Origin of the sequence: Chryseobacterium sp. 22543, assembly GCF_052044565.1 — a bacterium.
Taxonomy (GTDB): domain Bacteria; phylum Bacteroidota; class Bacteroidia; order Flavobacteriales; family Weeksellaceae; genus Chryseobacterium.
Genome location: NZ_JBQENH010000009.1, coordinates 57,672 through 115,342 on the forward strand (window position 1 = coordinate 57,672; position 57,671 = coordinate 115,342).

Here is a 57,671-nt window from a genome sequence, read left to right on the forward strand (position 1 = left end):
TGTAAACACTTTGGTTTTAATGTCTTTGTTTTCAATAATCGCTTCAATCACCAAATCAGAATCTTTTAAATCCTGCAGTGCCTCACCTTTTACGATATTGTTTCTGATTTCTGCTGCTTTTTCCTGAGAGATTTTACCTTTCTCAGCCAGCTTTTGAAGGGTCTTTTCTAAACCAGAAAGCGCTTTATCAATTTGCGGAGCATTAGCGTCGAATAAAACTACTTTGCAGCCTGCTGTTGCAGCCACCTGAGCAATTCCTACACCCATGGTTCCTGCCCCAATAATTCCAATATTCATTTTTATTTGTACAATGTATTAATGTAAAATGTATTCATGTAAATCGTTTTAAAAATCATTAATACACTTTACATGAATACATTAATACGAAATTTATCTTCCTTTATAATTAGGTTTTCTTTTCTGTAAAAAGGCATTTACTCCTTCAATGAAGTCTTCTGTGCCTGCAGCTTCCTGCTGAAGATCTCCTTCCAGCTCAAGCTGTTCTTTCAAAGTATTGGTATAAGAATTGGCAAAAGCTTTTTTGGTAAGCTTAAGAGCAGCTGTAGGCATATTCGCCATTCTTTCAAGGATTTCCATAGATTTTGGAACGAATTCTTCTTCAGTGAAAACTTCAGCGACAAGACCATGAGTTTTAGATTCTTCTGCAGATAATTTTTTACCTGTAAATGCTAAATAATTGGCTAATTGTCTACCTAAAAGTTTCGGTAAGAAGTACGTTCCTCCTGTATCAGGAATTAAACCGATATTTGAAAATGCCTGAGCAAAATATGCTTTCTCATTCGCTAAAACGAAGTCAGAGATTAAAGCCAACATTGCTCCAGCTCCCACTGCAGGACCGTTTACTAAAGCGATAACCGGTTTTTTGCAACGGGTAACTTCTAACACTAAAGGGTTATAATAGTCTACCACAATTTTTCTAATGATGTCATGATCATGGTGTTCTTTACCTACCACAAAGGCTTCATCCAGATTCTGACCTGAGCAAAACGCTCTTCCCCTTCCGGAAATAGCAACACATCTTACCGTTTCGTCTTCACTGCATTCTTTAACAAAATCTCTAAGATCTGATAAAGCCGGCTTGGTAAGGGCGTTCATTGTTTCCGGTTGATTAAGATATGCGATTTTAAGCTTCCCGTCAAAATGCGTTTCAATATCAAGTTGTGTATACATAGTTTTTATTAATTTATTATTTAACGACGCACTAATTTAACAATATAAATTAATGTAACAGTCTAATAATTTGACAATCTAACAAATCCTTCGTTATGCTTTGCATAGGCGTAAATTTTATGCAGATTGGTTGATTACTCATCAATGACATTTAAAATAATCAAATGGCTCCAGACAGTCTAAGCATTGATAAGATGCCTTACACAAGGTAGATCCAAATCTGCTGATCTGTTTGGTATGCTCAGAACCACAGCGCGGACATTTTTTCGGTTTTCCGATGTGATGTTCGTCTGCTCCTTTTTCGGGAGGTGTGATTCCGTAGACACGGAGTTTTTCCCTCGCTTCATCCGTTAACCAATCTGTTGTCCAGATCGGAAACATCTTGGTCACTACTTTTGCATCCCAACCGTTTTCTTTCATCATTTTGATAATATCCTCCTCAATGGTAAACATAGCAGGACAGGCAGAATAAGTAGGCGTAATGATTACTTCACATGTATTTTCACCTGTGACCTGTGCATCTCTTACAATTCCTAATTCTACAATATCAATAACCGGAATTTCCGGATCGGGAATTGTTTTTAATAAATCTAAAAGCTGATTCATATTTTATTTTTTATCAGAATCAAGAATTACTTTCATTCTGTTCTGATAATCCAAATTATCTGTTATTCCGTTGTGAGACTGATTCTTTAATATAATCAAGCTGTCATCTTTTTTGAAATTATCTTTAAGTTTTAAAGATGCTTTATAATTAATAACCTCATCTTTATCACCATGAAAAATAACTACCGGCGACTTAACGTTTTTTAAATATTCACCAGTTTCAAAATTATATTTCAGTAGAAATTTCGGAAGAAATGAGAATTTCTGACTCATTTCATCTTCTATACTATAATAAGGTGCCTGTAAAATCAATAATCTTGCGTTATGCTTTGATGCTAATTTTGCAGCCAGCCCTGTTCCTACAGAATATCCTAAAATAATAATTTTGTTCTCCGGATATTTTTTCAAAAGCTCTTTGTAAGCACTTTCAACATCCGAGAAAAGCTGATCTTTACTATTAATTTTATCTTCACTTTTTCCGTAGCCCCGATAATCAAGCATAAACGTATCATAATTCATACTGCGATATAACTGAGCTACTTCTCCCCAGCCATTTATTGATCCTCCATTTCCATGAAGATAAAAGATGACTCCTTTTGGGTTTTGAGCTTTAAACAGAACAGAGTTCAAATGCTTATTATCCTGTGTTTTGATTGTTATTTCTTCAAAATCACCCTCAAATTTAAATTTATAGTTTTCCGGTAATTTTTCAGGATAAAAAATAATTTTCTCCTGATAGAAATAGATTCCAACACATACTATCACATATGCTGCAAGAAAAAAAGCCAATATCCCCAGAAGCATCTTCTTCATGACTTATTACCAGGTACATCCAGGATACGCTCTCTGCATATACTGAAGCTCACAAAGAATAAATCCGAAATATTCTGTATGATATCCTGTTCTTGATTTAGGCTGCATGAAGGGGTTTTCAGGATATTCTAAACCGAAATCAGCAAAATCTTTCTTCGTAATGACAAGAAATTCTTCGTAAAGAGCATCTGCATTCGGAACGATGTTTAAAGCAATAAGATCATCTTCACCTTCTGTTTTGGCAAAAAGACCTTTTGTATATTCCCAGATATCTTCAATTGCTTTTACGACACGGAATTTACTTTCTTCTGTTCCCTGTGCGAAGATTTTCATCCAGGATGCAGCATGAGTATAATGATATCTTACTTCTTTTAATGATTTTTGTGCTATAGCCGAAAGTTCTTCATCTGCAGAGTTTGACAATGCCTCGTACATCAGTTTCTGATACACTGAAAAAACGTACACTTTCAGAATGGTCTGAGCATAATCTTCGTTTGGAAGTTCCGTCCAGTGTGCATTTACATATTCGTGTTCGTATCTTAAAAAGGCTAAATCGTCTTCACTTTTACCGTTATCTATTACTCTTGAAGCATAAACATAAAAGTTATTAGCCTGTCCTAGTTCATCCAGCGCAATGTTTGTCAATGCAATATCTTCCTCCAAATAAGGACCTTCACCACACCATGCAGACAAACGCTGTCCCATAATGAAACTGTCGTCTGCGAGTTTTAATAAATAATTATATAATGGGTTCATTGTTTAATCAATTTAAAGACGGATAGATGATAGATGGATAGAAAATAGACGAGTAAACCTTAAGGTCTTTTATCTATCTGTCTATTATCTCGAAAGTCTTATTACATATTTTTTACATCGTTTGGAATATCATAGAACGTCGGGTGACGGTATAGCTTGTCATCAGCCGGATCGAAGAATGCTTCTTTATCCACACCTTCCGAAGTCACAATATATTTACTTGGAACTACCCAAACAGAAGTTCCTTCTTTTCTTCTTGTATAAACGTCTCTTGCATTCTGCAAAGCCATTTCTGCTGTTGGTGCCTGTACAATTCCAACGTGTTTGTGAGATAATCCCGGTTTAGTTTGAATAAACACTTCCCACATATCTAAATTTGCCATAGTCAAATTAATTTAACAATGTATCAATGTACCAATTTAACAATGAGATGCTTCGACAAGCTCAGCATGACAATGATTGTTACATTTCTACATTGGTATATTGTTACATTATTATATTACTTCTTTTTGTTGTTTTTCTGCAAAAGCTGCTGCTGCTTCCTTTACCCAAGAGTTTTCTCTTTGAGCTTTTCTCTTGGTTTCGATACGCTTTTTATTGCAAGGTCCGTTTCCTTTTAAGATTTCCATAAATTCATCCCAAGGAAGTTCTCCGAAATCATAATGTTGTCTTTCTTCATTCCATTTCAGGTCTTTATCCGGAACAGTCAATCCTAAGAATTCAGCCTGAGAAACAGTAACGTCGATAAATCTCTGACGAAGGTTATCATTACTTTCTCTTTTTACTCTGTAATTCATAGAGATCTTAGAGTTTGGCGAGCTGTCATCATTAGGTCCGAACATCATTAGAGCCGGCCACCAGAAACGGTTTAATGAAGCCTGAGCCATTTCTTTCTGCTGTTTGGTACCACGGCAAAGTGCCATTAGAATCTCATATCCCTGTCTTTGGTGGAAAGATTCTTCTTTACAGATTTTCACCATCGCTCTGGAATAAGGACCGTAAGAATTCCCCATCAGCATTACCTGATTCATAATGGCTGCACCATCTACCAGCCAGCCGATTGCACCGATATCCGCCCAGCTTAGCGTTGGATAATTAAAGATACTTGAGTACTTTGCTTTTCCTTCCAGCATATCATCATAAGTAGCGTCTCTATCAGCTCTGATAGTTCCGTTTCCTAACGTTTCTGTTGCAGAATAAAGGTATAAACCGTGGCCTGCCTCATCCTGAACTTTTGCTAAAAGAGCCATTTTTCTTCTCAATGAAGGAGCTCTGGAGATCCAGTTGGCTTCCGGCAGCATTCCTACAATTTCAGAATGGGCGTGCTGTGAAATCTGACGAACCAATAATTTTCTGTAATCATCGGGCATTACATCTTTTGGTTCTACTTTATTTTCGTCATGTACATATTGTACAAATTTTTCTAAGTCCATTTTTTTGTTTTTTGTACTAAAGTAAAATGTTGGTTGTACAATGTATTTTCGATATACGTTTTACATTATACGTTTTACATTTTACAAAAAATTAAACATCATAATTAAGCATCACCACATTCGTTGTCGGGTGACATTGACAGGTAAGAACGAAGCCTCTGGCTACTTCTTCTTCGGTAAGCGCGTAGTTTTTCTCCATGAAAACTTCTCCTTCCAAAACTTCCGCTTTACACGTACAGCACACTCCTCCTTTACATGCAAAAGGTACAGGAAGATTGTCTTTCAATGCTTTATCTAAGATACTCTCTTTTTTAGAATTAAGGTGGAACGAATATTCATCATCATCAATAATTACCGTTACCATACTTTCAATATTGGCAATTGCCTTGAATTCATCACTCATTTCCTCCGTATTTTCTTCATCAGGAGCAGTGAAATATTCAAATAATACCTGGATAGCAGGTACTTTTTTATCTTTTTTCAGGTAGTCTGCAATCCCTTTAATCATTTCTGCAGGTCCGCAAATGAAATAGGTAGCTTCTCTTACATCAATATCTGTATATCTTTCAAATAACTGTTCCAATTTCTCGGAAGAAATTCTTCCTTCAAAAACAGGATCTTCATGTTTTTCACGGCTTACCAGGTAAATCACCTTCAGTCTGCCATTGAAATGTTCTACCAATCTGTCAATTTCCGCTTTCCTTAAAATATGATTCATACTTCTGTTGCTGTAAAACAGGTAAGCAGTACTGTTGGGTTCCTGATAAAGGCTTTCTTTAATATTGGATAAAACAGGAGTAATTCCGCTTCCTGCAGCCAAACCAACGTAAGTTTTTACGTTTGTAGGATGATAAGAGGTATTAAAACCACCCATCGGAGGCATTACTTCCAGGATTTCATCCATGTGAAGATGCTCATTGAAATAGCCTGATACTTTTCCGCCTTCAAGCAGCTTTACCAATACTTCCAGCGTATTGCTTTTCTCGCTCGGAGCATTACAGATAGAGTAAGAACGTCTTTCTTCATTTCCGTTGATCATCATTCGGAAATTCAGATACTGCCCTTGTTTGAACCTGAATTTATCTTTCAGTTCTTCAGGGATTTCTACCGCCACACTGACTGCTTCGGAAGTATCTTTCTGAACTTTAACTGTTTTAAGTTTATAAAATGAATTCATTATTTTTTAAGTATTCTATTAATTTTTCCACCTTCGCACTTTGGCAGGCTGTCCTGGGCATGAACTTTCACTTTCGTTGTGATTCCTACCCGTTTTTTTATTTCGTTTTCTATGTTTTTTCCAAAGTTCCCGACAAAATTAAAATAATCATCGGTATTTGCTTCTATTTTCTGCGTCTTTACCAGCTCATCGTCTATTTCAACATCAATATCCAAAGCGATACACATATGTTCCTTTTCGATAGGCGTTAGATAATAATTAGGCACTACTCCTTCCACATAAGAGAAAGCCTCTTCAATCTGGCTTGGATAGACATTTACACCTCTTACAATCAGCATATCATCTGCTCTTCCGACAATGGGTTTCATTTTCACCATCGTTCTTTTAGCATTTTCATCATAATAAAGGCTTGTGATATCATTGGTCCAGTAACGAAGAAGCGGCATTGCTTTTTTCGTTAACGTTGTAATCACCAACACCCCTTCTTCTCCAAAAGGAACCGGCTGTTTGGTAACCGGATCTAAAATTTCAGGGTAAAAATGATCTTCCCAGATATAAGAACCTCCTTTTTCCTCGAAATCCTCCATTGAAACTCCCGGGCCGATAATTTCGCTCAACCCATAGATATTGGTTGCATGAACCCCTAATTTTTCTTCAATATGACCTCTGATAATTTCCGTCCATGGTTCTGAGCCTAACACAGCATATTGAAGACTGATTTCATCTGCAGAAATTCCTCTTCTGGCAAATTCATCTGCAATAGTCAAAGCATATGATGGAGAGCAGCAAATCACTTCCGGCTTAAAATCTACAATCAGATCTACCTGTCTCGCCGTCATTCCTCCCGAAATAGGAAGAACACTCATCCCCAGTTTCTCTGCTCCGTAATGAAGCCCTAATCCTCCTGTGAAAATTCCATACCCATAAGCGTTGTGCAGCTGCATTCCCGGTTTCGCTCCTGCAGCATGTAAAGATCTGGCCACCACTTCACTGAAAAGGTCCACATCTTCTTTTGTATATCCTACCACCGTTGGCTTTCCTGTTGTTCCGCTTGAGCAATGAATACGCTGAAGCTCATTTTTAGGAACGGTAAATAAACCAAATGGGTAGTTATCTCTTAAATCCTGTTTGTAAGTAATAGGAAGTTTCCTGATATCTTCAATCGACCTTATATCCTGTGGAGATATTTGTAATTCATCAAATTTCTTTTTATAAAATTCCGACTTCTCCCCCAAATAGCTGATCAAACTCATCAACCGGTCGGATTGAAGCTGTCTCAACTGACCCAGCTCCAGATATTCAACTGAAAAATCCATAAAACTAACTAACATTTGTTAGGTGTAAATTTAAAAAGATTTTATAAGCTGGCAAAATTTTTATGACTTTTGTCATATTTTGAATGATTCTAAATAAGAAAAGTAACGCGGGATTTCTTTTCTTGTAAAAAGTATAATGTAAAATGTACTAATGATTTCTACTTGCGAAAGACTATATCTTCTGGTTTCCAAGTAATCCAAAAAGGATTTTCTCCCTGATTTCTTCAGTGATTTCATCAGTAGAATCACTGCTTCTTTTGAACCAGAAATAAGAATTGTTTAAAGTATGAAGAATAAATCTTGTTGTAAATGATGGTGATTTCAGTTCCCAGTTTTCTGCACTGTAGATCTCAGAAATGAGTTTTTCAACTTCCTGCTGATAATTTTTTCTTAACTCTACAAACTCGGGAAGCTTTTCTTCCAGATGTCTCCATTCATTAGAATAAATATGAGTGACATCACGGTTTTTAAGAACAACAGACAGATGCTTATCCAGTAACAGATTTAGTTTTTCTCTTGGAGTAATATCTGTATTTTTTACTTTCTGAAGCTCATCAAAAAACTCCTGAGCAATGCCAAAACAAATCCATTCCAGAATTTCTTCCTTTGAACGGATATGTGCGTACAGCGATGCTGCTTTGATATTGAGTTTCGTAGCCAGGTCTCTTACTGAGCTTCCCATATACCCTTTCTCTTTGAAAAGTTCTACTGCTACGTCTAATATTTTTCTCTGTTTTTCTTTTAGTTCCATCTGGTAAAATGCAAAAGTAATTATTCTGATTTAAACTGCTCCTTTTTTGATCATAAAAAGCACAAGGCTCTTCAACTTCAGTTTCATTGATTGGCTATTTTACCTGATTCTGACTATTTGTTCATGAATTTCAAAGAAATAATTACGAAATCGGAAATTTTGTCAAGTTAATTTTCCGTTAAAAATACAATATCCGGAAAATTTGTCCTATTTTTTTGTAAATTTAATAATTGAACAGTTTTTGCGATATAGTCATCGAATAAATGATTAAATAATTGATGACATTAAGAAACTGAGCCTTAAAATTTAGTTTCTTGATGTTTTTTAAAAACTAAACTTTGAACAAATCATTACCAAAAATATATAAAATATGAACTTGAACCAATATACAGTAAAATCACAGGAAGCCATCCAGGCAGCACAACAGATTGCTATGGAATTGGGCAACCAAAGTATCGAACCTCAACATCTCCTTGAAGGAATCTTCCAGGTAGATGAAAATATATCGCCTTTCTTACTTAAAAAATCTGAAGCAGATGCCAATTTAGTAAGAGAGCGTAACCGTGAAAATTTAGAAAAACTTCCAAAAGTACAGGGAGGAAACATTTACCTTTCACAATCTGCCAACAAAGTATTGCTGGATGCACCCAATATCGCTAAGAAAATGGGTGACGAATATGTAACGATTGAACATTTATGGCTATCTCTTTTGGAGACCAGCTCTGAAGTATCCAAGATGCTGAAAGATATGGGTGTAACCAAAAATCTGCTGGAAGGTGCTATCAAAGAATTAAGAAAAGGAAGTAAAGCAACTTCTGCTAGCTCAGAAGAAACATACCAGTCCTTAAATAAATATGCTAAAAACTTCAACGAGTTAGCGGCAGAAGGCAAACTGGACCCTGTAATCGGGCGTGATGAAGAAATCAGAAGGGTTTTACAGATCCTTTCCAGAAGAACAAAAAACAACCCAATCCTTATCGGGGAGCCGGGTGTAGGTAAAACAGCCATTGCCGAAGGAATTGCCCACAGAATTATCAACGGTGACGTTCCTGAAAATCTGATGGATAAAACATTATTCTCATTGGATATGGGAGCTTTGATCGCCGGAGCCAAATACAAAGGTGAGTTTGAGGAACGTCTGAAATCCGTTGTGAATGAAGTCACCAAAGCTGATGGACAGATTATACTTTTCATCGACGAAATCCACACATTGGTGGGTGCCGGCGGTGGTGAAGGAGCGATGGATGCTGCCAACATTTTAAAACCTGCTTTGGCAAGAGGTGAATTGAGAGCAATTGGAGCAACTACTTTGAATGAGTACCAAAAGTATTTTGAAAAAGATAAAGCGCTGGAAAGACGTTTTCAGAAAGTAATGGTGGAAGAACCGGATACTGAATCTGCTATTTCCATCCTTCGTGGTATTAAAGATAAATATGAAGCTCACCATAAGGTAAGAATCAAAGATGAGGCAATTATTGCTGCTGTGGAAATGTCTCAAAGATATATTTCAGACCGTTTCTTACCGGATAAAGCGATCGACCTTATTGATGAAGCTTCTGCCAAACTGAGAATGGAAATCAATTCCAAGCCGGAAGAGCTGGACGTTCTTGACAGGAAACTGATGCAGCTGGAAATTGAATTGGCAGCCATTTCAAGGGAAGGCAACCAGACCAAAATTGATCATCTGAAAGAGGATATTGCTAAAATTTCCGAACAGAGAAATGAGATCAATGCGAAATGGCTGAAAGAAAAACAGAAAAGTGAAGATCTTACCCAGATCAAAAAAGATATTGAATCTCTGAAACATGAAGCAGAAAGAGCTTCCAGATCTGGAGATTATGCAAAAGTAGCGGAAATCCAATACGGAAAACTTCGTGAAAAGGAGGAAGAATTTACCAAGATGGAGCTTGAAATGCAAAACCATCAGAATGAACTGATCAAAGAAGAAGTTACTGCAGAAAATATCTCTGAAGTGATTGGCAAATGGACAGGTATTCCTGTAACTAAATTATTACAATCCGAAAGAGATAAATTATTAAACCTGGAATCTGAACTCCACCACAGAGTGGTTGGGCAGGATGAAGCGATTCAGGCAGTTGCTGATGCTATCAGAAGGAACAGAGCCGGATTGAGCGATGATAAAAAGCCTATCGGATCTTTCTTATTCCTGGGGACAACCGGAGTTGGTAAGACCGAGCTTGCAAAAGCATTGGCAGAATTCTTATTCGATGATGAAAACAATATGACGAGAATTGATATGAGTGAATATCAGGAACGTCACAGTGTTTCAAGATTGGTAGGAGCACCTCCGGGATATGTAGGATATGACGAAGGCGGACAATTGACTGAAGCGGTAAGAAGAAGACCCTATTCTGTAGTGCTTTTGGACGAGATCGAAAAAGCCCATCCGGATGTTTTCAATACCCTGCTTCAGGTTTTGGACGACGGACGTCTGACAGACAATAAGGGACGTGTGGTAAATTTCAAAAATTCAATCATCATTATGACCTCGAATTTAGGCTCACACCTTATTCAGGAGAATTTTGAGAATCTTACAGAGGAAAATCAGGATGAAATTGTGGACAAAACAAAAGATGAAGTTTTTAATCTTTTAAAACAAACCCTGCGTCCGGAATTCCTGAACAGAATTGATGAAATTGTACTGTTCCAGCCTTTAAGAAAAAAAGAAATCGGAAAAATCGTTCAGTATCAGTTGAGAGGATTTAATGAAATGTTATCGAAACGAAACATCATTATGACTTTCACTCAGGATGCTGTAGATTATCTGATGAATAAAGGTTATGATCCTGCTTTCGGGGCAAGACCATTGAAAAGAGTGATTCAGCAGGAGGTTCTGAACAAATTGTCTAAAGAGATTCTTGCCGGTAAAGTAAATGACGGAGACAGAATCACACTGGATTATTTTGTAGAAACCGGTTTGGTTTTCAGACCTACTGAACAATAAAATAGTTTTTTTCATATACATTATTTTTGTGGATAAGTGCTGTAGAGAAATCTGCAGCACTTATTTTTTTTCTCTACTTTTAAAAACTATTTTTTTTGCTGATGTATATAAAATTAATCACCTTATCATTTTTCTTGATCTCACTTCTGGTCAACGCTCAGAATAAACTGACATCTCCATTTTCACTCACCGATTACCAGAATATGCGTACAGAATATCTTGATGCAATAAAACATAACCCTGATATTGTTCATGAAGGCAGATTCTATTATTCAAAAAGAAAACTGGATAGTGTAAATATCATAAAGCACGAGATCATAAGACAGGAATGGATCAGAAAAGGAGTTGATCCATCTGCAATTACCAAAGAAGTGCTTCAGAATGCAGAAAGTAACAGACAATATTATCTGCAATATGCCTACTTCACCAAGAACAGGAAAGGATATGATTTTTACTATTCTGATGATTCAAAACTGATTCTTTTCAATAATAAAGATTTAACAATAGAATATTCATTTGCAAAAGATACAGACAGTGAATATCTTCATAATAAAAAAATTGCTACAGCTAATCAATACTTCAACAGCAATGGACAACTGAAAAGAACCGATTCCTTCATTCTTCCGTCACAGGAAGGAGCTGAAAAAGAGATAACGGGACTTTCAAAAGAATATAATGTTATTGGAAAACTTTTGTTTGAAGCTGACTGGGAAAAAGACTTCAAACACAGCAAAGCCAAGGTGATTGCAGCCAGTGACCAATTAATACAACAATATATACTTAATAATATCAAAAGGAATAATGACGGGATAAGCGATATTCAGGCCAAAGAAATGACAGCAAATTATTTAAAATATGCCCAGAAAACCATTCAAAAATTTAAAAATGATGACAAGGTTTCTATATGGTTTGTAACCTATTGGACGGTAACCTCCCGAATAGAACTGAAAATCAATGACAAAACACTACAATTAATTGACATCCGCGACTTTAAAATGCAGGAATAGTCCACACCTTTGAAATAAAAAGTCTTTGGGATTCTTCTTAATAATTTTTTTCTGCCTAATAATTCAACATCTTTTTTTATCCTTGTTAAGTGAAATAATACTATATTTAGCTTACAAATCAATAACTAATACCAAAATCAGTATGAAAAAGCTAAAAAGAAACGAATTAAAGAAAATTGAAGGCGGAGTACTTCCATCAATGATATCATGTGATGAGTACTGGAACTGCCCTATCGGCCTATGTTGCACAGCAGGGTTAATCTGCAGGGATCCAAAACATTACGGATGTATTTAATATAAACGGAGATCTTCTCCGTTTTTTTATGGGATCAATCTGGCCTTTCTTTCTCCCAAAACTATTATACTTCACATACAATCCGTAAAAACACGGTAAAAATAACAGTATAATTCCCTATTCGCGAATACATTTTCTAGCATATTTTTTCCGAGATTTGCATATTAATTGAATTTCATCCGTAAAATACTGCTAAGCTATGAATACAGAATCAAATAATCCGCTACAACCTGGAACAATGTCAAATAGTCTTATCCAGGCTCTGATTGACAATTACCGTCAAAATCATCTCAATGCGATTAATACCGCATTAGGAATAGATGACGCTCATTCCATTTGGTTTGACCTTCCGAAATTAAAAAGTTTTATTGCCAATATTGAAGCTGAAGCCGCCAAAGCAAACCCAGCTACATCTACGGAAGATTTAGGGATCAGATTTTATTATGCTACTTATCCGAAACAGGAAAACTGGTCTATTATGGAATCACACCCTGTTCCGATAGAATACGCAGGAAGGCACACTCTAGTAATGGTCCCAACATTAAAAAAAGCCGATGAAACAGGAGAACTTATTGATTATGATTTCAATCCTTTTCAAAGTGCAGAAGGAAAATCTTTTGCATTAGCCAACAAATCCAACAAAGTCACGGGAGAAGATGATGATACCAGTCTTGGAGAAAATAACGGAATACTTGTCCCGCCAAAAGCTCCTATCGGTCAGTCTTATTAATTGTAAATATATCATATTTAGAACTGTATGACAGAATTCCAGGAATTTGCACAAAAAAGTCTGCTTTGGGCTGAAGGACTTGCTGCAGTCATAGCAATTTTCCATTATAACCGTTTAAAAGAACAACATTGGAAACTTTTTGTGTTTTATCTGGTATTTATTTTTCTTGGGGAAGCTTATGGCAAGTGGGGAAGTTTTGTTCATTTTACCAAAGCTCAGTACTATAACTATCTTTTAATGCCAATCCAGTTTATATTTTTTTACTGGCTATATGCTGCGAAATCTTTAGGAAAGCCCAAGCTATTTTGGATAATATCCATTTTATATCTGCTTTCATTTATTCCCAATGAATTATATTTTTCCAAAAGTAAAATTGTATTTGCTTTCAACTATACTTTTGGCTGTCTTATTTTGATGCTTTTGGTAATCATGGAGTATTACAAACAAATTACTTCACAAGAGATTCTCAATTTCAATAAAAACAAAATGTTTTATATTAATCTTGGAATTACGCTATCATATATAGGAACATTACCCTTCATGGCATTTTTATCACTTCTGGTAAAATACAAGGAAATTTGGGATATCTATTTCAGTTATTTCCTGATCTCAGTTTCAGTGATGTATATCTTATTTGCAAGTTCATTTATATGGGGAAAACAGAACTCTTAATAGTTATCATTCTATTCAACATACTCTTTGTGATGTTTGTAACAGCTGTATTAATCTATATCCGAAGTTACAGACAGCGAAAAAGAGAATATCTGAATGAAATCGAGATGAAAAATGAACTTCATCAGAGAGAGCTTTTGTCTACCCAACTGGAGATCCAACAAGCCACCATGCAGCAGATCGGTCGGGAACTGCATGACAACATCGGTCAAAAACTGACACTGGTAAGTCTCTATGTACAGCAGATGCTTTATGAAAATAAGGTTCCTGAAGCAAACGAAAGAATTGATCAGGTATCTCAGATCATCAACCAGTCATTGCAAGATCTTAGAAGTTTGTCAAAAACACTGACTGATGACAACATCAACCAGAAGGAAATTGTAACTTTGATACAGGAGGAGGTAGACAATACCAATTCTTTCAAAAAGTGTCATGTAAGCTTTGAACATAATTTTAAGCAACTCGACTTAGGCTTTGTTCATAAAAATGTATTGCTCAGAATCACCCAGGAGTTTATTCAGAATAGTATAAAACATTCCGGTTGTAAAAATATTTTTATCACCCTCAATACCTCTGAAGATATCCTTTGGGAACTTAATATTCGTGATGACGGAACCGGATTTGATACTTCGCAGATTAAGTCCAACGGAATAGGTCTTACCAATATGAAAAACAGAGCAGAAATCATAGGAGCCAGTTTTCACATGGAAAGCCATGAAAATACGGGAACCCAACTCAATATTATCTTAAAAAAACAGTCATGAAGAAATCTATTGTAATTGTTGACGATCATATACTTATAGCTAAGGCTCTGGAAGGGATTATTGGAAATTTCAATGAATTTGAAGTAATCTATGTATGCGAAAACGGAAAAGACCTCATCCAAAAACTTGAAGAAGGCAATTCAATTCCTGATATTATTCTTTTAGACATCAGTATGCCGATTATGGATGGTTTTGAAACCGCTGCCTGGCTTACAAAAAATCACCCCGGTATTAAAATCATGGCGCTTAGTATGCAGGGAGATGACAACAGCGTGATTAAAATGATCAAAAGCGGTGCAAAAGGCTATCTACTAAAAAACACACACCCAAGAGATCTGGAAACAGCTCTTACCCGATTGAACAGTGATGGCTTCTTTTATCCGGACTGGGCATCAAAAATTATTTTCTCTAATCTTAATAAAGAATCAGAAACTGAAATTGCCGTAAGAATTTCTGACAGAGAAAAAGAATTTCTAAAGTACACCGTAACAGAACTCAGCTATAAGGAAATTGCAGACAGAATGTGCTGCAGCCCAAGAACAGTAGAAAGCTACCGCGATCAGCTTTGTGAAAAGCTGGATTTGAAAACCCGTGTTGGGCTCGCTGTTTTCGCTATTAAAAATGGCTTTGCAAACTAAACTTTAATCACGAGAAAATTCTTAAAAAAATAAATTTAAGCGAAATTTATTCTTAAAAAAAACACAAAACCATAAAATGCGCTAACAAACCACATGAAATTGATTAAAATTTAAAACATTCAATATAATTATAAATTAAAATTAATAAAACACAGTAATACATATTGATTTAATAAATAAATTTAAAAAACATTTGCATATCAATTTTAAATAATATATTTTCACATCCTCAACCTAAATGATTTTTGATATGAAAAAACTATTATTTGGAGCTCTTATGCTCAGTGTAATGTCTGCATGTAACAATGACAACATCACCAATCAAAATGAAAACACAACTGACGAAGCAGTAACTACAGCAGGCTTTGCTCAAAGAGGCTGTGCTTCTGAGGAAATCAGACAGGAAGCCTTGAAAAAAAGTCCTGAACTTCAGCAAAGATTTGCAGCATTAGAAACCAATACAGAAAAATTCGCCAATGATATAAAGTTTGGAAAAGTTCTAGCTGATGGTACTGTAGAAATTCCAGTTGTAATGAATGTCATCTACAAAACTACAGCTGAAAACGTTTCTGACGCAAGAATTGCTGAGCAAATTGCGGTATTAAATGCTGATTATTCCGGCACCAACAGTGATGCCAGCAAAATTCCAACCGAATTCCAAACTGTAAGTTCTGGTGACACGAAAGTAAAATTCAGACTGGTGAATACTGTTAGAAAATCTACTTCAAAAACCAGCTGGGCTACCAATGATGATATGAAAAAAGCCTCTAAAGGAGGAATTGACGCAACTAATCCTACTAATTATTTAAATTTATGGGTGGTAGGCAAAATGACCAGTCAGGGACGTACAATTCTCGGATATGCAACTTTCCCTGAATCTGCAGGTCTCTGGAATGACGGTGTTGTAATTGCTGCTCCATATTTTGGAAAAACCGGTGCATCTTCGCCTTTCAACCTGGGAAGAACAGCAACCCATGAAGTAGGACATTATTTAAACTTAAGACACATCTGGGGAGATGCTAATTGCGGAAATGACCTGGTAAGTGATACTCCTACACAAACTACAGCAAATTACGGAAAGCCTTCTTATCCTCTATACAATACTTGCAGCGGTGTACAAAGATCTGTAATGTTTATGAACTATATGGATTATGTAGATGACGCAGCTATGTTTATGTTCTCATCAGGGCAAAAAACAAGAATGCAGTCTGTAGTGGCCTCTTCAGGAGCAAGATCCGGGTTGAGAGTATATTAATTAAAACATCTTTTTTACTTATATTTTAAAATCTATCCCACAAAACGGGATAGATTTTTTTGTACCCATCTTCTAGATTAAAATTCAGAAATACGATTCTATGTAGTAGCTCAGGCAATTTATTCACATAAAAAGCCTGAAATAAGCTTAAGTTATTTCTTTAAAAACAAATAATTCAGTAAAAAAAACAAAATAATGGAAGAAACATATGGCTTTAATTATGTTTTTTAAGATATTTCCATGGACAAATTTTTAAAGAATAATATCCTACAAATTATGTAGAATATAAAATTATTTACACTTAAAAAACACACTTAAGCGTGAAATATAAAACAAATTAATTAAATTAATTAAAATTCAATAAAAGTTAAATTAAGTTACAATAAACGCAACTAAAATAACCATTGAATAAACATTTATCAAATATTTTACAAAATAATTTGCATATCAATTTCAAATAATATAATTTCACAACCTCAACCAAATTATATTATAACGATATGAAAAAATTCTTATTCGGAGCTCTGGTTCTGGGCTTTATGTCGGCATGTAACACTGACAACTTAAGTAATCAAAATGAAGCGCCCCTGGATCAGGAAACCTCCGCTCCAAGTGCTCTTAAAAGAAGCTGTCCTTCAGAAGGAATAAGACAGGCAATGCTTCTGAAAAATCCTGCGCTAAAGCAAAAAATGGCAGACATTGAGTTCAGTACTGAAAAATTTACTGAAAACCTTAAATTGGGAAAAGTTCTTGCAGATGGAACTGTTGAGATTCCGGTGGTTTTTAATGTAATTTACAACACTTCCGCTCAAAATGTTTCCGATGCAAGAATCGCTGAACAAATTGCTGTACTGAATGCTGATTATGGTGCTACCAATTCTGACATCAATAAAATTCCTTCGGCATTTCAGCCTTCAGCGGCAGGAGATGTAAAAATCCGATTCAAATTAGTTGCTACCAATCGTAAACAAAGTACAAAAACAGGCTGGAGATCTGATCTTGAACAAATGAAAAAGGCAAGCACAGGTGGTATTGATGCTACTGATGTGACTAAAAACATGAATATATGGGTTGTGAATTCAATACTTGACGAAAATAACCAACCAGGAACTTTAGGATATGCTTATTACCCGGAAAATGCAGGACAATGGTATGACGGTCTTGTAATAGGTTATCAGTATATAGGAAAAACCGGTGCTTCCGCTCCGTTCAACTTAGGAAGAACAGTAACTCATGAAGTAGGACACTACCTAAATCTACCACACCTTTGGGGATCATCCGATACAGGCTGCCAAACAGATTACTCTAATGACACTCCTACATCTCCTGGCCCTAACTACGGAAACCCTACTTATCCTTTAAACAGAATTTGTGGAGGAGTAAGCCGCTCTCAGATGTTTATGAACTATATGGATTATGTAGACGACAAATCTATGGTAATGTTCTCTGCTAATCAAAAAACAAGAATGCAGGCTGTAGTAGCAGCATCCGGACCAAGATCTGGTTTAAGATAATCAACTCCATAGTTTAAATATTATAAAAACATTAAAATAGTCTATCTCAATTTTTGAGATAGATTTTTTTAATATTTTTACGTGACTTAAATTTCAGCACCACTACGATGAAAAAACTAGCATTAGCATTAGGAATACTATTGCACTTATCCTGTATTAAGGCACAGGATACTCTCCAATCCCGAAATCTCAGGGAAGATCTTACATTAATTAATTCCGGCTATGCCATTCAGGAGAAGACACCTTTTTTCAAAAAGGAATGGGTGAAAAAATCAGTGGCTCCTGCCCTTCTTTTTACAGCTGCGGCTGCTACATGGGGAGAAAAGGAGAATATCCGCGAGGTAAGAAACCGATATCTTCCTAACTTCAAAGTGAAATTTGATGATTATCTTCAGTACGCTCCGGCTGCAACTGTTTACGGATTAAAACTGGCAGGCGTAAAGGGCCGGAATAATATTGGAAGAGCAACTTTATCTTATGGTACAAGTTTAGTCATCATGGCTATTTTAGTCAATTCTATTAAATATACCGCAAAAGTTGAACGCCCGGACGGATCCAAAAATAATTCTTTTCCATCAGGGCATGCTGCAATGGCTTTTACCAATGCAAGTTTTCTGCACAAAGAATATGGTATGGTAAACCCAGCCTACAGTATTGCAGGGTATGGTTCTGCCGCTATTACAGGACTTGGTCGAAATTTAAATAACAGACATTGGGTTCCGGATATTCTTGCGGGAGCTGGTATCGGAATTATATCAACAGAACTCGGGTATTTTTTTATTGATAAAATTTACAAGAATAAAGGGGATAATATAAGCATCTTATCAAGAATACAGGGAAATGATTATCCTTCTTTTCTTGCTTTGAAAATGGGTACAGCACTCGGGACAACCAACTTCCTGAAGGAATCTGAACTGGATGACAAAAAACAAATCGGGTTTGAAGGCGGATTGGAAGGCGCTTATTTCTTTTCAAAAAAATGGGGTGTAGGTGCAGATGTAACCTTCAGCAGCTTTCCTATTAAATCTCAAAGAATAACCTTTGATGATGGGCAGGATTTTGGAGACCATGAAATCAAAACCCAATCCATGGGCTTTCTGTCTGCGGGTATCGGACCTTATTATTCCCATGAGTTTTCGGATAAATGGCAGCTTATGCTGAAAGCAACCGGAGGATATGCTGCAACTGCCAGTGGACAAGTATTTGTAAAAGGAGATAATATAGATGCTCCTAATCATGAACTTCAGATAGCCAGATACAAACCTAAACCTGCTTTCCGCTGGAATACGGGAGCCTCTATGACCTATAAATTCAATCCTGGACTCGGTCTTACTTTTTATACGGATTATAATATGATCAATTCCACCATCCGTTATCATTTCAGCGATGAAATTAAGGAAGGTGATGAGTTGGATCAGGAACTTAACAACCTGATTGCTAAAGAAAAAATCAGTTATATTACATTAGGATTAAGATTAACTGCTTACTTTTAGAATACAAAAGCCTCCAGAATCTGAAGGCTTTCATTTTTATAAGTTTTTACGGTTGTCGTCCGGTGTATAGTCCATAAACAGATCTCCATCAAGCTGTACAGATCTCACTTTTTTCTTAATGGGGATTACAAGATCGGTCATCTTTTGATTTTTCTCCCAAATAGAGGGTGAGAAATGAAGCTTCTCTGTGGTTCCGTCCTCATAAGACAATATTGCATCAAATGGAATAGCAAATCCACCTACGTTGGTAACGTTTATGGTGAGCATATCATTCATTTGAGAGGCTTCTGCTACTTTTAAATCAATATAATTATTGGTATAAAACCAATTCTGGAAGAACCAGTTCAGATTTTTCCCTGAACCTGTATTCATAGAGTTGAAATAATCCCATGGAACCGGATGCTTTCCATTCCAGTTGTCCATATAATGATGTAATGCCTTCTTGAACAGTTCATCTCCTAAATAATCTTTCAGAGCCAGATAAGATAATGATGCTTTCACATAGGAATTGTTTCCATATCCCGCTCCACTTACCTGCGTACTCATCGTAATCACCGGCTGATCCTGTTCTGAAGATGGATCATTGATCCATTTTTTAACACGGAAATTTTTATAAAATTCCTTAGCTGCAGCTTCTCCGTTTTCATCAATTCCTATAAGGTATTCCAATGTGGTCGCCCATCCTTCGTCCATAAAGGCATATCTTGTTTCGTTGATTCCCATATAAAAAGGGAAATAGGTATGAGCAATTTCGTGATCTGCTGTCAGCCTTGCATCCTTAAGATCATCAGGAATACTGGTATCGTTGATCATCATAGGATATTCCATATCTGCATAACCTTGAATAGCAGTCATTACGTTATAAGGATATTCTACTCCCGGCCAGTTTTTAGAGAACCAATCAAGATTATAACGCATCCAGTCTACATAGTGCTCAAAATCCTTTGCCCCATTTTTATATCCTGCCTGAACACTTGCTCTTTTTGATTTCAACTGAACACTTGCTGCATCCCACACATAATGGTTGCTCATTGCAAAACAGAAATCTGTGATGTGACTGGCTTTAAACTTCCAGACATTCCATTTATTCGGTTTGGTTACTTTACCAGACTTCATTTCCTGCTCTGTCGCAATGTGCATTACTTTATCACTTTTTAATGAAGCTTTGTATCTTTTTAAATATTCCGGCTGAAGTACGGCTTCCGGATTCAGGAAATCTCCTGTTGCCCAGACTACAAAATTCTTGGGTGCGGTGATGGCAAAACTATAGTCGTTGAAGTCGTTATAAAACTCCTGTCTGTCTGAGTGTGGAAGCATATCCCATCCGTTATAATCATCATACACGGAAATTCTTGGAAAAGAATAGGCTACATAGAATGTTTCAGGATCTATCTGTCCTTCTCTTCCACTCTGTACTGAAAGCGGATATTCCCATTCAATTTTTACTTCAGCTTTTGATTTAGATTTTAAAGCTGTTTTTAATTTTACTTTTTCAACGGTACTCCAGTCGTCACTGTTGACATCATATTTTTCACCGTTTACAATGAAAGATTTGATCTTAAGCCCTGAAGATAGAAAATCTTTAGACACAAATCCTGATCTTGGCGACTGCGGTTTATGAAGGTTATTCACAAAACGTATGGCCAGTTCAGTCAGGCTATCCGGGCTATTGTTTGTATAGAGAATTGTTTCTTTTCCGGAAACTATTTTTGTATTGGCGTCCACCCTCACATCCACATTGTAGGCTCCTTTATTCTGCCAATAGTTTTTACCTGGTGCTCCGGAGATATCACGGGTCCCTTTTTCATATGCTTTTTTGATATTCCTCGGCATATAGAGTTCCTGTGCAGACAATTGCAGTAAGGAAACGACCATCAGCATTCCGGAAAAAATTTTCTTCATAATGACCTTTTTAAAGATAGGTGTCAAAAATAGCAAAAATGTAACATCAGTAGGTTATTTCTTTTATAATAATATCTTATTGTAATGATGTTTATATCATATTATTCTACAGCCTATCTTGTTCGGCAGTTTTCTTTATTGTTTTTGCATTTTTCACAGACTGATTTCCAAAGTTGAATTTCAGTGAAAAGGAGATGCCTTGAGCATCCGTATAATCGAGGAAATAATTATCCTGATTCGCGTATTTTGTACTGACTTTCTGACCTGTTGTTCTGAAAACATCAGTGAATATAAGACTTGCTTCCAGTTTTTTATTCAGGAACTTTCTGTTCATTACAAAATATGCCGACCACGCCGCAGAAATTCTAAAAGTCCCTTGTATTCCTGGAGAATAGTAGCGGTGTCCCATTTCCATCTTCCAATCGTTGTTTTTATCAAGGGTAAAACTTGTTGAAATATTGGAGACCCAGTTCCAGACTTTATTTTTATACAGCAATCCGTCTGTACCTTTGAAATAATTTTCATTGTGTTCAAGATTTTCAGACATAATGATATTCCACCATGGTTTGACCTGAAAGTTTTTGTACAGACTCAATCCGAAAGCTTCTCCTTTTTCAATATTCGTGAAGTAATAAATGAGGCTGTTGGTACTGGGTTCCTGATATGAAATTTCCATAGACGGATACATTTCTTTTCGGTAATACAGATCCAGATTCCAGTCTTTCCAGGAATAGGTAAGATTGAGATTATGGGTGATTGTTGCTTTTAACTTCGGATCTCCCTGATAGTATGAAAACAGATTGTAATAAGATTTCGCAGGATTCAACCATGAATAGGAAGGTCTGCTGATCCTTTTCCCATAAGAGAAACCGAATTCCTGTTTATTTTCTGTGGTATATTGTGCGTAAAAAGTGGGGAAAAATTTCCAGTAATTGCTTTTATTCAATTCATAAGGTTCAGAGACCACACCTTCAAGATCTGTCATTTCCGCACGAAGCCCTCCTTTGAAATTCCATTTTCCAATGTTATAGGCTAGTGAAGAATACAGGGCAAAATTATGTTCTTTATAATCAAAGATACTGCTCTTTTCCGGGCGGTATTGCAGTACTCCATTTTCATTATCAGAGAAATCAAGTTGACTGTTGGTCTTTACAAAACTATATTTTGCTCCGGATTCCAGCTCCAGTTTATCATTTTTCCACTGATAATCGAATTGTGTGGAATACAGCTGAACATCCGCTTTATTCTTTGTAAGGAAATTATCTTCTTTTGGAAGCTGGCCTGCAAAGTTCAGACTGGTGATTACATTCTGGTATTTATCGGCGTTGTTTCCGGTAAAATAATTGATCCACGAAAGACTGCTTTTCTTATTCAGCTTCCGGTCTATCTGAAAACTTACAGAGTTATTAATGGAACGTGAGCGGTGATCGTTGATCGTGGTATAATTAGATTCTACGATATCCTGATTATTATAGATCAGTGTAGGAACATTGTAGGTTCCGAAGGATTTTGGAGAAAAATACCCTGAATAGTTGAGGCTTGCATTGGTCAAGCTGTCCAATTCATACTCCACATTAAAATTCAGGGTATTCTGGTTATAGTTTTTATCCTTCCTGTTCATCGTACTGACCCATCGGGTTTGGCTTTCCGGATAGTTCACATAGTCTGTTCCTTCCCGGTAGTATGTTCCCAGCCCTCTATAATAGCTTCCCATAATGGAAAGTTTATCTTTTTTATAATATTGGGAAAGGCCAAAAACGCCTTTCGCATATTGTGTCTGCACATATTTGGATGAGAGAATTCCCCGGTAGCCCTCAATTTTATTCTTTTTCAGAACGATATTGAGAACTGCACTTCCTGAAGCTTCATATTTCGCAGGCGGATTAGTAATCACTTCTACAGATTTCACTTCATCTCCCTGTGTATTTTCCAGAAGGTTTTTCAGTTCATCTCCCGTCAGCATTACCTTTTTATCATTAATGGTCACCAAAATTCCGGTGCTTCCCTTTACTCCGAGCACCTCATTATTTACGGTGACACTCGGTGTATTTTTTAGAATTTCCCAGGCATTGAGTGATGAAATATTACTGTTTTCAACATTAAATTCCAGACGGTCTACTTTTCTTTTCACCAAAGGCTTACGCTTCGTCATTACAACGCCTTCTATTTCCTGAGATTCTTTTTTAAGGATAATATTCAGAGGTTCAAGTTTTGTCAGATCAAGTTTTTTCTCAAATAAAGAGTATCCCTGGTTTTTAACTACCAGTTTTACCTCCTGTTCTGCTATTCCCTCCAGTATAAATTTTCCGTTTTCATCAGTTTTTAATTCTTTAATTAATGTGTTTTGAGAATTATACAGCTCAACTTTTACCGACGAAAGCTTTTCATTTTCAGTATTCATAACTGTTCCTCCAACTTTTTGTTTCTGGGCGAGAATCAAAACCGGAAAACACAGAAAAAAAAGAATTTTATACATGGCAATTTTTTATCCTAACAAAAACATTGTTCTGTTTTATGGCTACAAAAATCTGTATTGAAAGGGAGAATTTCGGTTAACGATGGGTTAATGATAGGTTAATGTCTTTTCTTTAAAATAACAAAACCTGAATTCGCAAATTCAGGTTTTAAAATCAATAGAGTATATTTTTTTATGGATAAGGAATGGCTTTATCCAGTTCAATCGGATTATAATATTTTTTGATGTCTATCTGCGTTTGTTTAGTCAAACCTGCAAACTCTTCTTTGCTTTTGATTTGCTGCCCATTAATGCGGACATTCCAGTCCGGCTGAAATTCGGTTCTCATTCTGGCATATGGATCATTGTAAAACTCCAGATTCAGTTTTACCCATTTTTTTAAGTCAATGGCAATAGGATCCAGTGAATAATGTTTTTCAAGAAAGCTTTTTGTATCGTATGTTTTTGGCAGATTTTTATTTCGGGAGAAAGAATATATAAAATCTTTCTTATCATCTTCCACATAGAGAACCAGTCCCGGCAATCCTCTGAATTTATAGGGGCCTTCAGGAATGTTGATATCCGGCGTAAACCACGCGGTCCAGTTTCTTCCTCCAAACACAGCAGTTGCTCTTTGTAAATTATAGTTATTGATCTTTTTAGTATCAGCCTCTATTTTCCACTGGATATTATCCTCTGTTTCAAAAACATAATAATAAGGCATCATCATGATCTGAACAAAGTTTTTATTTTTATTGGAATTTCTTTTTCGGATAATGGTTTGTCCGGACTGGCTGGTATGTTGAGAAGAAATTCCCCCGTGAAGAATATTCAGGGAATCGCTTACTAAAAATTCTAATTCATAAAATTTCACTTCCTCCGTATTGATATCCAGCACCATTTCTTCTTTATCATAACTTGTACCATTGGGTTCAAATCTGTATTGAAGTTCATATATAAAGCGGTGGGTTTGCGCATTAATCTGCATCCCAAGCATCAGAATAAGAAGAATAAGTGTCTTTTTCATTAAATGGTCATTAATTTTCTAAAATTACCAAAAACACATTAACCATCAGGTTAATAAAAGGTTAATGATAAAAATACTATTTCAGTAAAATGTTAAAGTTTTATCTTTGTTTCAATGATAGCCAAGAGTAAAATTCTGATTTCGGTTTTTGCCGCCCTGTTCCTCCTTTTACTGGGAATACAGGTTTACTTTATGTATAAAACCTATCAGGTAAAAGAGAGGGACATCTACAGATCCGTGAATGACGGGCTTACCAATTATACAGACGGTCTGGAAGACATTCAGGAAGCTAAAGAGAAAAATGACGACTCCCTTCAGGAAATCATTATACAATATCATAATAAGGAGATCAATAAAAAGGATTTTCTGAATTATTTTATAGAAAACAGAAAGTCTGCCAGAGAAAGACTGATCCATTATATTGACAGCCGCTACCAGAAAGACGGATATGAGATTTCTGCAAGAATCCGGTATCTTTCAATTGTTCATCTGCCAGACAGCACAAAAATAATTACAGAACCTATTGTTATTTTTGAGACACAGGATAAGCTTAAAAAGCCGCGTATTGCAAGTAACGGAAGTTGGGAAACTTCAACCACCAAAAGAGATGATTCGGATAAAGGTCAGGTTGAAAAAAGAAATACTTTTCTTGTCAAAACCCAGACAGATTTTGAGATTAAGAATATAAAGAGTATTGTTTTCAAAGAGCTTACTTTACTGATTATTTGCTGTGCTATACTTCTTTCCGGAGTCCTTCTGCTCTATATCTTCACGATCAGAAATCTGATCCAGCAGCAAAAGCAGGTAGAAGTTCTCCACACCATTGTGGATAACATTTCACATGAGTTTAAAACTCCGATCGCTACTTTAAAAATAGCTTCAAAAGCATTAAAAAAAGAATGGAATCCTGAAACACTTCCTCTTATCGACAGGCAGATTTCCCGGCTTGAAAGCCTGATGTTCCAGCTTCATAAGAATGAAATACCGGATGAGATGACAGCCATACAGCCTGAAGACTGGGATTTTTTCATTCAGGATCTTGCCGTTACTTATTCTGATATTGATTTTAAACTTGAAAATTCAGTTTCACAAAAGCTTCCCTATGATAAAAACCTGATGGAAACAGTCATTAAAAATCTTTGTGAAAACAGTGTCAAATATGGAGCATCTGTTGTGAAAATAAATATCCGTAACAGTTCTCAACAATTAGAAATCGAAGTTTCTGACAACGGTCACGGCATGGAAACAAAAGAGCTGAAGAACATTTTTGAAAAATTCTACAGAATACAGAATAACAATATTCATAATAGTAAAGGGCTTGGACTAGGACTTTATTTCGTGAAGAAAATTATTGCCAATTATGGCGGCAAAACAGAGGTATCCAGCCAGCTTAATTTGGGCAGTACTTTTAAAATATCAATTCCTTATGAAAACTAAAATTCTTCTGGCAGAAGACGATCCGGATTTCGGAATGATTCTTAAGCAATATCTTGAATTGGAAGATTTTGAAGTCAGCTGGTTTCAGAATCCTGAAGATGTAGTCCCCTTACTTCAGACTGATTTTCCTTTTCAGATAGGAATTCTGGATGTGATGATGCCCAATATAGACGGTTTCTCGCTGGCTAAAATGATCATCAAGGAAAAAAGTAATTTTCCATTGTTATTTTTAACGGCTAAAAATCAAAAAATAGACCGCCTTACCGGATTAAAAATAGGTGCTGACGATTATATCCCCAAACCCTGCGATCCTGAAGAACTTGTTCTGCGAATTAAAAATATTTTAAAGAGAACACTTCCGGCCGTTACAGAAAGTCAGATAAAAATCGGAGCATTTTCACTGGATACTACCAAACTTCTATTGTCACATCCTAACGGAAACAACCGGCTGACCATACGGGAACAAGAATTGCTGCTGTATCTTCTGAAGCATAATCGTACTATTATTACAAGAGATAATATTCTGGATAATCTCTGGGAAACGAATGATTACTTTACCGGGAGAAGTCTTGATGTATTCATCAGCAGACTCCGTAAATATTTCAACAGTGATCCTCAAATAAAAATCCAATCCCTGAGAGGAATTGGATTTGAAGTCGATTTTCCAACCAACTGATTTTTTATAGGGAAAGGTTCACAATCACCGGAAAATGGTCTGATGGATACAAAAGATTTTCTCTTCTGTCATTGATGTGTCGGTGAGATCTTATTTTGAAACCTTGTGTAAAAATATAATCAATTCTGTCTTTTGGAACTTCATTGACGTTGAAGCCAGTAAAAGTTCCTACCGGACCGTAATGTTTGGTTTCAGAATGGTAGAAAGTGTCTTTCATATTCTGTGAAAGAATTTTAATGGGTTCTGAATCATCTGTCAGGTTAAAGTCTCCGCTTAGGGCCACCGGAAGATTTTTTGGATTCAGTTCTTTTATTTTTTTCAAGATAAGTTCGGAAGATTTTACCCTTGCTACATTTCCTACATGATCGAAATGAAGATTCATCGCCAGGAATTCTTTCTTTGATTGTTTATCTTTAAATACAGCATAGGTACAGATTCTGTTCAATGCAGCATCCCAGCCTTTTGAGGGTTTTTCCGGAGTTTCAGATAACCAGAACGTTCCTGATTTTACAACTTCAAGTTTGTTCGTATCATAAAAAATAGCAGAAAATTCTCCTTTTTCTTTGCCATCATCTCTTCCTACTCCTATATAATTATAGTTTTTTAATCCTGTTTTAATATCTTTCATCTGTTCCGGAAGCGCTTCCTGTACTCCGAAATAATCAGGATGATAATAGGTCAGCAAATCTGCAACATCCTGCTTTCTTTTTGGCCAGGCATTATCTTTATCAGACTCTACATTCAGCCTGATATTAAAACTCATTACGGTAAGGTCCTGTGAAAACCCTAATGCAAAAAACATCAGAAACACCATTGAAAATCTGAAATTCATATATTATTTTATCAGTAAGAGACAAAAATAAAACTTCTCCGCGACAGAAAAGCTTTATTGATGTGATTATATTGTTAAATTATCTTTTTCTTCTTCTATAGATATAAAATATTCCTGAAATCCGGACTCCGAAACCGGTAACGGGCTTTCAAGCTTTACAACGCCTATGGTTTTATAATGAGAGGCCAGTTTTATGCTTTTACTTTTGAGAAGAACTTCAAGCTTTTTAAAATTTATATCTTTCTTTAAAACTGCGAGATAAGTGATCATAAGTATACCTGTATTAAACCGTTTCCAATATCTCTGTATTTTATGCCTTCAATAGGCCTTGCTTTTTTTTCAATCAGTTCCCAGATCTCTTTTGCTGATTTATCCGGAAACTGTTCCATGTACAAAGCAGCAAGTCCAGAAACATGCGGCGCTGCCATGCTTGTACCACTCATGCTGTAATACAAATTATTTTTGTTCTTTGCGTTTTTAGGATAGGCACTTACAATATCTACTCCGGGAGCACAGACATTGATATTTCCTCCTGTGGAAGGATTGATTCCTGCGTTTGAAAATCTGGCGATCTTCATTTGACTGTCAATAGCTCCAACAGCCATAATTGATTTTGAATTAGCCGGCATTGAAACGGGTTGCGGAATCTGTGGCCTGCTGCTGTCATTTCCTGCGGCCGCTATAATAAGACAGCCATTCTCCAGCGCCCGTTCTCCGATGGTTTCAAATAAAACAGAAGGCTGGTCATCCAATTTCACCGGGGATGCCAGCGAAAGAGATAATATTCTGATTTTTTTCGTAATCGCCCAGTCTATAGCGTCTATTACACTGCTGGTAGTACCTCTTCCATTATCCGCGAGTACTTTTGCAATTTTCAGATTGCAGTCTCTGGCAATTCCATAACGGTTTCCATTATCACTTCTGATATTTCCTCTTGCTACTCCTGCGCAATGAGTACCATGTCCGTTGGGATCCCGGTTCCAGTCTTCACCGCCTATGAAAGATTTGCCTTCAATTTCTTCAGAGGAAAAATCAGGATGGGAAGTTTCAAGTCCGGTATCCAGAATGCAGACATCAATACCTTTTCCTGTATAATTGGCATTTCCCAGCCCAATAGCTTTTAATCCCCACTCCATTTCAACAAATGATTGTTGAGGTAAAGGTTTGCCGATAATATATTTTTCAAGTTCTGAAATTTTTTCTGCGAGTCCGGCAGATTGTTTTTTAAGTTCATTAATCAACTGTAATTCATCTGCAGGAAAAAATTCTCTTTCCTTTTCGTAATAAATAATAGGATTTGATTCATTTTTTACAGCACTTTTCAACTGATCTTCATCCATATTTTCCACCACAAGAACTCCCAGGTTTTTGTAAAGCACTCCGTTATCCCGATCAATGATTTCATAGGAACGGTTTTCTTTGGAGAGAAACTCTGAAGAAGTAATATTCACTTCAAGCTCTTTCTCTATTTTCTTGAGTGCAGTTTTCTGTTGATCCTGCAGCAAAACGATATATCTTCCGGTTTTCATAATGATGTTTTTTAAATTAATTTCAGAAATACCTTTTCCAGAATAAGAAAAATATCCTCGGGAATAATGGTCAGTCTGAGCTTTTTATTAATTCCCGATATTGCTGTATTCTGCTCAACCAATGAAGTCCAGAAGCGTTCAATTTTGGGAATAGAATTCATTTCTTTCAGCTTTTCATCATCCAGAATACCGTTCTGATATAATGAGACAATGATTCCTGAAATAAGTTCTTCTGCATCGTCAAGCTTTTTATTTTCCTTAGTATATATTTCCATCAGAATATCATACATACTTTCCATTCCGTTGAATGAAAATCCTCCGAGAAGCTCTCGTCTTCCAGTCGCTATTTTCTCCATTTTAATAGGATTAAAACCTCTTTTAACGGTAGAAATCATATTCATAATCTTCAACACTTCAGATTCGTGGCTGGTGTTTCCTTTGGTACGGAAATATTCAAGAACCTCATTAAGAAATACGTCAAACCGGGCATCAAAGTCAAATGATTTTGACAGATACAAAGCCTGAACATCATTGAAATGTTCCAGAAGCTCCTTAATTTTCTGTACCGTAAAGTGAATAAGTTCCTGCATTACTCAAAAGTTATCTGTTCTATTTCATTACCGTCTTTATCTTTGTAGGACACAATCCTGATTCCTTCTTCCTCCATTTCCACATGAAGGTTGATGAATAGTTTATCTTTATCTTCCGCGGCGCTGGTATTGGGATCTATGTAGATGTTGTTCAGTTTTGCATTCACCAGCGTATATTTATTCAGCAGAATCTTTGAAAAAATCTCTTTCAATTCATCAGTTTCGTCTTCTGTTGTGCCATCTTGAGGCCGAAAGATTCCGGAATTAAGAAGCTGTACTTTGTGTCTGAGATCCAGCTTAAGAACTTCATTGGCAGGAAGCTTTCCGAATTTCTGATCATTTTTTTCCAGTTTACTGAACAGTGTTTTGAACTCTTCGGTCTGAATCTGTTTTAGGGTAATTTGAGGAATATTCATCTTTTTCTCCTTGTTCACCAGGTGAATTCTCTCATTCAGTTCTGTAACGAACTGATCCTGATTCAGTTTAAAATTATATTTGGGAGCTGAATCTATATCTGTAATTTTGATCGGAATATCCATCTTTACACTGGGCAGGGCATATCGTGGAACCTTAAAATATTTAAGATATTCATGACGGGCATATTCTTTTGCAATAAGAACAGCATTTTCGTCTGCCTTTTTACGAGCCTGAATTATCTCGTTGTTGAGATAATCCAGGTAATCTGATAGTTTTATCATCTTTCGTAAAATAAATTATTGTGAAAGAAGCCCAAGCACTTTTTCAAGTCCGGCAGGCATTTCGTCATTGGTTGCACGTACTTTTACCCCAAGAGAATATTCTTTTTCAACCTTGATTCCTGTACTGGAAGTTCTTTTGTAAGATACATCCACTTTGAATTTTACAGGTCCCCATCCTCCGGATACTCCTGCGTTAATACCGAATTCGTCGCTTACGTCCTTCGTGTAAGTAGAATTAAGTTTAACATTAAAGTCTACTTCACAGGTTTCAATTCTAAAACTTGGAACATTCAGCAATGCAATAAACGGAACTGAAATCTCTACATCATTCGGAATCGTTTTAGGGTTGGCGGCACTTACTGGCTCATCTTCTTTAAAATCCGGATTCGGAATATTTTTTTTGTATTTGAATTCTGCCATTCTCAGTTTTTTAGCACTGGCAGCATTAGCAGGATCTGTAAGTTCAAACCCAACTTCATTGATGAAATTAACGGTAGCAATAGAGGCATTAGACTGTGCTTTTACGCACGCATCCAAAGGTCCGCCAATGATCGTAGCAAAGTCGATACTTCCCAATTCTGCTGCAAAATCTGCACTGGCAGCGTCTGAAGTTCTGAAAATCTCTTCATCAGCAGCCATTTTACCCGCAATAAGCTTCATGATTTCTGAAGAAACTCCGGAAAAGGATTTTTCCCACTTTTCATCATAATTCTTTTTGAAATCTTCTACGATACCTAACAGTTCTTTATTGGTCAATGCGCTTAATTCTGAAGTCTCGATTCCTGATACTTTTTCATAGACTGCCGGAGTAAGAACTTTTTCAACTCCTGACAAAAGGTCAATTAACTCACTTTTTGTTTTTTTGGCGTGGCTTGCTTCAAGCACCGATTTTAATGTTTCCATGTTGTTTTTGTTTTTGATTAATATTGTAGGACAAAATTATATTGCAGACCACTCAAACATTGCAGGAGAACACCTCTACTTACCCCGGAAAAACACCCTAAAAAAATAAAAGCCTGAACTTACGATGGTAAGCTCAGGCTTTTGTAATGCACACTGTGGATATTTATTTTATAAAACGTAAAGATGATAATGAATTCTTCTTATTCTTAAGCAAGCTAAGAAAGCACCAAGTTGCTGATGAAGCTGCATGGCTATGCGTTCGCTTAGAAAGAATCAATTTCATTGATTCCATCCTTTGCTCTCTTAAGAATATTACAGTATACAAATGAAAGCTTTGCGTTAAATTTAAATGTATCCAATATTTCTATGCAGGTTTTTTGCTGTTGTTTTCCAGGTTGACATCAGGAACTACTGAATTCGGATCCAGCTTCACCTCATCTATTTCTTTTGTAGAATCTACTTTGAATGTCCATTCTGTATTTCTTTTCCAAACCTCAACAGGAATTTTCACTGTTTGCGCAGTTCCATCTTTGAATTTTAACTGTACCGTGGTAGGCATTGGCATTTGCCCAAGATTTTCAACAGTGATCTGAACTCCGTTCTTAAAGTCACCATTGATATATTTTACATTTTTAACGGCCTGATCAATTTTCCATTTATTAAAGAACCATCCTCTCCAGAACCAGTTCAGTTCTTCTCCGGAAACATTTTCCATGGTGTGGAAGAAGTCCCATGGTGTAGGATGTTTAAAAGCCCAACGGTCTATATATGTTCTGAATGCTTTATCAAATTTTTCAGGTCCGAGAATAGTTTCTCTTAAAACATCCAATCCTGTTCCCGGCTTATAGTAAGCCAAAGCACCGATACTTCTTTCTTTCATATTGTCCGGTCCTACCATTACAGGCTCCAGGCTGTCCGTCAGCAGATACATTCCTGATCTTGCCAGATTCGGTTTATTATAATACTCTCCTTTATTGAAAGCTTCAGTTGAAAGTCCATTAATGAATGTATTGAATCCTTCATCCATCCATGCAAACAGCCTTTCATTAGAGCCTACGATCATAGGAAACCAGTTGTGCCCGAACTCGTGATCTGTAACACCCCAAAGATCTTCTCCTTTGGAATCCATATGACAGAATACAATTCCCGGGTATTCCATTCCGCCTTCATTTCCTGCTACATTGGTAGCTGCCGGATATGTGTATTCATACCATTTTTTTGAATAATGTTCTATGGCAGCCTTTGTATATTCTGTAGATCTTCCCCAAGCTTTTTCACCAGCACTTTCTGCCGGATAAGCAGAAATAGCCAATGATTTTTTTCCACTAGGCAGATTAATTTTTGCAGCATCTAAAATAAATCCGGCAGAAGAAGCCCAGGCAAAATCTCTGGTCTGTGTTATTTTAAATTTCCATGTTTTTGTACCGGAAGCTTTATTTTTACCGATTTCAGATTCAGGATGAATCATCACCGTTTTATCACTGTTTCTTGCCTCGTTCCATCTGTTGATCTCTTCTTTGCTGTATACTTCTTTCTCATTCAGAAGTTCTCCGGATGCTACTACATAATGATTGGCAGGAACGGTGATATTGGCTGTAATGTTCCCATATTCCAAATAAAACTCCGAAGCTCCAAGATATGGAAGCGTATTCCAGCCCATGACATCATCATACACACACATTCTCGGGTACCATTGTGCCATAGTAAAAATTTTACCGTTTTTGGTATCCTGTATTCCCATTCTGTCTGAACCATATTCGGGAGAGACAAAAGAATATTCAATTTCTATTTTGGCAACTCCTCCATTGGCTTTCAGTTCCTTTGGAAGATCAATCTGCATTCTGGTATCGGTAATGGTATATTTCACCTCTCTTTTTCCGTCAAGCTTTACTGATTTAATTTTATATCCGCCATTAAATTCTTCACCATGAGCTCCGTTTCTGCTTCCCGAAAGCGGAACTACACCGTTTCCTCTGGAATCTTTTGCAAACAGATTCTGATCCAGCTGCAGCCAAAGAAAACCTAATTTATCCGGGCTGTTGTTGGTATAGGTAATCTGCGCTGTACCGGTAATCTCTTTTTTATCTTCATTCAGGCTGACATTCAAATGATAATCTGCTGAATTCTGCCAATAAGCATGTCCCGGCTGTCCGCTTGCAGAACGTGTTGCTGTACCTGTCTGCGGATAGAAAAACGGCTTAAATGCCTCTACATAATCATATTTTGGGGTTTCCTGCGCATGTACAGAGCCTGAAAACAGGATAACTGCAACGGTGGAAACGAGGGTTGGAAGTTTAAAATTCATATGAAAAATATTATTTTACTGTATAGGTAAAAAAAACTCCCGGAATTGTTACACATCCGGGAGTTTTTTTAATATAAGTTTAATTTAATTTGATTTTTTTGCTTTAATCATGGCTTCTAAAGCATCCCACATTTCACGAGGAATTTCTTCAAGCATATTAAATTCTCCGGCTCCCTGAAGCCATTCTCCTCCATCAATGGTTACTACCTCACCATTCATATACGCTGAATAATCAGAAACCAGATAAGCAGCAAGATTGGCAAGCTCCTGGTGTTCTCCTACTCTTCTCAACGGAACTTTTTTCTTCATATCGAATTTCTCCTGAAGATCTCCCGGAAGAAGTCTGTCCCAAGCTCCTTTTGTAGGGAAAGGTCCCGGCGCAATAGCATTGAAACGAATTCCGTATTTTGCCCATTCTACAGCCAGTGATCGGGTCATCGCCAAGACTCCTGCTTTTGCACAGGCAGATGGCACTACATAGGCAGAACCTGTCCATGCGTAAGTTGTTACGATATTTAATACAGTTCCCGGAGTTTTAGAATCTATCCAATGCTTTCCTACAGAAAGAGTACAGTTTTTTGTTCCTTTTAAAACAATATCCAGAATAGAATCAAAAGCGGAATGAGTCAGTTTTTCTGTTGGAGAGATAAAATTTCCGGCAGCGTTATTCAACAAAATATCAATCTTTCCGAATTCTTTCAGGGTAGCTTCTTTCATCGCTTCCACTTCATCCCAGTTTCTTACATCACACGCTACACAAAGTACTTTACCTCCTGTTTCATCTTCCAGTTCCTTAGCTGTTGTCTGTAGCTTCTCCAGATTTCTGGAAGTAATCACTACTTTGGCGCCCAGTTCAAGAAAGTATTTAGTCATCGCTTTTCCAAGACCGCTTCCGCCTCCTGTTACAATTGCTACTTTATCTTTTAGTGCACCTTCGCGCAGCATAGGTTGTGTATATAGACTCATAAATTATTTTTTCTTAAAAATAATAAATATTGAAATGCAATCCTTTAAAATAGATTGAGAAATAATGCTACAAATAATTATTCTTTAGATTATTTTAAAAACTAATCAAATATTTAAAAAGAAAATAGCCTGATAATTGTTATCAGGCTATTTTTTATTTGTTAAAACGATATATTAAGAAGCTACCACTCCTTTGAAAGAAAGTGTCTTAGGAGTTTTGCTGTCACTTGTAGTAACATTTACAGTCTTCATAAACGGACCTGCTGCCGCTGCGTTATAGCTAGCTTCTACAAATCCTTTTTTTCCTGGCTGGATAGGAGTTTTTGTATAATCAGCTGTAGTACATCCGCATGAAGGCGCTACATTCTGAATAATGATTGGTTTTGAACTTGTATTGGTAAATTCAAATCTGATCAATTTTGGTTTCCCCTGAGGAATATTTCCTACGTCTATAGATTCTGATTTCCATTTAATAGCATCAGCTACCATTTTTACAATGGATGGAGCGTCTGCAGTAAGTACATTAGCATAAAAAGGAGAGAATGCCAACACTGCCAAAAGAGCTGTAATTTTTAGTTTTTTCATGAGTATAAATTTTAATATTATTTTATTTCGATATAGCAAATGTAAAGCAGACCGTGATTACAACTTGTTAACCGCTGTCAAACATTTGTTAACGAGTTGTTAATAATAAAAGATAAATAGATAATTTTGGATAATATTGTTTCAGGAAATGAAAATAAAAAGACTCAATATTATAATAACGCTGGGATTTATTGCTATTATCGGAATTTTAATAGCACAGCTGATGTGGACCCGTCAGGCTTATAATCTTGAAGATAAAAAATTTAATCAGAAGGTCAATATTGCCTTAATGGAAGTTGCGGAAAAACTCTCCGGAGGAAAGACGTCCTATACTGAAAACCCTGTACAGAATATTGCGAATGACTATTATGTGGTAAATATTAACAATGAATTTCATCCTGTAGTGCTGGAGTATTATCTGAAGACAGAATTTACCCGTTTCCAGATCAATACAGATTATGTTTATGCCTTATACAACTGTCACAGTGACAAAATGGTGTACGGAAAGTACATGACGTCACACCAGGAAAGTCCCAGTAATAAAGTGATCAACTTTCCAAAGCACAAAAATCTGATTTATTATTTTTCGATACGTTTTCCTGATAAAACAACTTATCTGATCAGTTCATTAAGGTTCTGGTATCTTCTTACATTTGCCCTTATTATCATTCTTCTGGTGTATGTATATTCTATTTATACCATTATTCAGCAGAAGAAATTTTCGGAGTTGCAGCGTGACTTTATCAATAATATGACTCACGAGTTTAAAACGCCTCTATCTTCGATACTTTTAGCTTCAGAGGCACTCAATAAGCAGAATCTGGTGCAGGACAATTCCAAATTGCAGACCTATACATCCATCATTATCAACCAAAGTCATAAGCTTAACAATCATATTGAGAAAATACTGAATATTGCTAAAAATGATGCCGCAGGACTGTCATTAAAGCCCCAAAAAATTCTGTTGCTTCCCTTTATTCAGGAGATTGCAGATAGTATAGAGTACAAAAATAAAGATCTCAGCATCGAGATTGATATTGAAAACAGCACTTCAGTAATGGCCGATGAATTCCACTTTACCAACATTATTTATAACCTATTGGATAATTCCATCAAGTATTGTGAAACAAAGCCAGTGATTAAAATTTCAGCTTATAAAGATTCAAAAGGTTTATATTTAAAGTTTAAAGACAACGGAATGGGAATTCCCGCTAAAAATATTCCTCATATTTTTGAAAAATTTTATAGGGTACACACCAAAAGAAGTGAGGAAGTGAATGGTTTTGGATTGGGATTATTTTATGTAAAGAAAGTCGTTCAACAGCATCACTGGAAAATTTCTGTTGAGAATAATGAAGATAAAGGAATTACTACTACCCTGTTTTTTCCGTTTTCAAATAATCATGTGTAAGTATGGAGAAATCTAAAATTTTATATGCCGAAGATGACAAAACAATAGCTTTCCTGGTGGAAGACAGTCTTGAGAGTTATTATGACATCAGCTGTTACTCGGATGGTGAATCAGCATTGGAAGCATTTAACAGTCAGAATTTTGATATTTGCCTGCTGGATATTATGATGCCCGGCATGAACGGATTTGAAGTAGCCGAACATATCCGCAGTAAAAATTCTGAGATCCCTATTATTTTCATTTCTGCAAAAGCGTTAAAAGAAGACAGAATAAAAGGTCTTAAAATAGGTGCCGATGATTATCTGGTAAAGCCATTCAGTATTGAAGAACTGATGCTGAAAATTGAAGTTTTCCTGAAACGCACCAAGAAAACAGATACTTCCCCTCTAAAGTATAAAGTAGGAAGGTATGATTTTGATCCCAAAAACTATACGCTGCAAGGCATAGAAAACAGCATTACTCTTACCCAAAGAGAATCTGACCTTCTTTTGTATTTTATCTGTCACAAGAATCTGGTTGTCAAAAGGCAGGATATTCTGAAGGCAATCTGGGGTGATGATGACTATTTTATGGGGCGCAGCCTCGATGTATTTATTTCCCGGTTGCGAAAGGTGCTTGCCGAAGAACGGAATGTTTTAATAGAAAACCTGCATGGAATAGGTTTTCGTTTTTCTGAAAAAGAATAAATAGTACCTGAATTTATCTAAAACACAATAGCAAATGATGATTTTAATTAATTTTAAACTTTGAAAAATTGTCATTAATGAAAAATCACAGACCCATTGTTTTTCTTTCTCTATTATTTTTAAGTGCAAACTTTCATGCCCAAAAATTTGAAAAATTAATACAATACGTCAATCCGCTGATCGGCACTGAAAAAATGGGCCATACTTATCCCGGAGCTACAGTTCCCTTTGGTGCGGTACAGCTAAGCCCTGAAACAGATACTATTTCTTATGAACTTAACGGAAAATACAATGGCGAGGTTTATAAATACTGCGCCGGCTACCGCTATGAAGATAAAACCATTGTAGGTTTCAGTTCCACCCACTTCAGTGGAACGGGACATTCCGATCTTGGAGATTTTCTGATCATGCCAATGGTAGGAAAGCTTCAACTGAATCCCGGAACAGCTTCCAATCCTGAAAGCGGCTATAGAAGCAGATTTTCTCACCAAAACGAAACAGCTGAAGCTGGATATTACAAAGTAAAACTGGATGATCACAATATTCTGGCAGAGCTGACAGCAACACCAAGAGTTGGAATCCACCGCTATACTTTCCCAAAGTCTGATCAGTCCCATATTATTCTGGATCTCATGGCAGGTATTTACAATTATGATGGAAAAAATGTATGGACATACGTGCGTGTAGAAAGCGGAAATACCATCACCGGATATCGCCAGACCAATGGCTGGGCAAGAACAAGAACGGTTTATTTTGCGATGAAGTTTTCAAAACCTTTTAAATCTTATGGTCAGAAAAACTACGATGAGAAGCAGGTTTATAAAGGGTTTTGGAGAAAATTTGACCAAAATCAGAATTTCCCTGAGATTGCGGGAAAGAACCTGAAGATGTTTTTCGATTTTGACACTAATGATAATGAAGCTATTGAAGTAAAGCTTGCCATTTCTCCTGTAAGTCAAACCAACGCTTTGGAAAACCTGGAAAAAGAAGTCGGAGGTATGAATTTCGATCAGGTTAAGGCTCAGACTCAAAGCAGCTGGAATAAGGAATTAAATAAAATTGTCATTAAAGGTTCTGATACGGAAAAAACGAATTTTTATACCGCGATGTATCACACCTTTATCAATCCAACGACTTACATGGATGTTAATGGAGAATATAAAGGTCTGGATCAGAACCTTCATAAAGCAGACGGCTTTACCAATTATACGACCTTCTCTTTATGGGATACTTACCGTACTCTTCATCCATTCTTTAATATTATTCAGCCCAAACGGAATAGTGATATGGTAAAATCTATGATGGCTCATTATAACCAGTTTTCTATGAAAATGCTGCCCATCTGGTCACATTATGCCAATGACAACTGGTGTATGAGTGGTTATCACAGTGTAAGTGTAGTGGCAGATGCTATTATTAAAGGAAATTATGAAGGAGATCCTGAAGAAGCATTAAAAGCATGTATAGAAACGGCTAACAAAAGAAATTATGAAGGAATCGGCCAATATATCGATCTTGGATATATTCCGGCTGAGAAAAGCGGAACTTCAGTTTCCAATACACTGGAATATGCTTATGATGACTGGGCTATTGCTCAATTGGCAAAACATTTAAACAAAACAGAAATTTACAATCAGTTTATCAAGCGATCTGAAAACTGGAAAAATAATTTTGACAAAACAATAGGATTTATGCGTCCGCGTCTGGCAGATGGAAGCTTTAAAAAATATTTCGATGTGTTAAGCACTCATGGACAGGGCTTTATTGAAGGAAATTCATGGAACTACAGTTTCTTTGTTCCCCAAAATCCGGATGAGCTGATCACGATGATGGGTGGAAAGAAGAAATTTGCCTCAAAGCTGGATGAACTGTTCACGATGCATTTACCTGACGAATTCTTTGCAGACACTGAAGATATTACCCGGGAAGGAATCATTGGGGGATATGTTCACGGAAACGAACCCGCTCACCATGTCGCTTATTTTTATAACTGGGCAGGACAGCCATGGAAAGCACAGGCACAGATCCGCCGTATTTTGGAAATGCAGTATAAAGCTACACCAGATGGATTGGGCGGAAATGATGATGCGGGACAAATGAGTGCCTGGTATATTTTAAGTTCATTAGGCTTCTATCCTGTAGCGCCCGGTTCAGAAGATTATTCAATAGGAAGTCCTGCGATTGATGCTGCTGTACTGAATCTGGAAAACGGAAAAACTTTTGAAATTGAAGCTATTAATCAAAGTCCGAAAAATGTATATGTTCAAAAGGTTCTTTTGAATGGAAAAGAGATTAAAACCTTTACGCTGAAGCATTCTGAGATTATGAATGGTGGGAAGCTGACATTTTATATGGGCAGTAAGGCGAAAAAGTAAAAAATATATTCTCGCAGATCTGCGAGAGCTAAGAACAAGTTTTGGCTAAAGCCAATGGAAGATTTAAAATAAAAGAGCGGGCTAAAGCCCGCTCCTATTGAATTATCTTGACAATCTCAGGTTAATCTGAGACTATATTCCTCGGTTATATCTTATTAATCCCTAGCTTCAAAAAGCAATCTCTCTCCGAATTTTCCTTCTGCAATTTTACCATTATCATACACAAGATGTCCATTAACAAAAGTATGGGTAACCTTCGAGTGGAAGTTCATTCCTTCCAAAGGACTCCAACCGCATTTGTACAGTAAATTATCTTTAGAAACCGTCCAGTTTTCATTTAAATCAACTAAAACCAAATCTGCTTTATATCCTTCCTTCACAAAACCTCTTTTTTCAACTTTAAAAAGGATGGCAGGATTGTGAGACATCTTTTCAACGATTTTCTCAAGGGATATTTTACCGTTTTTATAGTTTTCCAGCATCACAACTAATGAATGTTGTACCAAAGGTGCTCCTGAAGGACATTTTGTATATACATTATTTTTTTCTTCTGCAGTATGTGGAGCGTGATCTGTAGCGATAACATCAATTCTGTCATCTAACAATGCTTCCCAAAGGGCATCTTTATCCTTTTGAGTTTTTACAGCCGGATTCCATTTGATAAGTCCGCCTTTTGTTTCATAATCCTCATTGGTAAAAGTCAGATGGTGAACACACACCTCAGCAGTGATCTTTTTATCTTTTAAAGGAATATCATTTCTGAAAAGTTCCATTTCCTTTGCTGTCGAAAGATGAAAAACATGAAGTCTCGCTCCTGTTTTTTCGGCAAGTTCAATAGCTTTGGAAGAAGATATATAACATGCTTCTTCGCTTCTGATCAAATGATGGAATTTTACAGGAATATCTTCACCATACTCATCCATGTATTTTTGAGTATTGGCTCTGATCGTAGCTTCATCTTCACAGTGAACAGCAATCAGCATTTGGGTATTGCTGAAAATATTTTCCAGTGTTTCCGGATTATCCACCAGCATATTTCCTGTAGATGAGCCTAAGAATAATTTGATTCCCGGAACAGTTCTTGGATTTGTTTTCAAAACCTCCTCCAGATTATCATTGGTTCCTCCCATCATAAAACCATAGTTGGCATAAGCTTTTTGGGAAGCAATCTCATATTTATCTGCTAACAGTTCCTGGGTAACAGCATTCGGTACTGTATTGGGCTGATCGATAAAGCTGGTAACTCCACCGGCAATCGCCGCCCTTGATTCACTTTCAATATCTCCTTTATGAGTAAGTCCCGGATCACGGAAATGTACTTGATCATCGATTACTCCCGGAAGAAGATACTTTCCTGAACCATCAATGATCTGATCTGCTTCTTCAGAAATATCAGCAGCTATCCTGGAAATTAAGTCATTTTCTATTAGGATATCGCTTTCAAAGACTTTTCCTTCGTTGACGATATTTACGTTTTTTATAAGAACTTTCATTTCAATTTATTTCCCCGTAAAATTAAGATTTTATGTTTTAATTCACCCCAAAATCACCAAACGAATACTTAAAGTTTTACATTTGTAAAAAATTTCGACTTTGTATAAGAAACTATTAGGGCAGACAATCATCTATGGAGCGGGGGCTATAGCACCCAGAATTATTTTATTCATCCTGAATCCACTTTTGATTTATAAAATTCCCAATGAAGGTTTTGCGATTTTCACCCAGCTTTATGCGTGGATTTCTTTTGTTAATATCATTCTTTCTTTCGGTTTTGAAACGGCATATTTCCGTTTTTCAGCTGAAGAGGGTAATGAAAAAAGAACGTTCAATACTTCATTCTGGTTTTTGTTTTCAACGTCCACGGTTTTTCTTGCATTGTGCTATTTACTCAATCAGCCTATTGCAGATTATTTAGGGTATCATGATAATCCTGAATACATCAGATGGTTTGCTTTGATTGCATTTTTTGATAATTTATTGGTGATTCCGTTTGCATGGCTGCGTTTTCATAATAAACCTATCAAATACTCTGCTGTAAGAGTTGTTCAGGCTATATTTCAGGCTGTTTTTACTGCGGCATTATTCTTCTGGATTCCGGAAAACATATCCAAAAGTTTTGGGTTGGACCAAAATGTAGATTATCCGTTCTTCAGTAATTTGGCAGGAAGCGCTTTAGGAGTTTTATTACTCCTTCCTATTATATTAAAAGTAAGATTTCAGTTTGTGACCTCTTTATTCGGGCGTATGATCAAATATTCCTTTCCGCTCATGCTGGCAGGTCTGGCTTTTATGGTCAATGAAAATTTTGATAAATCTATCCAGAGAAATCATATTTCAGACGAAGAAGCCGGTGCTTATGGTGGCTGCTATAAACTGGCTGTACTGATGACCTTGTTTGTCACAGCATACAGAATGGGTATTGAACCTTTCTTTTTTAAACAAATGGATAAAGGTGATGCCAAAAAGACTTATGCCAAAGTAGCAGAATACTTTTCCTTTTTTGCCTGTGCCGTAGCGTTAGGAATTATCGCCAATATATCCTGGCTGAAAGAAGTTTTCATTCCCAACAAATCTTATTGGATCGCTATAGACATCATCCCGATTATTGTTATTGCCAATCTCTGCTTCGGAATATATTATAACTTTTCCACCTGGTATAAAGTAACGGACAGAACCAGTGTAGGAACTGTTATTTCATGGCTTGGAGCAGGAATAAACATTGCCCTTAATCTTTTAGCCTTAACCTATTACCACAGCATGATCGGTTCTGCGTGGGCTACATTTGGAGCCTATGTTATTATGATGATTGTATCTTATCTTCTGGGGCAGAAATATTATCCTATTCCCTACAGAATGAAGAAAATGTCCTTCTTCCTTATATTACTTGCGATCTTTAGTTTTATCATTGTAAAATATCTTAATTATAATATTCTAACAAGTAATGCCCTGTTTCTGATCTTCACCGGAATTTTGATTTATTCCGAAAAAGACTTGATTTTATCGAGAATCAGAAAAAATTAAACTTTGGTCTTTATTTTGATAGTAAACAAACCTATTCAAATATTAAAAAGATATAAATCATATACCAACAAAGGTTTTAATTATTATCTTTAACCAAATTATTAAAATAACTATAAAAAATTTTTTATATAATTTATGAAAATTATTGTTCCTATGGCTGGACGTGGTTCCAGATTACGTCCCCATACACTGACAGTTCCAAAACCGCTTATTCCTATTGCAGGAAAACCTATCGTACAGAGATTGGTGGAAGATATTGCTAAAGTTGCAGGAGAAAATATTGAAGAGGTAGCTTTTATCATCGGAGATTTTGGCCCTGAGATCGAAAGATCCCTTATTCAGATTGCTGAAAAGCTAGGAGCAAAAGGAAGCATATATTATCAGAACGATCCTCTTGGTACCGCTCATGCAATCAAATGTGCTGAGCAATCTATGCAGGGAGATATCGTTATTGCTTTTGCAGATACCCTTTTCCGTGCAGACTTCCAATTAGACAAAAATTCTGATGGAGTGATCTGGGTGAAAAGTGTAGAAGATCCATCTGCTTTCGGAGTTGTAAAATTAGACAATTACGGTTTCATCACAGATTTTGTTGAAAAACCGACTGTTTATGTTTCAGATCTTGCCATCATTGGTATTTATTATTTCAACAGTGCTGAAAAGCTGATGGAAGAGATCAACTATATCATGGACAATGATATTAAAAACGGAGGTGAATATCAATTGACAACAGCACTTGAAAACCTTAGATCTAAAGGAGCCAAATTTACCCTTGGAAAAGTAAACGACTGGATGGACTGTGGTAACAAAAATGCCACTGTAGAAACCAACAGCAAAATCCTTGAGTATGAAAGAGAGGAAATGATGAATCACCCTGCTTCTGCTGTGATTGAAAATTCTTTGATTATTCAGCCGTGCTTTATTGGTGAAAATGTAAAAATCTCCAATTCAAAAGTAGGACCTGGAGTTTCATTAGGAAACAATACAACGGTTGTTAATTCTAATATTGAAAACTCCCTGATTCAGGAAAACACCAGAATCAATCACGGAAATCTTTCTAATTCTATGATCGGTAACTCTGCACAATATTTCGGAGTGGCCAGAGAAATTTCTTTGGGAGACTATTCCGTGTTAGATTTTCTATCTAAATAAAAGAATAGAAATTATTTAACTTAAACAAGATATCATCAAGCCACACAACATGTTTTGTGTGGTTTGGCGTTAATATTGCACCGTATTTTTAATTAAAGATAAATACATGAAAAACTGGATTCCCCTTCTTTTATTGCTTCTTGTCTTATCATCCTGTAAGACCCGTACCAAAGTTCAAAATGATACAGATCAGACACGGGACAGTATTACTACAACAGTGGATAAAGACAATGGAAATCCAAAAGATGTAAACCAACCGGTGAGAGACAAACTCACTTTTTTCGAACATGTATTGATTCCACCCAAATTTGAGCAGATCAAGATTGACAGCAAAGTTCGGGTAGAAACGGGAAGCTATGTCCCTACCCTGGATGCTACTGTCTATATTGAAAATGACAAAAAGGTATGGATGAATCTCAGAGCTTTATTCATCAATGCGGCCAGAGGTATTGCGACTCCTGAAGGAATAAAAGGCCAGGATAAGATCAACAAAACCTATATAGATTCCGACTTTGATTATCTTAATAATTTACTGAACGTTAATTTCATTGATTATAAATCTTTGGAGAAAATCCTGTTAGGAAGAACTTTTGTCAAAATAAATGACAGACAATTTGATCTGACACAAAATGCACAAGGCTTCAAAATGGTTTCTAACATCAATCAGAAAATTACAACAGATGAAAAAAACAGGGAATATAAAATTGCACTTCAATACGACACTAATTACGATTTATTATCCGTCAATTTAAAAGATATTCTGTCTTCAGACGAACTTGATGTTTCTTATAGTGACTGGAATGAATATGAAGGAATCCGTCTTCCAAAAAATGTTAAAATAATTATAAAAGGCTCAAAATCTAGTCAGATCTTAATGGAAAATACGAAATTTGACTTTTCGAGGATGGAAACACCTTATTCTGTACCATCCAGTTATAAGAAAATTGAGATTAAATGATTAAAAAATTTAGCTTTTTAATAGGTGTTTTGATGTTTGGACTGCACCAGGGACAGCAGAACAAAGAACAGCTGCAGAAGCAGAATGCCGAACTTAAAAAACAAATTGCACAAATAAATTCCGATTTAGCCAAAACCAGAAGTGAATCTAAGCTTTCTGTAGCTTATCTTTCCAATGTGAACCAAAAATTGGTTTTAAGAGAGAAGGTATATAATAATACTCAGAAAGAAAAAAGATTCATTGAGGATGATATCTATTTACGTCAGCTGGAAATCAATCGTCAGAACAAAGAACTGGCTGTATTGAGAAAAAACTATGCTGAGGTTTTGGTGAATGCTTATAAAAATAAAGGTGTACAGAACAAAGTAACTTTTATTCTTTCTGCCAAAAATCTAGGAGAAGGTATACGTAGAGTACAGTACCTGAAACAATACTCAGATTATCAGGATAAAAAAGCAGCTGAAATTACCAATGCTGCCAACCTGATCAAGAAAACAATTGCACAAAGACAAAACTCTGTAAAAGAGAAAGCAAACCTTCTGGTAAACCAACAGAAGGATTTGGCGACGATCAATGCTGAAAGAGCTCAGAAAGAGCAGTTGGTAACTGATTTTAAGAAAAACGAATCCAAACTGACCGCTGAACTTAAGCAGAAGCAAGTTCAGTCCAAAGCATTGGAAGGACAGATCAGAGCTATTATTGCTGAAGAAATCAGAATTGCTAAAGCAGAGGAAGAAGCAAGAAGAAAAGCAGAAGCAGAAAAAATACGTTTGGCTAAAATAGCTGCCGAAAGAGAAAAAGCAAGAATTGAAGCGGAAGCCAAAGCAAGAGCCGAAGCCCTTGAAAGAGAAAGAAGACTTGCTGAAGCTGAAGCTAAAAGAGCTGCAGATCTGGCGGCAAAAAGAGCTGAAGAAGAAAGAAAGCGTAGTGAAGATGCTGCCAAGGCAGAAGCCAATGCAAGAGATGAGTCCAGAAGAATAGCTGCTAAAAAAGCTTCAGATGAAGCCAATGTAAGAGCTAAAGAAGCTGCTGATAAATTAACAGCTGCAAGAGCCGCAGAAGCTGCTCTTACGAAGAGAAAAGAAGAAGAGAAAAAAGCTGCTGAAACGAAGGCAATGACAAGCTACGGAGTTTCTACCGCTACCGGAAACAGCTTTGCAGACAATAGAGGAAGACTTGGTTATCCTGCAGACAGAGCCGGACAAATCACCCACCGTTTCGGAAGACAGCAGCACCCGGTTTTCAAAAATATCTCTGAAGACAATACCGGTATTAAAATTTCTGTGCCTTCAGGTACACGTGCTAAATCTGTATTCCCGGGAACTGTATCTTCGGTTGTAGCAAGCAGTGATGGTACCAAGACCGTTATTATCAAACACGGAGGGTATTTTACTATTTATTCCAACTTATCCAATGCAAATGTTTCCAAAGGACAGCAGGTTTCATCAGGAACTGCAATAGGTACTATAGCCCAGGATTTTGATGGCGCTTATACTCTTGATTTCCAAGTATGGAATGGAAGTACACCAGTTGACCCATTAGGTTGGATTTCATATTAAAAAAAGTGTAACTTTGCAAAAATTTTAAGAGATGAATACACTAACAATACTTGCCTTATCTTGGCAACACATCCTTATCGTAGCAATACTTTTAGTATTACTTTTTGGAGGAAAGAAAATTCCGGAATTAATGAGAGGAGTAGGTTCAGGAATCAAAGAATTTAAAGATGCGGTAAAAGAAGAAGACAAACCAGGTTCTGAAAAAAAACCAACTTCGAACGATAATAATTCTCCAAGCAACTAAAATTCCTTAGAATTAATGAAATTTACTGAGACTGCATGGAAAGTCTTCAATCAAGCTATTGAAGACTATCACGTGTCTGATGACGTTAACACTCTAATTAATAACCCGTTCGAAAAAGATACTTTGGAACGGATTTTGTATGCAAAGAACTGGATTGATACCGTTCAATGGCATCTGGAAGATATAATTAGAGATGAAAATATTGATCCGGCTGAAGCTCTTCAACTCAAGAGAACAATAGACGCTTCCAATCAGAAAAGAACTGATCTGGTAGAATATATTGACGGCTGGTTCCTTACTAAGTTTGAAAATATAACTCCTAAATCTGAAGCAAAAATAAATACAGAAACTCCCGCTTGGGCAGTAGACAGATTATCAATTCTTGCATTAAAGGTTTATCATATGTCGTTAGAAGCGAATAGAGAATCGGCTTCTGAAGAACACAGAAACAACTGCCAGGCTAAACTGGATGTTCTGCTTACTCAGAAAGAGGACCTGTCAACTTCTATTAATCAGTTGCTTGCTGATATTGAGAACGGTAACGTTAAGATGAAAGTATACAAACAAATGAAAATGTATAACGATGAAAGTCTTAACCCAATCCTTTATCAAAAAGGGCAACAGAAATGAAACGACTAATTTTTCTTGGAGTACTTATCATATTAACATCTTCCTGTGCAACGGAAAAGCTAAACCTTTCCCCGTTGTCAAATAATTTTTATAGTGATACCAAAGGTTCTGATTCCGACAGAGGCTCAAAGAAGAATTTTAATATCAATATTAAAGAAAATGTAAATGCTTCTGAAATTTCAAATATGATCTCCACTTTTCCCAAGTTTAAAAACAATGGGTTGAACGATGAGGTTACCAGTTTGAAATACAGCCTTCAGAATTATTTATATGCTATTGATGCCAGTAATTCTGCCGGTAAAAGCAGAGCCCTTAAAAGCTTTGAAAAATCATACAAAAAAATTCAAAAGCTAAGACAAAATCTTGACAGAGATGACGATGAAGTTCTCAACAGATATCTGGTTCGTTTAAAAACCAATATCTCTGTTATTGAAGATGCTTTGCCAGGAAGTTAAAAACTAATTGAACAACTATCAATGATTAAAATTCAGGCGGAAGCCAATGTTCCCACAGAACACGGTACTTTCCGAATGATAGCTTTCTCCGAAAACGAAAACGACTGGATGCCTCATATGGCCATCGTGGCTGAAAATACAGATTTTTCAAAGCCTGTCAATGTTCGTTTCCATTCAGAATGTATTACCGGAGAAGTTTTCCATTCAAAAAAATGTGAATGCGGCCAACAATTGGATGCTGCAATGAAATATATCCATGAAAACGGTGGAATTATCATCTACCTTCGCCAGGAAGGAAGGAACATCGGGATCATCAACAAGCTGAAGGCATATTCCTTACAGGAAAAAGGTTTGGACACCGTACAGGCCAATCTTGAACTGGGACTTCCTGCAGATGACAGAAATTTTGGAGTAGCCATTGAAATCCTGAATCTGTTGGAAGTAAAAGACATCAACCTTCTGACCAACAATCCTGAAAAGGTAAGATATGTTGTAGACAGCAACATTCACCTTAATTCAAGAGTACCGCTACAGATTCCTGCGAACGAAATGAGCAAAGGATATCTGCAAACAAAAAAAGATTTCTTTGGACATCTTCTGGATGACAATGATAACTAAATAAAACAAAAGCTTCAGAATTTCTGAAGCTTTTTTATTTTACCTTACTACCTTGGGAAACTGTCATTATTCAGACCACAAATTTCACACGGAAAACACTCAAATAGGGCTTTAATTTAGCAACACCTGGCTTTCTTCTATACTATCAATAATGCTCAAATTACAGCATCTTATAAAATCATTTATAATCAGTCATTAACAAATCAAAAGCCCCGAGATTTCTCCCGGAGCTTTTTTAATTATAAAAAACTGAAAAGATATTCTAAATTATTTAGTCTTGATTTTAGACTCGTCAATATTGTAATATTTAATTACACTCTTGTAATCGTTGTAATCTACTACATTACCTTTAGCTGCTTTTGCTCCACCAGTACCCGTTCCATTAGCAGGAAGAATAAGTACTCTGAAATTTTTATTCTGATAATATGACGGATTAGCCGTTAAACTAAACGCAGCAGTAGAATTAATATTAATGGTAGCAGCAAATTTACTGAATTCATAAATATAATCTACAGCATCATTATTCGCATTACCTACATAACGGGTATATGGAAGAAGTTTCCAGATAGGAGAACCTCCGTCAGTTCCAACCTGCATATAAATAAGGACCATATCGGATTGTACTAATGGGCTGTTGAAATCATCAGTCCATCTGTACAGATTATCATCCACCTTAGTAAAACTAGGACTTATATCAAATGACTGGTTTATCGTATCATAATCTGTTCCCTGTACTACAGTATCATCACTATTATCACAACTGTAAGCTGTAAATCCAACAGCACCCAGGAATAAAAAGAGAAGTATTTTTTTCATTTCTTATTAAAGTTTAGTTATTATTTATATTGCGTATTCAAATCATATACCAAAAATCTCAAAAACTTTGTTTTCCTCATTTTTTTAATTGTATTTTTGTTCTTATTCAAAAAGTCATGAAGAAATTATTATATACTTCACTCTTTATTGTCGCATTGATAAGTCCTAAGGTGAACGCCCAATATCAGCCTAAAAATGCTTCTAAGGAAGATTTGAAAAAGGCTCAGCAATGGGTTGACAAAACTTATAAAAATCTTTCTCAGGATGAAAAACTAGGACAGCTTTTTATTGTGGCACTTTACACCAATAAAGGAGAAGACTATATCAGCCAGGTAAGAAACATTGTTGCCAATGATAAAATAGGCGGTCTGATCTTAATGCAGGACGATGCTGCAAGAGAAATCAATCTGGTCAATGAATTTCAGCAAAAATCTAAAGTTCCTTTGATGATTGGTATGGACGCAGAATGGGGACTGTATCAGAGAATAGCAACTGCTCACAAATTTCCATGGGCCATGACATTGGGTGCTATCCAGGATAAAAACCTTGTGTATCAGATGGCTGTAAAAATTGCTGAGGATTGCCACAGAATGGGAATCAACTGGGATTTTGCTCCTGTAGTGGATGTTAACACCAATCCTAATAATCCAATCATCGGCAACAGAAGTTTTGGTTCTGAAGTAGATAATGTAATCAGCTCTGCCCTATCCTATTCTAATGGTCTTCAGGACAACAATATCTTAGCAGCGATTAAACATTTCCCTGGCCACGGAGATACCAGCACAGACTCACACCTTGACCTTCCAGTGGTTTCCCACTCAATGGAAAGGCTTAACACCATAGAACTGGCGCCGTTCAAAGCGTTGATGAATAAAGGAATCGGAGGAGTAATGGTTGCCCATTTATATGTTCCAAGCTTAGAATCAGGAAAAGGAATCCCTGCTTCCGTTTCTAAAAACATCATTACCGGATTGCTTAAAGATAAGCTGGGTTATAAAGGTTTAATCATTACCGATGCATTAAATATGGGTGCTGTAGCGAATAAATACAAGCCGGGAGAACTGGATGCTATGGCTTTTAAAGCTGGAAATGATATTATGCTTTTCTCACAAGGTGTTTCTGAAGGTAAAAAACTGATTCAAAAAGCTATTGATAAAGGAGAAATTCCTCAGTCCAGAGTAGAAGAAAGTGTAAAAAAAATCTTATTGACTAAGTATTTCCTTGGCCTTACTCAATACACTCCAAAAAATCCGGAAAACATCAATGCTGATTTAAATAACAATTCTCATATCCAGCTGGTACAGAATCTTTATTCCAATGCACTGACTTTATTAAAGGATGAAAAGAAATTACTTCCTCTTACAGGAAAGCAGATTTACTATGTCCCTTTGGAAGAAGCCCCTTACCAGATTTTTGCCAACAGATTAGGTAATAACGTAATCATCAAAAAAGCAGGAGAAATAAATACGATTCCAGTAGGATCAACGGTCATTGTCGGATTCCATAAAGATAATTCAACAGCTTACAAACCTTATAAAGTTTCAGCAGAATCCAAGCAGGTTCTTTCTGAGCTTGCCAAAAATCAAAATGTAATTCTGAATGTATTCGGAAGTGCATACGCATTAAAGGATATTGACCTTTCAAAAGTTTCAACAGTTCTGGTTTCTTATGAAAACAATGATGATTCTATGAATGCCACAGCTGATGCTTTAAACGGAAAAACAAAAATATGGGGAAAACTTCCTGTACTGGTTAATGATCAGCTGAAACCAGGAATGGGTATTGATCTTAATGTGGTTACCTCAGTAAATAATACAACATCAAAACAACAATAATCTAATGAAAATAGGCATACTTTGCTATCCAACATATGGAGGAAGCGGAATTGTAGCAACAGAATTAGGAATGTCTCTTGCCAATAAAGGATATGAAGTGCATTTCATCAGTTCTGCACTTCCTGCAAGATTAGACATTACCAACCCGAATATTTTCTTCCACAGGGTAAATGTTCAAACCTATCCGCTGTTCCAGTATCAGCCTTATGATATTGCGCTAAGCTCGATGATCTACAGGGTTGTTAATCTATATAAACTGGATCTTCTTCATGCACATTATGCCATTCCGTATGCGTATGCGGCTTTTACAGCAAAGCAAATGCTTCAGGAAGACAATAATGATATTCCACTGGTAACTACCCTGCACGGTACAGATATTACGCTTGTAGGCCAGCACCCGAGTTATAAGCATGCTGTAGAATTTTCAATCAACCAATCAGATGCTATTACCTCGGTTTCTGAAAGTCTGAAAAAAGATACCCTTCAGTTTTTCAACATCAAAAAGGAAATTCAGGTGATTACCAATTTTATTGACAATTCTGAATTTGATGACTGCTCTGAGTGTCAGAGAACACAATTTGCCAATCCTGATGAAAAGATTCTGATCCATGTATCCAACCTTCGTCCTGTAAAGCGTGTGGATGAGGTACTTCAGATCTTTAAGAATGTGGAGAAAAAGGTAAAATCCAAACTGATCATCATTGGTGAAGGTCCCGATATGGAAAAAGTCAATCAGTTTTTAGAAGAAAACCCAGATCTTATCTCCAAAATCCGTCTTTTAGGAAAGGTAAATGATTTGTATAAAATCTTACAGCTTTCAGACGTATTTCTTCTTCCTTCCGAACAGGAAAGTTTCGGTCTGGCTGCTTTGGAAGCAATGGCCGCCTATACTCCGGTAATCAGTTCCAATGCAGGAGGAATTCCTGAGGTGAATATTCAGGGAGAAACAGGATATCTTGCTGAAATCGGAAATGTGGAGGCCATGAGCAACTACACCATCAAGCTGTTGAGCAATGATGAACTTTTAACCAAAATGAAGCAAAACGCGAAAGATCAGGCTATAAAATTCGATTTGAAAAACATTCTTCCTATCTATGAGAAAATGTATAGAACGACTATAGAAAACTTTAATAAGGAGCTGACGAAAGTATAATATTTCTATTATATTTATCGTCACACTTATGACGGAAAAACTACTTCAATATCTTTGGAACTATAAGGTTTTCAAAAATTTTGACTTCAAGGATATTGAAGGAAATTCCGTTGAAATCATCCATTTCGGAAAATGGAATAAAAATGCCGGCCCTGATTTTCTGGATGCTAAAATAAAAATCAACGGCTTACTTCTCGCGGGAAATATAGAGCTGCATGTTCGTTCTTCAGACTGGATTTTCCACAATCATTCTCAGGATCCCAATTATCAGAACATCATTCTGCATGTTGTACTTCAGCATGACATAGAAATTAAAGAACTTACCGGAAAACATGTTCCAGCTCTGGAGCTGAAAAATCATATCGATGAAAATATCATCCAGAAATATGAAAAACTCATTAATGGAAATGAATTTATTCCTTGTGAAAATATCTTTAATCCAAAAAAAATACCGCTGAACTTCCACGAAGAGAATATTCTGAAAAAGCTGGATGAGAAATCCCTGGAACTTGAGCGGAATTTAATTCAGTATAAAAATAATTTTGAAGCCGTATTGTTTCACAGTTTCGCCTATTCATTTGGATTAAAAGTAAATGCTCATATTTTCCGGCAGATTGCCGAAAGTGTGGATTACAGTGTTATTAATAAAATCCGCCAGAATCCTCTTCAGCTTGAAGCTTTATTTTTCGGAATATCGGGATGGCTAGAGAATCCGCAGGATGGACAGATGAAAATATGGAAAAGGGAATTTGATTTCATTAAAGCCAAATTTTCGATTTCGGATCTGAAGTTTCATCCTAAGTTTTTACGGTTAAGACCACCCAATTTCCCTACAATCCGATGGTCTCAGATGGCAGACCTTTACAAACATCAGAATCTATTTTCAAAGATTATGGAAGCCAGAAATGCGGATCAGCTGTATACTATCTTTAAAGCTATAAAAGCCTCTGAATACTGGGATTTTCATTTTAATTTCGGAAATATTTCAAAAGTACAGCCTAAAACACTGAGCAAGGATTTCATTGATCTTCTTATTTTAAATACTGTTCTTCCTTTAAAGTACACTTATCACAAATACCATCGGGAAGAGATTGCAGATGAAATTATTGAACTGTACAAAACTGTTTCTGCTGAAAAAAACACGATCATTAATGGGTGGCAAAAGCTTGGACTAAACATTACCAATGCACTCGAAAGCCAAAGCCTGATCTATCATCATAAAAACTATTGTGAAGCAAAAAATTGTTTAGCCTGTGGCATTGGATTTAAACTTTTAAAAGAATAATTCTCTTTATAGATAACATCATACAAAAACCTTATCAAAAAAATTCCTTAACTTGCAGTATTGGATTTAAACTTTTAAATAACAATCTGGAAATGCTGAGTAATATCCGTCATAAAATGGAAAGAGAATGGTTTGGTGTACTAACAAGAACGGGGGCCAAACTGGGAATTCCTGTATCTAAATTGAGAATCTTCTTCATTTACTCGACTTTTGCCACAGCCGGTTTTTTCTTTCTGATCTATCTGGGATTGGCATTTACACTTTGGATTAAAGATATTTTCATCACCAGAAGACCTAGTGTCTTTGATTTATAAATTATGGAATTTTTACCGATCACTTCTGCTGAAGATCATAGAATTCAGGAAATCTATGCTTCTTACACCACTACTTTTCCTGTAGACGAACAAAGGGATAAAGAACAGTTTGAGGGTTTATTTTCAAACCCTTATGTAAAGTTCATGTCTGTTGTCCATGAGTCTGAAGCTATTGGCTACCTTATCTTGTGGGAGCTTAGCACTTTTGTTTTTGTAGAGCATTTTGAAGTATTTGAAGCATTCAGAAGTAAGAAACTGGGTTCTCATATCATCAATCATATCTCAGAAAACTATCCGGGGGTTATTTTAGAAATTGAACCTGTAGATTTGAGTGAAGATGCTGCAAGACGTTATTCTTTTTATCAGAGAAATAATTTCAGTCTGATTGACGATACTCATATTCAGCCAAGTTATGGTGAGGGGAAAAAGTCTTTGAATTTATGGCTGCTTGCTAATTACACTCCTGAAAATGTGGAGGAAGCAAAAAAAGAAATTTACAATATTATTTATCACTAAAAATATAAAACGCCGGAATTGTTTTCCGGCGTTTATTGTTTTTTTAACCACAAAAGTTTTAAACAAGTTTTAGTTTACTTCGTACTCAAGTTTTATGGTAATACTGGCTTCTTTTTCTTTGGAAGAAGTATTGAAAGTTCCTCCATAGGAATAGTCTTCATTAGAATTGGGGGCTGTAATCTGGATTACTCCCATTGTTGCTTTCTTCAGATTTCCCAGGCTGCTTCCAGAATTCTCAGCAATTTTTTCAGCACGTTCTTTGGCATCTTTTGTCGCACTGGCAATCATTTCCTGTTTCACGGTAGCCAGTTTAGTATAAAAATAGGCTGGTGAAGAAGAGGTGAATTCAATTCCGCGATTGATAATTTCCGTAATATTTCTGGATAGGTTTTCTATTTTTCCTACTTCTTTACTTTCAATAGAAACTTTTTGGGTAAGATTATAACCTGAGAATTCTCCCTGTACGTAATTTCCATTGGTATCATTATAACTTCTGAACTGTTTTTGGATATCTACGGAAGAAAATACAATCTCCTTCTGCTGTATACCTTTTGAAAGCAGATAGTCATTGATTACTTTTCTGTCTGTCGCCAACTCATCATAAGCCGATTTCAGATCAGCATTATTTTTGGAAAAACTTCCGGACCAGGTGATCAGGTCTGATGTAAACTGTTTGGTACCGAGGCCTGTTACGGAAATTGTATTTTCAGATTTGTTTCTGTTTTTAATGGCGTTTCCTAAAAATCCGAGCCCGATTATGAAACCCAGCGCGGCTATAGCTACTGCAAAAATATTTTTATTCATAAAACTTGTGAATTTGGGTTGTTGTTACACTGAAGATTGTATCAATTACCATTCCAATATTTTAAGATTTTTTTAACATTTCAAAGATAAAGATTGAAAATACAACTTATTCAGCATAGCTAGATATTTCTCTCTTCAACTACTTTTGATTTTCTTTCAGTCTTACGATAAAAAGAGGTACTGTTTCTTCTAACCTCAGCATTACTCCTGAAAGATTTTTTGCTTTCACATAGGTTCGTACCTGAGGTTTTGCTAAAAATGAAAACTGAATAAATTCTGAAATTCTGTCAGCGGGGATTCCGGCTTTTACAAAATAATCATCATCTATCCTGTCCCGAATCCAGGCAACATGTTCCTGAAGATCATCATATCTATATTGTCTTTTCTGTCTTCTCGCTTTACCACTTATCAGATCATAAACTCCCTGAACATTCAGATTTCCTAAAAGTATCGGCAAAAGAACACTCTTCACTTCGGCTGGTTTTTCTCTCATTTTTCCAACCGGCTGTGGAAGCCCTACTGCATCTCTCACCTGTTCTCCTTTATCTACTTTTGCAACAATCCGTGAATCTGTTTCCAGATCTCCCGTTAGTTTTTTTACAATCTTCACTTCTCCTACATCTCTCGGAATCTGATAAAGAGTAATAAACAGCGGAGAATTAACACCATTGGTAAGAACTCTTCTGGATGTTCTGTTGAAGTCTTCTTTTACAAATCTCAGTTCATCATTCGGATTGGCTTCTATAGAGAACACCCCTTCTGAATCAGAATATACCTTTTTGTCGGAAGACATGTTGATAACAATCACTTTACTTAAGTTTTCTCCATTATCATCCACTACCCGTCCTGTTACGGTCTGCTGAGAAAAAATAAAAGTACTGCACAGAAGCATAAGGAAAAGAAGAAATTTTCTCAGCCCAAATGTTTCAATATTTTCAGTCATATACCCCAACTTTTATTATTCTTTAGTTCCCTCTAATTTATTCGTTTTGCTGTATTCCGCGAATGCTGTTTTAAGCTCATACTCTACAACACTTATCTGAAAATCCTTCCTGTATCTCTTTGCCAGTGAACGTGTTTTTTCTGCATACAGGAGGAAGGTATCTATCTGTTCCTCATCCATTCCGTATTTTTTCAGAAAATTCAGGTTGACCTGATTTTTTACTCTTTTAAGGAAATCCTGAGTTTCATTGTAATTCGCTTTGGTAATTTTAGGTTTTGTTGCTTTCTTTACCAATCCTGATACAGCATTAAATACGCCAAACAGGTTTACCTGCCCTACATTAAAATCATGTCCTGTAAAAGTTTTTGAAATGGTATTATTCGGTAAAGGCTGATTAAGCGGACTTTTCATATAATCCTCCATATCAGATTTTAACGACTGAAGTTTTTTTGATTCATTCAAATGCTGATTATCTTTCGCTAAATTTCCTGTAGGCTTATAGGTAATTTTCACTTCAGGAATCTGGATTTCCATTCTTTTGAGAATAATATTCAATGGAGAATTCATTTCTTCGCTGGTAATCTTTTTATCAACACGGTAGTATCCTTCTTTAACAAATCTGATCTCATCATTTTCTTTTGCTTCAATCTCAAATGTCCCGGACATATCACTTAACATACTTTTACCTTGTGAAATATTGACAATGAGTACAGGTGTTAAATCCAGTTCGTTCCCCGTGATCACTTTTCCTGATATCTTTTGCTGCGCCCATAATCCCGAAGTAATACAAAAAAGCGCAAGAAACAGAATCTTTCCGATACATTTTATTTTCATCTATCTTTGAGTTTGTGGAGCACGGTAGGATGAAATTCTTGTCAGAACAAAACGTTGAAACCTGTTCAGATCTGCATCACTACAAAATCCATACTTCAGTATTTTTTTTCTCTCAAAACCACCTGCAAAAACATAATAAATAAAATGGTCTATCAGAGGTTTTTCGATCTTAAGATTGGTAAAATAATCATCTCCGAGACTCGCTCTGATGTATTTCATCAAATCTACGTCATCCCATTTGTTTTTCACTTTTCCTATAGAGAATCCCTGGCCTTTTGGCTGTACAAATTCCCCCGGCTTGGCTGCCAATATTCTCGGGTCAGATTTCTTAGCCATATATTGGTCCATATCTTTGAGTAGCTTTTCAACCTTTTTAGGCTTGTTGTAGAGCTTTGAATCTATTTTAAGATTGCCGGTAAGCCCCTGTTTCACTTCCACTTCAGGAATCTGAATAGTTTGGCGAACAAGGCTTATATTCATAGGAGATTGTATATTTTCCTGAGAAACTTTCCTCGTGAGTCTTTCATATCCTGCTTTGATAAAACGTAATTCATCCCCTTGTCTTCCGGAAATCATAAAATGACCGTCTCTGTTGGAAACTACGATTTCATCAGTACGGATATTGATTACATTCACATCTTCCATTTCAGCACCATTTTCAGATGTAATTCTTCCGAATATATAACTTTGGGCATGGGTATGTATAAAAAAAATAAAGGATAGAAAAAAGAATAGTTTGAGTTTCACTGGCTGTTTTTTATAGAACAAAGCTAAAATTATT

At 36.3% G+C, this 57,671-nt stretch carries 55 protein-coding genes (1 of these 55 only partly in view); 27 read left to right on the plus strand and 28 right to left on the minus strand.

Annotated elements, in window-relative coordinates:
* From ACTJIP_RS22180 to ACTJIP_RS22225, 10 genes are all read right to left on the minus strand, one after another.
* Positions 1 to 297, minus strand: the start of a protein-coding gene (locus ACTJIP_RS22180) for a 3-hydroxyacyl-CoA dehydrogenase NAD-binding domain-containing protein (protein WP_428168059.1). It extends 834 nt beyond the left edge of the window; only the first 297 of its 1,131 coding nucleotides appear in the window; the start codon lies at positions 295 to 297; its stop codon lies beyond the left edge, outside the window.
* 93 nt (positions 298 to 390) lie between these two features.
* Positions 391 to 1,191 (minus strand): enoyl-CoA hydratase/isomerase family protein, encoded by an 801-nt coding sequence (locus tag ACTJIP_RS22185; RefSeq protein WP_047382975.1) that lies wholly within the window; start codon positions 1,189 to 1,191, stop codon positions 391 to 393.
* Positions 1,192 to 1,332: 141 nt separating this feature from the next.
* Entirely contained in the window at positions 1,333 to 1,797 is a 465-nt protein-coding gene (gene paaD, locus ACTJIP_RS22190) for a 1,2-phenylacetyl-CoA epoxidase subunit PaaD (protein ID WP_047373936.1), read from the minus strand.
* A 3-nt stretch (positions 1,798 to 1,800) separates the two neighbouring features.
* On the minus strand, positions 1,801 to 2,610 hold the full coding sequence (locus ACTJIP_RS22195; protein ID WP_440705108.1) for an alpha/beta hydrolase: 810 nt from the start codon (positions 2,608 to 2,610) through the stop codon (positions 1,801 to 1,803).
* Positions 2,611 to 2,616: 6 nt separating this feature from the next.
* Entirely contained in the window at positions 2,617 to 3,366 is a 750-nt protein-coding gene (gene paaC, locus ACTJIP_RS22200; RefSeq protein ID WP_077413750.1) for a 1,2-phenylacetyl-CoA epoxidase subunit PaaC, read from the minus strand.
* Between the two features lie 101 nt (positions 3,367 to 3,467).
* A complete protein-coding gene (paaB, locus tag ACTJIP_RS22205) occupies positions 3,468 to 3,749 on the minus strand; it encodes a 1,2-phenylacetyl-CoA epoxidase subunit PaaB (RefSeq protein WP_039364405.1) in 282 nt (93 codons plus the stop codon).
* A 111-nt stretch (positions 3,750 to 3,860) separates the two neighbouring features.
* Entirely contained in the window at positions 3,861 to 4,799 is a 939-nt protein-coding gene (gene paaA, locus ACTJIP_RS22210; protein ID WP_219072150.1) for a 1,2-phenylacetyl-CoA epoxidase subunit PaaA, read from the minus strand.
* 91 nt (positions 4,800 to 4,890) lie between these two features.
* Positions 4,891 to 5,976: a 2Fe-2S iron-sulfur cluster-binding protein gene (locus ACTJIP_RS22215; protein ID WP_077413752.1), complete on the minus strand. Its 1,086-nt coding sequence runs from the start codon at positions 5,974 to 5,976 to the stop codon at positions 4,891 to 4,893.
* Positions 5,976 to 7,292 (minus strand): phenylacetate--CoA ligase family protein, encoded by a 1,317-nt coding sequence (locus ACTJIP_RS22220; protein WP_077413753.1) that lies wholly within the window; start codon positions 7,290 to 7,292, stop codon positions 5,976 to 5,978. The genes ACTJIP_RS22215 and ACTJIP_RS22220 overlap by 1 nt, the downstream gene beginning before the upstream one ends.
* Positions 7,293 to 7,464: 172 nt before the next feature.
* The gene (locus tag ACTJIP_RS22225; RefSeq protein ID WP_180565096.1) at positions 7,465 to 8,043 is read right to left on the minus strand and encodes a TetR/AcrR family transcriptional regulator; all 579 of its coding nucleotides are present in this window, start codon (positions 8,041 to 8,043) and stop codon (positions 7,465 to 7,467) included.
* Between the two features lie 370 nt (positions 8,044 to 8,413).
* Between ACTJIP_RS22225 and clpB the strand changes: the two genes are divergently transcribed.
* The 9 genes from clpB (at position 8,414) to ACTJIP_RS22270 (ending at position 19,376) form a co-directional block, all read left to right on the plus strand.
* On the plus strand, positions 8,414 to 11,008 hold the full coding sequence (clpB, locus tag ACTJIP_RS22230; protein ID WP_219072148.1) for an ATP-dependent chaperone ClpB: 2,595 nt from the start codon (positions 8,414 to 8,416) through the stop codon (positions 11,006 to 11,008).
* A gap of 101 nt (positions 11,009 to 11,109) precedes the next feature.
* The gene (locus ACTJIP_RS22235) at positions 11,110 to 12,015 is read left to right on the plus strand and encodes a hypothetical protein (RefSeq protein WP_428168057.1); all 906 of its coding nucleotides are present in this window, start codon (positions 11,110 to 11,112) and stop codon (positions 12,013 to 12,015) included.
* 494 nt (positions 12,016 to 12,509) lie between these two features.
* Entirely contained in the window at positions 12,510 to 13,040 is a 531-nt protein-coding gene (locus ACTJIP_RS22240; RefSeq protein ID WP_077413757.1) for a hypothetical protein, read from the plus strand.
* A gap of 27 nt (positions 13,041 to 13,067) precedes the next feature.
* Complete coding sequence (locus ACTJIP_RS22245) at positions 13,068 to 13,712, plus strand: hypothetical protein (protein WP_077413758.1); 645 nt, start codon at positions 13,068 to 13,070, stop codon at positions 13,710 to 13,712.
* 32 nt (positions 13,713 to 13,744) lie between these two features.
* A complete protein-coding gene (locus tag ACTJIP_RS22250; RefSeq protein WP_228408628.1) occupies positions 13,745 to 14,476 on the plus strand; it encodes a sensor histidine kinase in 732 nt (243 codons plus the stop codon).
* Positions 14,473 to 15,114: a response regulator transcription factor gene (locus ACTJIP_RS22255; protein ID WP_077413760.1), complete on the plus strand. Its 642-nt coding sequence runs from the start codon at positions 14,473 to 14,475 to the stop codon at positions 15,112 to 15,114. The genes ACTJIP_RS22250 and ACTJIP_RS22255 overlap by 4 nt, the downstream gene beginning before the upstream one ends.
* A 250-nt stretch (positions 15,115 to 15,364) precedes the next feature.
* Positions 15,365 to 16,369, plus strand: coding sequence for a zinc metalloprotease (locus tag ACTJIP_RS22260; protein WP_077413798.1), 1,005 nt, complete (start codon positions 15,365 to 15,367; stop codon positions 16,367 to 16,369).
* Between the two features lie 500 nt (positions 16,370 to 16,869).
* Complete coding sequence (locus ACTJIP_RS22265) at positions 16,870 to 17,883, plus strand: zinc metalloprotease (protein ID WP_440705109.1); 1,014 nt, start codon at positions 16,870 to 16,872, stop codon at positions 17,881 to 17,883.
* A 107-nt stretch (positions 17,884 to 17,990) separates the two neighbouring features.
* A complete protein-coding gene (locus ACTJIP_RS22270) occupies positions 17,991 to 19,376 on the plus strand; it encodes a phosphatase PAP2 family protein (RefSeq protein WP_180565093.1) in 1,386 nt (461 codons plus the stop codon).
* 36 nt (positions 19,377 to 19,412) lie between these two features.
* On the opposite strand, the gene ACTJIP_RS22275 is transcribed toward ACTJIP_RS22270, so the two are convergent.
* From ACTJIP_RS22275 to ACTJIP_RS22285, 3 genes are all read right to left on the minus strand, one after another.
* Positions 19,413 to 21,278: a M1 family metallopeptidase gene (locus ACTJIP_RS22275; RefSeq protein WP_219072146.1), complete on the minus strand. Its 1,866-nt coding sequence runs from the start codon at positions 21,276 to 21,278 to the stop codon at positions 19,413 to 19,415.
* A 106-nt stretch (positions 21,279 to 21,384) separates the two neighbouring features.
* Entirely contained in the window at positions 21,385 to 23,754 is a 2,370-nt protein-coding gene (locus tag ACTJIP_RS22280) for an outer membrane beta-barrel protein (protein WP_440705110.1), read from the minus strand.
* A gap of 172 nt (positions 23,755 to 23,926) precedes the next feature.
* On the minus strand, positions 23,927 to 24,760 hold the full coding sequence (locus tag ACTJIP_RS22285) for a GLPGLI family protein (protein ID WP_077413765.1): 834 nt from the start codon (positions 24,758 to 24,760) through the stop codon (positions 23,927 to 23,929).
* A gap of 114 nt (positions 24,761 to 24,874) precedes the next feature.
* Between ACTJIP_RS22285 and ACTJIP_RS22290 the strand changes: the two genes are divergently transcribed.
* On the plus strand, positions 24,875 to 26,197 hold the full coding sequence (locus ACTJIP_RS22290) for a sensor histidine kinase (RefSeq protein ID WP_077413766.1): 1,323 nt from the start codon (positions 24,875 to 24,877) through the stop codon (positions 26,195 to 26,197).
* Positions 26,187 to 26,873, plus strand: coding sequence for a response regulator transcription factor (locus ACTJIP_RS22295; RefSeq protein ID WP_077413767.1), 687 nt, complete (start codon positions 26,187 to 26,189; stop codon positions 26,871 to 26,873). Before ACTJIP_RS22290 ends, ACTJIP_RS22295 begins: the two co-directional genes overlap by 11 nt.
* A 4-nt stretch (positions 26,874 to 26,877) precedes the next feature.
* On the opposite strand, the gene ACTJIP_RS22300 is transcribed toward ACTJIP_RS22295, so the two are convergent.
* From ACTJIP_RS22300 to ACTJIP_RS22340, 9 genes are all read right to left on the minus strand, one after another.
* The gene (locus ACTJIP_RS22300; protein ID WP_077413768.1) at positions 26,878 to 27,705 is read right to left on the minus strand and encodes an endonuclease/exonuclease/phosphatase family protein; all 828 of its coding nucleotides are present in this window, start codon (positions 27,703 to 27,705) and stop codon (positions 26,878 to 26,880) included.
* 66 nt (positions 27,706 to 27,771) lie between these two features.
* Entirely contained in the window at positions 27,772 to 27,975 is a 204-nt protein-coding gene (locus ACTJIP_RS22305; protein ID WP_077413769.1) for a hypothetical protein, read from the minus strand.
* Complete coding sequence (locus ACTJIP_RS22310) at positions 27,972 to 29,234, minus strand: S8 family peptidase (RefSeq protein ID WP_440705111.1); 1,263 nt, start codon at positions 29,232 to 29,234, stop codon at positions 27,972 to 27,974. Before ACTJIP_RS22310 ends, ACTJIP_RS22305 begins: the two co-directional genes overlap by 4 nt.
* Before the next feature lie 11 nt (positions 29,235 to 29,245).
* A complete protein-coding gene (locus ACTJIP_RS22315) occupies positions 29,246 to 29,824 on the minus strand; it encodes a hypothetical protein (RefSeq protein ID WP_077413771.1) in 579 nt (192 codons plus the stop codon).
* Positions 29,824 to 30,522, minus strand: a complete 699-nt coding sequence (locus ACTJIP_RS22320; RefSeq protein ID WP_440705112.1) for a hypothetical protein — start codon at positions 30,520 to 30,522, stop codon at positions 29,824 to 29,826. The genes ACTJIP_RS22315 and ACTJIP_RS22320 overlap by 1 nt, the downstream gene beginning before the upstream one ends.
* Positions 30,523 to 30,537: 15 nt before the next feature.
* On the minus strand, positions 30,538 to 31,425 hold the full coding sequence (locus ACTJIP_RS22325; RefSeq protein WP_440705113.1) for a DUF2589 domain-containing protein: 888 nt from the start codon (positions 31,423 to 31,425) through the stop codon (positions 30,538 to 30,540).
* A gap of 364 nt (positions 31,426 to 31,789) precedes the next feature.
* Positions 31,790 to 33,730, minus strand: a complete 1,941-nt coding sequence (locus tag ACTJIP_RS22330; protein ID WP_440705114.1) for a M1 family metallopeptidase — start codon at positions 33,728 to 33,730, stop codon at positions 31,790 to 31,792.
* Between the two features lie 84 nt (positions 33,731 to 33,814).
* Positions 33,815 to 34,696 (minus strand): SDR family oxidoreductase, encoded by an 882-nt coding sequence (locus ACTJIP_RS22335; RefSeq protein ID WP_047382900.1) that lies wholly within the window; start codon positions 34,694 to 34,696, stop codon positions 33,815 to 33,817.
* Between the two features lie 174 nt (positions 34,697 to 34,870).
* Positions 34,871 to 35,281, minus strand: a complete 411-nt coding sequence (locus ACTJIP_RS22340) for a DUF1573 domain-containing protein (RefSeq protein WP_034695742.1) — start codon at positions 35,279 to 35,281, stop codon at positions 34,871 to 34,873.
* A gap of 148 nt (positions 35,282 to 35,429) precedes the next feature.
* Here ACTJIP_RS22340 and ACTJIP_RS22345 point away from each other — a divergent pair, with 148 nt between their 5' ends.
* The 3 genes from ACTJIP_RS22345 to ACTJIP_RS22355 all read left to right on the plus strand — a co-directional run bounded on the left by ACTJIP_RS22345 (position 35,430) and on the right by ACTJIP_RS22355 (position 39,753).
* Complete coding sequence (locus tag ACTJIP_RS22345; RefSeq protein ID WP_180565088.1) at positions 35,430 to 36,692, plus strand: sensor histidine kinase; 1,263 nt, start codon at positions 35,430 to 35,432, stop codon at positions 36,690 to 36,692.
* Positions 36,693 to 36,694: 2 nt separating this feature from the next.
* Entirely contained in the window at positions 36,695 to 37,378 is a 684-nt protein-coding gene (locus ACTJIP_RS22350; protein WP_077413776.1) for a response regulator transcription factor, read from the plus strand.
* 77 nt (positions 37,379 to 37,455) lie between these two features.
* Entirely contained in the window at positions 37,456 to 39,753 is a 2,298-nt protein-coding gene (locus ACTJIP_RS22355) for a GH92 family glycosyl hydrolase (RefSeq protein ID WP_440705115.1), read from the plus strand.
* A 155-nt stretch (positions 39,754 to 39,908) separates the two neighbouring features.
* Here ACTJIP_RS22355 and ACTJIP_RS22360 read toward each other — a convergent pair whose 3' ends face one another.
* Positions 39,909 to 41,246, minus strand: coding sequence for a dihydroorotase (locus tag ACTJIP_RS22360; RefSeq protein WP_440705116.1), 1,338 nt, complete (start codon positions 41,244 to 41,246; stop codon positions 39,909 to 39,911).
* A 100-nt stretch (positions 41,247 to 41,346) separates the two neighbouring features.
* Between ACTJIP_RS22360 and ACTJIP_RS22365 the strand changes: the two genes are divergently transcribed.
* From ACTJIP_RS22365 to ribA, 8 genes are all read left to right on the plus strand, one after another.
* Positions 41,347 to 42,774: an oligosaccharide flippase family protein gene (locus ACTJIP_RS22365; protein ID WP_077413779.1), complete on the plus strand. Its 1,428-nt coding sequence runs from the start codon at positions 41,347 to 41,349 to the stop codon at positions 42,772 to 42,774.
* 135 nt (positions 42,775 to 42,909) lie between these two features.
* On the plus strand, positions 42,910 to 43,926 hold the full coding sequence (locus tag ACTJIP_RS22370; RefSeq protein ID WP_077413780.1) for a sugar phosphate nucleotidyltransferase: 1,017 nt from the start codon (positions 42,910 to 42,912) through the stop codon (positions 43,924 to 43,926).
* A gap of 106 nt (positions 43,927 to 44,032) precedes the next feature.
* Complete coding sequence (locus ACTJIP_RS22375) at positions 44,033 to 44,884, plus strand: DUF4292 domain-containing protein (RefSeq protein ID WP_077413781.1); 852 nt, start codon at positions 44,033 to 44,035, stop codon at positions 44,882 to 44,884.
* Positions 44,881 to 46,443, plus strand: coding sequence for a peptidoglycan DD-metalloendopeptidase family protein (locus ACTJIP_RS22380; RefSeq protein ID WP_426480901.1), 1,563 nt, complete (start codon positions 44,881 to 44,883; stop codon positions 46,441 to 46,443). The genes ACTJIP_RS22375 and ACTJIP_RS22380 overlap by 4 nt, the downstream gene beginning before the upstream one ends.
* A 31-nt stretch (positions 46,444 to 46,474) precedes the next feature.
* A complete protein-coding gene (locus ACTJIP_RS22385) occupies positions 46,475 to 46,687 on the plus strand; it encodes a twin-arginine translocase TatA/TatE family subunit (RefSeq protein WP_047373994.1) in 213 nt (70 codons plus the stop codon).
* Positions 46,688 to 46,702: 15 nt separating this feature from the next.
* Positions 46,703 to 47,317 (plus strand): DUF4254 domain-containing protein, encoded by a 615-nt coding sequence (locus ACTJIP_RS22390; protein WP_047382879.1) that lies wholly within the window; start codon positions 46,703 to 46,705, stop codon positions 47,315 to 47,317.
* Entirely contained in the window at positions 47,314 to 47,772 is a 459-nt protein-coding gene (locus tag ACTJIP_RS22395; RefSeq protein ID WP_047373996.1) for a hypothetical protein, read from the plus strand. The genes ACTJIP_RS22390 and ACTJIP_RS22395 overlap by 4 nt, the downstream gene beginning before the upstream one ends.
* Positions 47,773 to 47,793: 21 nt before the next feature.
* On the plus strand, positions 47,794 to 48,390 hold the full coding sequence (gene ribA / locus ACTJIP_RS22400; protein WP_077413784.1) for a GTP cyclohydrolase II: 597 nt from the start codon (positions 47,794 to 47,796) through the stop codon (positions 48,388 to 48,390).
* Positions 48,391 to 48,657: 267 nt separating this feature from the next.
* Here ribA and ACTJIP_RS22405 read toward each other — a convergent pair whose 3' ends face one another.
* Positions 48,658 to 49,206, minus strand: a complete 549-nt coding sequence (locus tag ACTJIP_RS22405) for a hypothetical protein (protein ID WP_077413785.1) — start codon at positions 49,204 to 49,206, stop codon at positions 48,658 to 48,660.
* 116 nt (positions 49,207 to 49,322) lie between these two features.
* Here ACTJIP_RS22405 and ACTJIP_RS22410 point away from each other — a divergent pair, with 116 nt between their 5' ends.
* From ACTJIP_RS22410 to ACTJIP_RS22430, 5 genes are all read left to right on the plus strand, one after another.
* Entirely contained in the window at positions 49,323 to 51,041 is a 1,719-nt protein-coding gene (locus tag ACTJIP_RS22410; protein WP_440705117.1) for a glycoside hydrolase family 3 protein, read from the plus strand.
* 4 nt (positions 51,042 to 51,045) lie between these two features.
* On the plus strand, positions 51,046 to 52,194 hold the full coding sequence (gene bshA, locus ACTJIP_RS22415) for an N-acetyl-alpha-D-glucosaminyl L-malate synthase BshA (protein ID WP_047420302.1): 1,149 nt from the start codon (positions 51,046 to 51,048) through the stop codon (positions 52,192 to 52,194).
* A gap of 28 nt (positions 52,195 to 52,222) precedes the next feature.
* Complete coding sequence (locus ACTJIP_RS22420) at positions 52,223 to 53,479, plus strand: DUF2851 family protein (RefSeq protein ID WP_077413787.1); 1,257 nt, start codon at positions 52,223 to 52,225, stop codon at positions 53,477 to 53,479.
* Positions 53,480 to 53,571: 92 nt separating this feature from the next.
* On the plus strand, positions 53,572 to 53,793 hold the full coding sequence (locus ACTJIP_RS22425; RefSeq protein WP_034695702.1) for a PspC family transcriptional regulator: 222 nt from the start codon (positions 53,572 to 53,574) through the stop codon (positions 53,791 to 53,793).
* Between the two features lie 3 nt (positions 53,794 to 53,796).
* Entirely contained in the window at positions 53,797 to 54,309 is a 513-nt protein-coding gene (locus tag ACTJIP_RS22430; protein WP_077413788.1) for a GNAT family N-acetyltransferase, read from the plus strand.
* Positions 54,310 to 54,378: 69 nt separating this feature from the next.
* On the opposite strand, the gene ACTJIP_RS22435 is transcribed toward ACTJIP_RS22430, so the two are convergent.
* From ACTJIP_RS22435 to ACTJIP_RS22450, 4 genes are all read right to left on the minus strand, one after another.
* Positions 54,379 to 55,113, minus strand: a complete 735-nt coding sequence (locus ACTJIP_RS22435; RefSeq protein ID WP_077413789.1) for an SIMPL domain-containing protein — start codon at positions 55,111 to 55,113, stop codon at positions 54,379 to 54,381.
* 139 nt (positions 55,114 to 55,252) lie between these two features.
* Entirely contained in the window at positions 55,253 to 56,056 is an 804-nt protein-coding gene (locus tag ACTJIP_RS22440; RefSeq protein ID WP_228408627.1) for a carboxypeptidase-like regulatory domain-containing protein, read from the minus strand.
* Positions 56,057 to 56,071: 15 nt separating this feature from the next.
* Entirely contained in the window at positions 56,072 to 56,890 is an 819-nt protein-coding gene (locus tag ACTJIP_RS22445) for a hypothetical protein (RefSeq protein ID WP_440705118.1), read from the minus strand.
* Positions 56,891 to 57,637, minus strand: a complete 747-nt coding sequence (locus ACTJIP_RS22450; protein ID WP_428168043.1) for a hypothetical protein — start codon at positions 57,635 to 57,637, stop codon at positions 56,891 to 56,893.
* Positions 57,638 to 57,671: the final 34 nt, after the last annotated feature.

Excerpts from the sequence above, each read along its gene's own strand:
- ACTJIP_RS22185 (WP_047382975.1), bottom strand. The coding sequence starts at position 1,191 with ATGTATACACAACTTGATATTGAAACGCATTTTGACGGGAAGCTTAAA.
- paaD (WP_047373936.1), bottom strand. The coding sequence starts at position 1,797 with ATGAATCAGCTTTTAGATTTATTAAAAACAATTCCCGATCCGGAAATT.
- ACTJIP_RS22195 (WP_440705108.1), bottom strand. The coding sequence starts at position 2,610 with ATGAAGAAGATGCTTCTGGGGATATTGGCTTTTTTTCTTGCAGCATAT.
- paaC (WP_077413750.1), bottom strand. The coding sequence starts at position 3,366 with ATGAACCCATTATATAATTATTTATTAAAACTCGCAGACGACAGTTTC.
- paaB (WP_039364405.1), bottom strand. The coding sequence starts at position 3,749 with ATGGCAAATTTAGATATGTGGGAAGTGTTTATTCAAACTAAACCGGGA.
- paaA (WP_219072150.1), bottom strand. The coding sequence starts at position 4,799 with ATGGACTTAGAAAAATTTGTACAATATGTACATGACGAAAATAAAGTA.
- ACTJIP_RS22215 (WP_077413752.1), bottom strand. The coding sequence starts at position 5,976 with ATGAATTCATTTTATAAACTTAAAACAGTTAAAGTTCAGAAAGATACT.
- ACTJIP_RS22220 (WP_077413753.1), bottom strand. The coding sequence starts at position 7,292 with ATGGATTTTTCAGTTGAATATCTGGAGCTGGGTCAGTTGAGACAGCTT.
- ACTJIP_RS22225 (WP_180565096.1), bottom strand. The coding sequence starts at position 8,043 with ATGGAACTAAAAGAAAAACAGAGAAAAATATTAGACGTAGCAGTAGAA.
- clpB (WP_219072148.1), top strand. The coding sequence starts at position 8,414 with ATGAACTTGAACCAATATACAGTAAAATCACAGGAAGCCATCCAGGCA.
- ACTJIP_RS22235 (WP_428168057.1), top strand. The coding sequence starts at position 11,110 with ATGTATATAAAATTAATCACCTTATCATTTTTCTTGATCTCACTTCTG.
- ACTJIP_RS22240 (WP_077413757.1), top strand. The coding sequence starts at position 12,510 with ATGAATACAGAATCAAATAATCCGCTACAACCTGGAACAATGTCAAAT.
- ACTJIP_RS22245 (WP_077413758.1), top strand. The coding sequence starts at position 13,068 with ATGACAGAATTCCAGGAATTTGCACAAAAAAGTCTGCTTTGGGCTGAA.
- ACTJIP_RS22250 (WP_228408628.1), top strand. The coding sequence starts at position 13,745 with ATGTTTGTAACAGCTGTATTAATCTATATCCGAAGTTACAGACAGCGA.
- ACTJIP_RS22255 (WP_077413760.1), top strand. The coding sequence starts at position 14,473 with ATGAAGAAATCTATTGTAATTGTTGACGATCATATACTTATAGCTAAG.
- ACTJIP_RS22260 (WP_077413798.1), top strand. The coding sequence starts at position 15,365 with ATGAAAAAACTATTATTTGGAGCTCTTATGCTCAGTGTAATGTCTGCA.
- ACTJIP_RS22265 (WP_440705109.1), top strand. The coding sequence starts at position 16,870 with ATGAAAAAATTCTTATTCGGAGCTCTGGTTCTGGGCTTTATGTCGGCA.
- ACTJIP_RS22270 (WP_180565093.1), top strand. The coding sequence starts at position 17,991 with ATGAAAAAACTAGCATTAGCATTAGGAATACTATTGCACTTATCCTGT.
- ACTJIP_RS22275 (WP_219072146.1), bottom strand. The coding sequence starts at position 21,278 with ATGAAGAAAATTTTTTCCGGAATGCTGATGGTCGTTTCCTTACTGCAA.
- ACTJIP_RS22280 (WP_440705110.1), bottom strand. The coding sequence starts at position 23,754 with ATGTATAAAATTCTTTTTTTTCTGTGTTTTCCGGTTTTGATTCTCGCC.
- ACTJIP_RS22285 (WP_077413765.1), bottom strand. The coding sequence starts at position 24,760 with ATGAAAAAGACACTTATTCTTCTTATTCTGATGCTTGGGATGCAGATT.
- ACTJIP_RS22290 (WP_077413766.1), top strand. The coding sequence starts at position 24,875 with ATGATAGCCAAGAGTAAAATTCTGATTTCGGTTTTTGCCGCCCTGTTC.
- ACTJIP_RS22295 (WP_077413767.1), top strand. The coding sequence starts at position 26,187 with ATGAAAACTAAAATTCTTCTGGCAGAAGACGATCCGGATTTCGGAATG.
- ACTJIP_RS22300 (WP_077413768.1), bottom strand. The coding sequence starts at position 27,705 with ATGAATTTCAGATTTTCAATGGTGTTTCTGATGTTTTTTGCATTAGGG.
- ACTJIP_RS22305 (WP_077413769.1), bottom strand. The coding sequence starts at position 27,975 with ATGATCACTTATCTCGCAGTTTTAAAGAAAGATATAAATTTTAAAAAG.
- ACTJIP_RS22310 (WP_440705111.1), bottom strand. The coding sequence starts at position 29,234 with ATGAAAACCGGAAGATATATCGTTTTGCTGCAGGATCAACAGAAAACT.
- ACTJIP_RS22315 (WP_077413771.1), bottom strand. The coding sequence starts at position 29,824 with ATGCAGGAACTTATTCACTTTACGGTACAGAAAATTAAGGAGCTTCTG.
- ACTJIP_RS22320 (WP_440705112.1), bottom strand. The coding sequence starts at position 30,522 with ATGATAAAACTATCAGATTACCTGGATTATCTCAACAACGAGATAATT.
- ACTJIP_RS22325 (WP_440705113.1), bottom strand. The coding sequence starts at position 31,425 with ATGGAAACATTAAAATCGGTGCTTGAAGCAAGCCACGCCAAAAAAACA.
- ACTJIP_RS22330 (WP_440705114.1), bottom strand. The coding sequence starts at position 33,730 with ATGAATTTTAAACTTCCAACCCTCGTTTCCACCGTTGCAGTTATCCTG.
- ACTJIP_RS22335 (WP_047382900.1), bottom strand. The coding sequence starts at position 34,696 with ATGAGTCTATATACACAACCTATGCTGCGCGAAGGTGCACTAAAAGAT.
- ACTJIP_RS22340 (WP_034695742.1), bottom strand. The coding sequence starts at position 35,281 with ATGAAAAAACTAAAAATTACAGCTCTTTTGGCAGTGTTGGCATTCTCT.
- ACTJIP_RS22345 (WP_180565088.1), top strand. The coding sequence starts at position 35,430 with ATGAAAATAAAAAGACTCAATATTATAATAACGCTGGGATTTATTGCT.
- ACTJIP_RS22350 (WP_077413776.1), top strand. The coding sequence starts at position 36,695 with ATGGAGAAATCTAAAATTTTATATGCCGAAGATGACAAAACAATAGCT.
- ACTJIP_RS22355 (WP_440705115.1), top strand. The coding sequence starts at position 37,456 with ATGAAAAATCACAGACCCATTGTTTTTCTTTCTCTATTATTTTTAAGT.
- ACTJIP_RS22360 (WP_440705116.1), bottom strand. The coding sequence starts at position 41,246 with ATGAAAGTTCTTATAAAAAACGTAAATATCGTCAACGAAGGAAAAGTC.
- ACTJIP_RS22370 (WP_077413780.1), top strand. The coding sequence starts at position 42,910 with ATGAAAATTATTGTTCCTATGGCTGGACGTGGTTCCAGATTACGTCCC.
- ACTJIP_RS22375 (WP_077413781.1), top strand. The coding sequence starts at position 44,033 with ATGAAAAACTGGATTCCCCTTCTTTTATTGCTTCTTGTCTTATCATCC.
- ACTJIP_RS22380 (WP_426480901.1), top strand. The coding sequence starts at position 44,881 with ATGATTAAAAAATTTAGCTTTTTAATAGGTGTTTTGATGTTTGGACTG.
- ACTJIP_RS22385 (WP_047373994.1), top strand. The coding sequence starts at position 46,475 with ATGAATACACTAACAATACTTGCCTTATCTTGGCAACACATCCTTATC.
- ACTJIP_RS22390 (WP_047382879.1), top strand. The coding sequence starts at position 46,703 with ATGAAATTTACTGAGACTGCATGGAAAGTCTTCAATCAAGCTATTGAA.
- ACTJIP_RS22395 (WP_047373996.1), top strand. The coding sequence starts at position 47,314 with ATGAAACGACTAATTTTTCTTGGAGTACTTATCATATTAACATCTTCC.
- ribA (WP_077413784.1), top strand. The coding sequence starts at position 47,794 with ATGATTAAAATTCAGGCGGAAGCCAATGTTCCCACAGAACACGGTACT.
- ACTJIP_RS22405 (WP_077413785.1), bottom strand. The coding sequence starts at position 49,206 with ATGAAAAAAATACTTCTCTTTTTATTCCTGGGTGCTGTTGGATTTACA.
- ACTJIP_RS22410 (WP_440705117.1), top strand. The coding sequence starts at position 49,323 with ATGAAGAAATTATTATATACTTCACTCTTTATTGTCGCATTGATAAGT.
- bshA (WP_047420302.1), top strand. The coding sequence starts at position 51,046 with ATGAAAATAGGCATACTTTGCTATCCAACATATGGAGGAAGCGGAATT.
- ACTJIP_RS22420 (WP_077413787.1), top strand. The coding sequence starts at position 52,223 with ATGACGGAAAAACTACTTCAATATCTTTGGAACTATAAGGTTTTCAAA.
- ACTJIP_RS22425 (WP_034695702.1), top strand. The coding sequence starts at position 53,572 with ATGCTGAGTAATATCCGTCATAAAATGGAAAGAGAATGGTTTGGTGTA.
- ACTJIP_RS22430 (WP_077413788.1), top strand. The coding sequence starts at position 53,797 with ATGGAATTTTTACCGATCACTTCTGCTGAAGATCATAGAATTCAGGAA.
- ACTJIP_RS22435 (WP_077413789.1), bottom strand. The coding sequence starts at position 55,113 with ATGAATAAAAATATTTTTGCAGTAGCTATAGCCGCGCTGGGTTTCATA.
- ACTJIP_RS22440 (WP_228408627.1), bottom strand. The coding sequence starts at position 56,056 with ATGACTGAAAATATTGAAACATTTGGGCTGAGAAAATTTCTTCTTTTC.
- ACTJIP_RS22445 (WP_440705118.1), bottom strand. The coding sequence starts at position 56,890 with ATGAAAATAAAATGTATCGGAAAGATTCTGTTTCTTGCGCTTTTTTGT.